General features: G+C 36.4%; 43 protein-coding genes, 1 tRNA gene and 1 rRNA gene (1 of these 45 running past the window's edge). 19 read left to right on the top strand and 26 right to left on the bottom strand.

What is annotated here, in order from left to right:
* Both rrf and ABN763_RS04170 read left to right on the top strand, forming a co-directional pair.
* Positions 1-102: ribosomal RNA gene (gene rrf / locus ABN763_RS04175) — 5S ribosomal RNA — on the top strand; the annotation flags it as partial.
* 131 nt (positions 103-233) lie between these two features.
* Positions 234-503: a hypothetical protein gene (locus tag ABN763_RS04170; protein WP_410484161.1), complete on the top strand. Its 270-nt coding sequence runs from the start codon at positions 234-236 to the stop codon at positions 501-503.
* Here ABN763_RS04170 and ABN763_RS04165 read toward each other — a convergent pair whose 3' ends face one another.
* From ABN763_RS04165 to ABN763_RS04145, 5 genes are all read right to left on the bottom strand, one after another.
* The gene (locus ABN763_RS04165) at positions 504-2,909 is read right to left on the bottom strand and encodes a glycoside hydrolase family 31 protein (protein ID WP_410484160.1); all 2,406 of its coding nucleotides are present in this window, start codon (positions 2,907-2,909) and stop codon (positions 504-506) included. It lies immediately after the preceding gene.
* 159 nt (positions 2,910-3,068) lie between these two features.
* Positions 3,069-4,976 carry a 1,4-alpha-glucan branching protein GlgB gene (glgB, locus tag ABN763_RS04160; protein WP_410484159.1) on the bottom strand — a complete coding sequence of 636 codons (1,908 nt, stop codon included), beginning with the start codon at positions 4,974-4,976 and terminating at the stop codon, positions 3,069-3,071.
* A gap of 16 nt (positions 4,977-4,992) precedes the next feature.
* A complete protein-coding gene (locus tag ABN763_RS04155; RefSeq protein WP_410484158.1) occupies positions 4,993-6,267 on the bottom strand; it encodes a glucose-1-phosphate adenylyltransferase in 1,275 nt (424 codons plus the stop codon).
* Positions 6,257-7,690: a glycogen synthase gene (locus ABN763_RS04150; protein WP_410484157.1), complete on the bottom strand. Its 1,434-nt coding sequence runs from the start codon at positions 7,688-7,690 to the stop codon at positions 6,257-6,259. Before ABN763_RS04150 ends, ABN763_RS04155 begins: the two co-directional genes overlap by 11 nt.
* Before the next feature lie 93 nt (positions 7,691-7,783).
* Positions 7,784-8,212, bottom strand: a complete 429-nt coding sequence (locus ABN763_RS04145; RefSeq protein ID WP_410484156.1) for a DUF4268 domain-containing protein — start codon at positions 8,210-8,212, stop codon at positions 7,784-7,786.
* A 116-nt stretch (positions 8,213-8,328) separates the two neighbouring features.
* Between ABN763_RS04145 and ABN763_RS04140 the strand changes: the two genes are divergently transcribed.
* Together ABN763_RS04140 and ABN763_RS04135 are read left to right on the top strand one after the other, a co-directional pair.
* Positions 8,329-8,790, top strand: a complete 462-nt coding sequence (locus ABN763_RS04140) for a (2Fe-2S)-binding protein (protein WP_410484155.1) — start codon at positions 8,329-8,331, stop codon at positions 8,788-8,790.
* A gap of 13 nt (positions 8,791-8,803) precedes the next feature.
* On the top strand, positions 8,804-11,017 hold the full coding sequence (locus ABN763_RS04135; protein ID WP_410484154.1) for a molybdopterin cofactor-binding domain-containing protein: 2,214 nt from the start codon (positions 8,804-8,806) through the stop codon (positions 11,015-11,017).
* Between the two features lie 84 nt (positions 11,018-11,101).
* On the opposite strand, the gene ABN763_RS04130 is transcribed toward ABN763_RS04135, so the two are convergent.
* The 5 genes from ABN763_RS04130 to ABN763_RS04110 all read right to left on the bottom strand — a co-directional run bounded on the left by ABN763_RS04130 (position 11,102) and on the right by ABN763_RS04110 (position 14,624).
* Positions 11,102-11,836, bottom strand: a complete 735-nt coding sequence (locus ABN763_RS04130; protein WP_410484153.1) for a heavy-metal-associated domain-containing protein — start codon at positions 11,834-11,836, stop codon at positions 11,102-11,104.
* Between the two features lie 4 nt (positions 11,837-11,840).
* Positions 11,841-12,674, bottom strand: coding sequence for an NHL repeat-containing protein (locus tag ABN763_RS04125; protein ID WP_410484152.1), 834 nt, complete (start codon positions 12,672-12,674; stop codon positions 11,841-11,843).
* A 68-nt stretch (positions 12,675-12,742) separates the two neighbouring features.
* Positions 12,743-13,369, bottom strand: coding sequence for a heavy-metal-associated domain-containing protein (locus ABN763_RS04120; RefSeq protein WP_410484151.1), 627 nt, complete (start codon positions 13,367-13,369; stop codon positions 12,743-12,745).
* 19 nt (positions 13,370-13,388) lie between these two features.
* Complete coding sequence (locus ABN763_RS04115) at positions 13,389-14,153, bottom strand: hypothetical protein (RefSeq protein WP_410484150.1); 765 nt, start codon at positions 14,151-14,153, stop codon at positions 13,389-13,391.
* Between the two features lie 51 nt (positions 14,154-14,204).
* Positions 14,205-14,624, bottom strand: coding sequence for an HYC_CC_PP family protein (locus ABN763_RS04110; protein WP_410484149.1), 420 nt, complete (start codon positions 14,622-14,624; stop codon positions 14,205-14,207).
* 119 nt (positions 14,625-14,743) lie between these two features.
* Between ABN763_RS04110 and ABN763_RS04105 the strand changes: the two genes are divergently transcribed.
* Positions 14,744-14,818: transfer RNA gene (locus ABN763_RS04105), tRNA-Pro, on the top strand.
* Between the two features lie 68 nt (positions 14,819-14,886).
* Here ABN763_RS04105 and ABN763_RS04100 read toward each other — a convergent pair.
* From ABN763_RS04100 to ABN763_RS04075, 6 genes are all read right to left on the bottom strand, one after another.
* Positions 14,887-15,939: an adenylate/guanylate cyclase domain-containing protein gene (locus tag ABN763_RS04100; RefSeq protein ID WP_410484148.1), complete on the bottom strand. Its 1,053-nt coding sequence runs from the start codon at positions 15,937-15,939 to the stop codon at positions 14,887-14,889.
* A 112-nt stretch (positions 15,940-16,051) separates the two neighbouring features.
* On the bottom strand, positions 16,052-18,427 hold the full coding sequence (locus ABN763_RS04095; protein WP_410484147.1) for a GH36-type glycosyl hydrolase domain-containing protein: 2,376 nt from the start codon (positions 18,425-18,427) through the stop codon (positions 16,052-16,054).
* On the bottom strand, positions 18,427-19,806 hold the full coding sequence (locus ABN763_RS04090) for an MFS transporter (protein ID WP_410484146.1): 1,380 nt from the start codon (positions 19,804-19,806) through the stop codon (positions 18,427-18,429). The genes ABN763_RS04095 and ABN763_RS04090 overlap by 1 nt, the downstream gene beginning before the upstream one ends.
* A gap of 156 nt (positions 19,807-19,962) precedes the next feature.
* Complete coding sequence (locus tag ABN763_RS04085) at positions 19,963-20,427, bottom strand: helix-hairpin-helix domain-containing protein (RefSeq protein ID WP_410484145.1); 465 nt, start codon at positions 20,425-20,427, stop codon at positions 19,963-19,965.
* Positions 20,428-20,430: 3 nt separating this feature from the next.
* The gene (locus tag ABN763_RS04080; protein ID WP_410484144.1) at positions 20,431-21,102 is read right to left on the bottom strand and encodes a ZIP family metal transporter; all 672 of its coding nucleotides are present in this window, start codon (positions 21,100-21,102) and stop codon (positions 20,431-20,433) included.
* Positions 21,103-21,104: 2 nt separating this feature from the next.
* Positions 21,105-21,836 carry a class I SAM-dependent methyltransferase gene (locus ABN763_RS04075; protein ID WP_410484143.1) on the bottom strand — a complete coding sequence of 244 codons (732 nt, stop codon included), beginning with the start codon at positions 21,834-21,836 and terminating at the stop codon, positions 21,105-21,107.
* A gap of 58 nt (positions 21,837-21,894) precedes the next feature.
* On the opposite strand from ABN763_RS04075, the gene ABN763_RS04070 reads away from it, so the two are divergent.
* Together ABN763_RS04070 and ABN763_RS04065 are read left to right on the top strand one after the other, a co-directional pair.
* Positions 21,895-23,055 carry a class I SAM-dependent RNA methyltransferase gene (locus ABN763_RS04070; protein ID WP_410484142.1) on the top strand — a complete coding sequence of 387 codons (1,161 nt, stop codon included), beginning with the start codon at positions 21,895-21,897 and terminating at the stop codon, positions 23,053-23,055.
* A gap of 1 nt (position 23,056) precedes the next feature.
* Positions 23,057-23,290 carry a hypothetical protein gene (locus ABN763_RS04065; protein WP_410484141.1) on the top strand — a complete coding sequence of 78 codons (234 nt, stop codon included), beginning with the start codon at positions 23,057-23,059 and terminating at the stop codon, positions 23,288-23,290.
* 44 nt (positions 23,291-23,334) lie between these two features.
* On the opposite strand, the gene ABN763_RS04060 is transcribed toward ABN763_RS04065, so the two are convergent.
* The 3 genes from ABN763_RS04060 to rlmD all read right to left on the bottom strand — a co-directional run bounded on the left by ABN763_RS04060 (position 23,335) and on the right by rlmD (position 26,050).
* Positions 23,335-24,066 carry a DUF6048 family protein gene (locus ABN763_RS04060; RefSeq protein WP_410484140.1) on the bottom strand — a complete coding sequence of 244 codons (732 nt, stop codon included), beginning with the start codon at positions 24,064-24,066 and terminating at the stop codon, positions 23,335-23,337.
* Positions 24,047-24,571: a DUF6452 family protein gene (locus tag ABN763_RS04055; RefSeq protein WP_410484139.1), complete on the bottom strand. Its 525-nt coding sequence runs from the start codon at positions 24,569-24,571 to the stop codon at positions 24,047-24,049. The genes ABN763_RS04060 and ABN763_RS04055 overlap by 20 nt, the downstream gene beginning before the upstream one ends.
* 69 nt (positions 24,572-24,640) lie before the next feature.
* On the bottom strand, positions 24,641-26,050 hold the full coding sequence (rlmD, locus tag ABN763_RS04050) for a 23S rRNA (uracil(1939)-C(5))-methyltransferase RlmD (protein WP_410484138.1): 1,410 nt from the start codon (positions 26,048-26,050) through the stop codon (positions 24,641-24,643).
* Between the two features lie 111 nt (positions 26,051-26,161).
* On the opposite strand from rlmD, the gene ABN763_RS04045 reads away from it, so the two are divergent.
* The 3 genes from ABN763_RS04045 to rocD all read left to right on the top strand — a co-directional run bounded on the left by ABN763_RS04045 (position 26,162) and on the right by rocD (position 28,544).
* Positions 26,162-26,719: an RNA polymerase sigma factor gene (locus ABN763_RS04045; RefSeq protein ID WP_410484137.1), complete on the top strand. Its 558-nt coding sequence runs from the start codon at positions 26,162-26,164 to the stop codon at positions 26,717-26,719.
* Complete coding sequence (locus ABN763_RS04040) at positions 26,709-27,095, top strand: DUF6768 family protein (protein WP_410484136.1); 387 nt, start codon at positions 26,709-26,711, stop codon at positions 27,093-27,095. Before ABN763_RS04045 ends, ABN763_RS04040 begins: the two co-directional genes overlap by 11 nt.
* Positions 27,096-27,263: 168 nt before the next feature.
* On the top strand, positions 27,264-28,544 hold the full coding sequence (gene rocD / locus ABN763_RS04035) for an ornithine--oxo-acid transaminase (RefSeq protein ID WP_410484135.1): 1,281 nt from the start codon (positions 27,264-27,266) through the stop codon (positions 28,542-28,544).
* 57 nt (positions 28,545-28,601) lie between these two features.
* Here the strand turns inward: rocD and ABN763_RS04030 are convergent, their stop codons facing one another.
* Both ABN763_RS04030 and ABN763_RS04025 read right to left on the bottom strand, forming a co-directional pair.
* A complete protein-coding gene (locus ABN763_RS04030; protein WP_410484134.1) occupies positions 28,602-28,934 on the bottom strand; it encodes a CCC motif membrane protein in 333 nt (110 codons plus the stop codon).
* An 11-nt stretch (positions 28,935-28,945) separates the two neighbouring features.
* Positions 28,946-29,248 carry a DUF2752 domain-containing protein gene (locus ABN763_RS04025; RefSeq protein WP_410484133.1) on the bottom strand — a complete coding sequence of 101 codons (303 nt, stop codon included), beginning with the start codon at positions 29,246-29,248 and terminating at the stop codon, positions 28,946-28,948.
* A gap of 66 nt (positions 29,249-29,314) precedes the next feature.
* Between ABN763_RS04025 and ABN763_RS04020 the strand changes: the two genes are divergently transcribed.
* Both ABN763_RS04020 and ABN763_RS04015 read left to right on the top strand, forming a co-directional pair.
* Positions 29,315-29,557 (top strand): hypothetical protein, encoded by a 243-nt coding sequence (locus ABN763_RS04020; RefSeq protein ID WP_410484132.1) that lies wholly within the window; start codon positions 29,315-29,317, stop codon positions 29,555-29,557.
* Positions 29,557-30,099: a Smr/MutS family protein gene (locus ABN763_RS04015; protein WP_410484131.1), complete on the top strand. Its 543-nt coding sequence runs from the start codon at positions 29,557-29,559 to the stop codon at positions 30,097-30,099. The genes ABN763_RS04020 and ABN763_RS04015 overlap by 1 nt, the downstream gene beginning before the upstream one ends.
* A 36-nt stretch (positions 30,100-30,135) precedes the next feature.
* Here ABN763_RS04015 and ABN763_RS04010 read toward each other — a convergent pair whose 3' ends face one another.
* On the bottom strand, positions 30,136-30,648 hold the full coding sequence (locus ABN763_RS04010) for a hypothetical protein (RefSeq protein WP_410484130.1): 513 nt from the start codon (positions 30,646-30,648) through the stop codon (positions 30,136-30,138).
* 103 nt (positions 30,649-30,751) lie between these two features.
* Between ABN763_RS04010 and ABN763_RS04005 the strand changes: the two genes are divergently transcribed.
* Both ABN763_RS04005 and ccsA read left to right on the top strand, forming a co-directional pair.
* Entirely contained in the window at positions 30,752-31,900 is a 1,149-nt protein-coding gene (locus ABN763_RS04005) for a cysteine desulfurase family protein (RefSeq protein WP_410484172.1), read from the top strand.
* 133 nt (positions 31,901-32,033) lie between these two features.
* Positions 32,034-35,273 (top strand): cytochrome c biogenesis protein CcsA, encoded by a 3,240-nt coding sequence (ccsA, locus tag ABN763_RS04000; RefSeq protein ID WP_410484129.1) that lies wholly within the window; start codon positions 32,034-32,036, stop codon positions 35,271-35,273.
* A 10-nt stretch (positions 35,274-35,283) separates the two neighbouring features.
* Here the strand turns inward: ccsA and ABN763_RS03995 are convergent, their stop codons facing one another.
* Positions 35,284-35,637, bottom strand: a complete 354-nt coding sequence (locus tag ABN763_RS03995) for a D-Ala-D-Ala carboxypeptidase family metallohydrolase (RefSeq protein ID WP_410484128.1) — start codon at positions 35,635-35,637, stop codon at positions 35,284-35,286.
* 137 nt (positions 35,638-35,774) lie between these two features.
* Here ABN763_RS03995 and ABN763_RS03990 point away from each other — a divergent pair, with 137 nt between their 5' ends.
* Positions 35,775-37,181: an MATE family efflux transporter gene (locus ABN763_RS03990; protein ID WP_410484127.1), complete on the top strand. Its 1,407-nt coding sequence runs from the start codon at positions 35,775-35,777 to the stop codon at positions 37,179-37,181.
* A 184-nt stretch (positions 37,182-37,365) separates the two neighbouring features.
* On the opposite strand, the gene ABN763_RS03985 is transcribed toward ABN763_RS03990, so the two are convergent.
* A complete protein-coding gene (locus ABN763_RS03985) occupies positions 37,366-38,424 on the bottom strand; it encodes a vWA domain-containing protein (RefSeq protein WP_410484126.1) in 1,059 nt (352 codons plus the stop codon).
* A gap of 143 nt (positions 38,425-38,567) precedes the next feature.
* Between ABN763_RS03985 and ABN763_RS03980 the strand changes: the two genes are divergently transcribed.
* From ABN763_RS03980 to ABN763_RS03970, 3 genes are all read left to right on the top strand, one after another.
* Complete coding sequence (locus ABN763_RS03980) at positions 38,568-39,263, top strand: hypothetical protein (RefSeq protein WP_410484125.1); 696 nt, start codon at positions 38,568-38,570, stop codon at positions 39,261-39,263.
* 127 nt (positions 39,264-39,390) lie between these two features.
* Positions 39,391-39,876, top strand: a complete 486-nt coding sequence (locus ABN763_RS03975; RefSeq protein WP_410484124.1) for an RNA polymerase sigma factor — start codon at positions 39,391-39,393, stop codon at positions 39,874-39,876.
* Between the two features lie 10 nt (positions 39,877-39,886).
* Positions 39,887-40,489 carry a hypothetical protein gene (locus ABN763_RS03970; RefSeq protein ID WP_410484123.1) on the top strand — a complete coding sequence of 201 codons (603 nt, stop codon included), beginning with the start codon at positions 39,887-39,889 and terminating at the stop codon, positions 40,487-40,489.
* Positions 40,490-40,498: 9 nt separating this feature from the next.
* Here the strand turns inward: ABN763_RS03970 and ABN763_RS03965 are convergent, their stop codons facing one another.
* Together ABN763_RS03965 and ABN763_RS03960 are read right to left on the bottom strand one after the other, a co-directional pair.
* Positions 40,499-41,875 carry an exonuclease domain-containing protein gene (locus tag ABN763_RS03965; protein ID WP_410484122.1) on the bottom strand — a complete coding sequence of 459 codons (1,377 nt, stop codon included), beginning with the start codon at positions 41,873-41,875 and terminating at the stop codon, positions 40,499-40,501.
* Between the two features lie 35 nt (positions 41,876-41,910).
* Positions 41,911-42,234, bottom strand: a complete 324-nt coding sequence (locus ABN763_RS03960) for a YbaB/EbfC family nucleoid-associated protein (RefSeq protein ID WP_410484121.1) — start codon at positions 42,232-42,234, stop codon at positions 41,911-41,913.
* Positions 42,235-42,390: 156 nt separating this feature from the next.
* Between ABN763_RS03960 and ABN763_RS03955 the strand changes: the two genes are divergently transcribed.
* Positions 42,391-42,630, top strand: partial view of a S9 family peptidase gene (locus ABN763_RS03955; RefSeq protein WP_410484120.1) — the 5' end (the start) only. It continues 1,809 nt past the right edge of the window; the window shows 240 of its 2,049 coding nt (coding positions 1-240); the start codon lies at positions 42,391-42,393; its stop codon lies beyond the right edge, outside the window.

The following is a 42,630-nucleotide window of genomic DNA, read 5'->3' as shown; positions in this document are numbered from 1 at the left end:
GGTTATAGCAATGGGGCTCACCTCTTACCATTCCGAACAGAGCAGTTAAGCCCATTAGCGCCGATGATACTACACTTGTGGGAAAGTAGGTCGCCGCCTTCTTTAAAAACCCTGACAACAACAAAATTGTCAGGGTTTTTTATTTTATATCAATACCAACTTCTTTGTAACTCTTCAGGGCCTATATTTTCTGCTATGTAACATTTACACTAAAAATATTACATATATATACTATGGGTTCAGCTTCACATGCCGTAACGACCTTAAAAAACAACAGAAAACTGTTGAAAAAACCTCATTTACCTTATATGGGGCAAAAACCCGTGGGCGGTGTTGCTAGAAAGAAGAAAGGATCCTATAGCAAAGTTAGCGATGCTCGTTTAAAGAGAATTAAACTACATAAAAAGCGCGAAAGACAAAAAGATAACATACGAACCCTATTGGTAAGTTTAGCGATTATTGTTGGTCTTGCAGTCTTCTTTTATTTGATTGTTCTACCTTAATTATTTACCAATAATATGCAACTCAGTAAAATCTTTGGTGACAACTAAGGTATTGTCACCATTTACTCTTACATCTTCAAATAACGCTTCCTCATTATCAATTTGAATTTTGAATATTTTAAAAGGTAAGCCATGTAATTCTATTTTGAATGTATTATATGGAGTAATATATTTTCCTGATTTATACTGTTGAATAATTAACTCATTTGGCTTTCCTGTAAGTTTGAAGTTTCGAAGGCTGTAACGACCTTTAATATAGTCATAACCATCATGGGCATCTTCAAAAACGGTAGAGTTCTCCTTGCCTTCCTTATAGAAAACATCTAAGGTAAGTTGATCTATCTCTTTTTCCCCTACATATTGTTGAACAGGGTACTTAGGTATAATTGCCCCGGCCTTAATAAAAATCGGCATTTTATCAATATCTGCGTCAACCCACTGTTCTTTTCCTCCATGAGTAATCTCATCATTCCAGAAGTTATACCATTTACCACGCGGAATATACATACGTCTTCCTTTAGCATTAGGCTCTTGTATAGGGCAAACTAAAATATGATCCCCCACAACAAATTCGTCAGTTCTGAAATGCGTATGCGGATCGTCTTGATCGTAAAGCACTAACGATTTTAACATCGGAGTACCTTCATCGGCATACTGCCAGAATGAAGTATACAGATAGGGTAATAGCTGATAGCGTATTTCGATAAATTTTCTAACAATGTCCGTTACATCTTCATCAAAAGACCAAGGCTCTTGGTCACCATGATCACCACTAGAATGGGTTCTAAAAAAAGGATGAAAAGCTCCCAATTGGATCCATCGAGTATATAGCTCTCCGGTAGGTTGTTCAGCAAAACCACCAATATCAGACCCAACAAATGAGAAACCAGACATAGCCATACGTTGCGCTTGGATATTGGCAATCCACAAATGCTCCCACGTGGCTACATTGTCACCGGTCCAAGATGAAGTATAGCGCTGTGTCCCTGAATATGCTGCTCTGGTAATGGCAAAAGGTCGTTTAGGGTATGCAAATTTCTTTAATCCTTGATAGGTGGCTCGCGCCATTTGCATACCATACACATTATGTGCTTTTCTGTGACTACATGGATTTCCGTCATAATTATGCCGTACATCATCTGGAAACGTCTTTCCAGGGACTTCCATTACCGCTGGTTCATTCATATCGTTCCAAACACCGCGCACTCCAATATCTTCAATCAATTCTTTGTAAAGATCAGACCACCATTCTCTTACCTCAGGATTTGTAAAGTCCGGAAAATAGCATTCTCCTGGCCAAACCTTACCTTTCATATAAGGACCATCAGCACGTTTGCAAAAGTAGTCTTTGTCTAATGCTTCTTTGAACACATCATAGTTCATATCAATCTTAATTCCCGGATCGATAATGACAACTGTTTTAAATCCGTCGTCCTCTAATTCCTTGACCATTTTTTTTGGATCAGGAAAGCGTTCGTTATCCCAGGTAAAGCATCGAAAGCCGTCCATATAGTCGATATCTAAATATAGTGCATCACAAGGTATTTGAAGTTCACGAAACTTGGCAGCAATATCTCTTACTTTAGATTCTGGATAATAGCTCCACTTGCATTGATGATATCCCAACGCCCAAAGCGGTGGTAACTGGTGAGGTTTTCCGGTGAGGTCAGTATAGTTTGCTACTACATCTGACATTTGGGGACCGTAAATGAAGTAGTAGTTCATTTCACCTCCCTGAGCCCAGAAACTGGTGACATGTCTTCGCTCATGTGCAAAATCAAAAAACGAACGAAATGTATTGTCAAAGAAAATACCATATGCTTTTTTATGATGGAGGCCTATATAAAATGGAATTGTCTTATATATAGGGTCAGTATCCTTACCATAAGCATAAGAGTCGGTTACCCAATTCTCAAATCGCTTTCCTTTTAGGTTAATGTGAACAGGTTTGTCTCCCAAACCATAAAAACTCTCACCATCGGGTGATATTTTGCTCATTTTTACAATATCACCACCATACTGATAACTTTCTTCCCAGTGAAAACCTAATTCATCTTCACTAATTAACGTGTTATCTGCAGCATCATATATTGTTTTCTTAAGGTTGGTCTTATCAATCTTACAAATAAGCTTAGCAGTTGTAATGATATAGTGGTCATCTGTTTCATCAATCTCCAGTTTATTGTATCCTCTACTTGCGTATTTAGTAATGGCATATGAAAAATCATTGCCAAATATACCAGTAGTGGCGTATCGAAAACGTAAAACACTATCGCGCAAAACTGTAACCTGTAAGGCAACTCCGTTTTTAGTGATAAAGTTTAATACATCAACGTTTTTTTGGTAACTCGTTATTTGTGCAGGAAATAAATTGCCTTTGTATTCTAGTTCAGTATTGGTAATCATAGCGATATTTTTGTTGGCGAACCTCCACAAATGAACGTATTTATACCAACAATTAAAAGTATTGTTATTAACATTATGGGCTTATTATTTAAACCCATTTCATAATGCATTTACAACAATTAAAAAGCCTTTTTTTTGTGTTTCTCGTAATTATTTTGATTATTTAAAAGCGAACACCATGGTGGAGAGAGGCGGAATTAAGATTTTGGCAGAATAGTCCTTACCGTACCATTCTTTGTTTTCAATTTTTACTTTTTTAGGATTTTTCATATCACTACCTCCATATTCACTTTTATCAGAATTGAAGATTTCTACTAAATTACCTTTTTGGTGTACCCCAATTTTATAATGTTCTCGGGGTACGGGAGTCATATTACAAACAACAATTAAATCATTTTCAGCATCATGTCCTTTTCTGATATAAGATAATACAGATGCTTCGTGATCATTATAGTCAATCCATTCAAAACCCTCATCACTGAATTGTTTTTCATATAAAGCAGGGAACGATTTGTAAAGGGTGTTTAAATCTTTTACACATTGTTGTACTCCTTTGTGAAAATTGTATTGTAACAAATGCCAGTCTAAACTTTGCTGAAAGTTCCATTCTTCGGTTTGCCCAAATTCACTTCCCATAAATAATAATTTAGTGCCGGGATGGGTAAACATATAGCCATAAAGCAGTCTTAAATTGGCATTTTGTTGCCATTCGTCACCTTGCATTCTGCCTCTGATGGAATTCTTCCCGTATACTACTTCATCATGAGATAAAGGAAGCATAAAATTTTCCGTAAAGGCGTATGTTGTGCTAAAAGTAATTTCGTTATGGTGGTATTTTCTGTGTATGGATTCCTTTTTGAAATATGATAGTGTATCATGCATCCAACCCATCATCCATTTCATGCCAAAACCTAAACCACCATGATAAATGGGCTTAGAAACGCCTGTATAAGCAGTAGATTCTTCAGCAATCGTCTGTACATCAGGATGATTTTTATAAACTGTTTCATTGAGTTCCTGTAAAAAAGAAATTGCTTCTAAATTCTCTCGTCCTCCATAAATATTAGGTTCCCATTCACCATCTTCTCTAGAATAATCCAAATATAGCATGGAAGCAACTGCATCGACTCGAAGTCCATCAATATGGTATTTTTCAAGCCAAAAAAGAGCATTTGATATCAAAAATGAACGTACTTCATTTCTACCATAATTAAAAATTAGGCTTTTCCAATCGGGATGGTAGCCTTTTCGTCTATCTGGATGTTCATATAAATGTGACCCATCGAAAAAACCGAGGCCATGCGCATCTTCCGGAAAGTGGGAGGGAACCCAATCGAGGATAACTCCAATATCATTTTGATGTAGTTTATCTACAAGAAGCATAAAATCCTCAGGAAAACCAAAACGACTAGTAGGGGCGAAGTAACCCGTTAATTGATACCCCCATGACGGATCATAAGGATATTCCATAATAGGCATAAACTCCACATGGGTAAACCCCATTTCTTTTACATAATCAACTAGGTCGTTGGCAAGTTTCACATAGCTCAAAGGGCGATTGTCTTTCGTATTGAACTTCCAGGAACCTAAGTGTACTTCGTATACAGAGAAAGGTTTATCCAAGGCATTTTTATTCTTCCGGTAACCCATCCAATCAGCATCATTCCAATAATATTTTAAGTCCCATACTTCTGAAGCTGTATTTGGTGGGTGCTCACAACGTTTTGCATAGGGATCAGCTTTTTCAGTTATTATTCCATTATGATGGCTATATATTTTGTACTTGTATTTTTCACCTTGACTAATCTCGGGGATAAAGCCTTCCCAAATACCCGACCCGTCCCACCGGACATAAAGTTGATGTTCAGCATCATTCCAATAGTTAAAATCTCCCACTACTGATACTGATTTTGCAGATGGCGCCCAGACCGCAAAGTATACACCTTTTACATCGTCAACCTCAATAATGTGAGAACCTAGTTTTTCATATAGTTTAAAATGTTTTCCTGCTTTAAAGAGTTGAATATCAAAATCGGTAAAAAGACTATGCGGTAAAACCTTTTGCATTCAGTTGTGTATTAAATTAAATAGTAAAACCGTGCGGAATGGTAGCACCAGCTTTTATTACAACAATACCGTCTTTTATAACATAGGCATCGTGTTCTTGGTCTTCAAGATGTTTCCCACCGTTAATGCGAACGTCGTTTCCTATTTTACAATTCTTGTCGACTATAGCATGATTTATATAACATCGGTCTCCAATACCAGCGTAGGGTTGGTTTTTTTGTATACAGCGTTCAATCTCATCCAGAGTTTGAAATTTACTATTACCCATAATATACGAATTGGCAACCGTAGTACCTTTACCAATACGAGCTCGAATACCGATAACCGAGTTTTCTATTCTACTAGCGTTAATGATTCCTCCTTCTGCAACCATTGTTTTTTCTAAAGTTGTACCTGATATTTTTGAAGGGGGTAGTATTCTAGCACGGGTAAGTACATTTCGATCTCCATCAAAAAGGTTGAATTTTGGCACATCGTCGGTTAGTCCTAGGTTAGCCTCATAAAATGAATCAATATTTCCGATATCCGTCCAATAACCTTCATATTGATAACTTAGTACCTTATGCTTTTCAATTGCTCCAGGGATGATTTCCTTTCCGAAATCAATGGTATCTTTATTTGCTTCTAATAGCTTAACCAGTAGCTTTCTGTTAAAAATATAAATACCCATTGATGCCAGATATTCGCGTCCTTGGCTTTTCATCTCATTTGTTACATCCGATTTCCAATCAGGAAGCAACTCGGCCGCCGGTTTCTCTATAAAGCGATCAATCATATTTTTTGAGTCGGTTTTTAAAATTCCGAAGCTGGTGGCATCCTTAGCATTGACTGGTAAGGTAGCAATGCTAATTTCTGCTTTAGCTTTTATATGCGCTGTTACCATCTCATTAAAATCCATCTGATATAATTGATCCCCGGAAAGAATTAGCGCATACTCAAAATCATGAGCTAAAAAGTGAGGTAAACACTGTCTAACTGCATCAGCCGTGCCTTGAAACCAGGTTTTGTTTTCTGGAGTTTGTTCAGCAGCCAAAATATCGACAAAAGCAGCGCTAAAGAGGCTAAAGTTATAGGTGTTTTTTATATGTTTATTTAAAGATGCCGAGTTAAACTGCGTTAACACGAACATGCGTTTAATTTCTGAATGAATACAGTTTGAAATGGGAATATCTACTAATCGATATTTACCGGCAATAGGCACTGCAGGTTTAGACCGACTTTCAGTTAAGGGATATAAACGGGAACCTTGTCCTCCTCCTAAGATAATACCGAGTACTTTTTTATTGACCATTTTTTGACTGAGTTAAAGATTTGTATAGATGTATGTATTGTTTGACTGAATGATCCCAAGAATGGTCGATCTTCATTATTTTTTTTCGATTTTTTTTGAACTCTTCTTTGTTCTCAAAAAGTGCTTGCGCCCTGAAGATAGCATTTCCTACAGCAACTACCGAAACTTCATGATGTTTTATTCCAAAACCATTTGTTTCTTCTATATCAATAATGGTATCCTTTAAGCCGCCTATGTTATTTACTACAGGAATAGTTCCATAACGCATGGAATATAGTTGATTTAATCCGCAAGGTTCTACTCTTGAAGGCATTAATAAGAAATCGCCGCCAGCATACATTCTGTGCGATAACGCTTCATTATAACCAGTATGATTATTGAAAATACCTTTAAACTCTTGAGCCAAAATATTAAACTGTTCCTCAATTTCGGTATTTCCTGATCCAAGGACTAAGAAATTACCATTGTTTCTTTCTGACATTAGCACCTGTTTAAAAATATCAGGTAGTAAATCTGCTCCTTTTTCCCATACCAACCGACCTATAAAAATGAACAGGGGTTTGCTAACGTCAAGTCCAAATTCATCGCAAAGCGACTTTTTAGACGCTTTTTTTCCAGATTGGACGGTCGCATGGGTGTAATCTTTTGGTAGTAAAGCGTCAGTTTCGGGATTCCAAGTATTCCAATCAATACCGTTAATAATACCGCTACATTTTGCTTTCTCATGTGCTAATAAGCCTTCCAAACCATTAGCATGTCGTGCCATTTCTTCCATATAACTTGGTGATACTGTGGTTACACGCCAAGCACATTTTACTGCAGCAGCTAATGGGTTGATGCAGCCATACCAATCTAACAATCCGGCATGTTGCTGATCGAAATCAGGTAGGAGATTAAACTTGTCATAACCAAACTGCCCCTGATATTGTGCGTTATGAATGGTTAGCACTGTCGGGATGTGGTTCAGGTCTTTAAATTGCTTACAATATCCCATCATAAAGGGGATGAGCCCAGTATGATGATCATGAATATGCACCAAATCGAGTTTGAGTTTTTCCTCAACTATCCAGTGCAAAGCTGCAATTTGATACGTTAAAAATCGGAGATAATCATCGTCATAGCCATAAACTTGTTCCCTATCAGTCAACCCTTTTATTTTCAAGAGGTATATAGAAAAGCCAAATCTTCTCTTACCTATTTTTTCAACAGAATAGTCGTAGGTGTTGATCCCAACCTTAACTGCATGCTTAAATACTGTTTTTGTTTTTAGTTTGGCAACTACTTTAGTTTGATAAAAAGGCATTATTACAGATGCATCAACCCCACTTTTATTTTGGTAGTTAGGAAGTGCCCCCACAACATCTGCCAACCCTCCAACTTTTGCAAGGGGGTAACACTCAGCGCTAAAATGCAGGATTTTCATAAGGTTTTGTTGATTATCCTTTAAAATTACAAAAAATGAATGCTACCAAGATGCTAAGAATGAGATATGATGGTAATTTTTTCGACCTTTATATTATGACTTAATAATATCCTCATATTCCCAAAAAAATGCTTCAAAAAATGACATATTAGTATTGAAGAATTCCATGGTTTTGTGCCATGTATTTTTATTATGAATACTGACGTTTTGTAAAGCGATATAAATCCGAGAAATTTCCTTTCCGTTTTCAAGAATATATGAGTCGTCGAAAATGAGATCTGCAATAAAATCTCTGGTTAGAATAGTTTTTAGAGAAATAAACTTTTCCCACAATTCGATTCTTTTTTCAAGTCTATCATCTTCGATATCCAATGAGACTATTGCTTTTTTTCGATCGAAGGTAAATTTAAAGCTACAATTCTTAATTTTTGTATTGTAAAGTATCCATTTTTTTGGGAACGATTTGCCAAATGAGGTCCAGAATTCTTGTCGTATTTTTCTCGATTCTTCTTTGCTAAACATTATTTAGAACTGCTCTTAATTGGCTTAATAAAAGGTTAAATAGATTTATCTAAATGTATCTTCTTTTTCAAAATTAGTAATTTAGAAAGCGAATCGTTAACTAAACCAAAAATATCATGGAATCATTTACCATAAAAGTGAATGGTGAATCTAAAACCGTTCAAGCTGATGCCGATACCCCTCTTCTTTGGGTTTTAAGAGATCACTTAGATCTTGTAGGAACCAAATTTGGTTGTGGAATTGCACAATGCGGTTCTTGCACCGTACATGTCGATGGTGAGGCTGCAAGAAGCTGTTTATTGCGTGTATCTCAAGTAGGAGATATGGAAGTAACAACTATTGAAGGGCTATCAGAAAACGGAGATCACGTTTTACAAGAAGCATGGAAAGAGGTCGATGTACCGCAATGCGGATATTGTCAAGCTGGACAGATAATGACAGCGGCTGCTTTTTTGAAGCAAAACCCGAGTCCTACTTCTGATGAGATAAAAGACGCTATGCAAGGTAATATTTGCAGATGCTCATCGTACCAACGAATACACAAGGCTGTTAAAATAGCCTCAGAAAAACTAAGTTAAAATCCGAAACATCATGTCAACCAATATACCCAACTCATTCAGTAGAAGAGGTTTTTTGAAAACCTCGGCACTTGCCGGTGGCGGAATGCTAATCGGTTTTAATCTTTTTACAGCTTGTAAAGAAAAGGCAGAAATGCCGGTAGATATCGCATCATTAAATTTTAATGATTTCAATGCCTTTATAAAAATTGCGGATAATGGTTATGTAACTATTTATTCGCCCAACCCCGAAATTGGCCAAGGTGTAAAAACATCAATGCCTATGATTATTGCGGAAGAACTTGATGTGCCGTGGGATCATGTTAACGTTGTCCAAGGAAAGTTGGATACTGAAAACTTCCAAAGGCAAGTTGCTGGAGGAAGTCAGTCTATTCGTTTTGGATGGGATGCTCTCAGACAAACAGGAGCGACTGCCAGACAAATGTTAGTAAATGCTGCTGCTGCTAAATGGGGAGTGGACGCCTCAACCTGTACCGCTAAGCAAGGTGTTATTACGAATGCTAAAGGAGAAACTCTTGGGTATGGAGATGTAGTGAAAGAAGCTGCTGCTCTTGAAATACCTGAAGGAGTTAAATTGAAAGAAATAAAAGATTATACATTAATCGGAACAGACGTTGTAAATGTTGATATCGATAAAATCGTTACTGGCCAACCCTTATTTGGTCTCGATTATAAAAAAGAGGGGATGTTATATGCCGCTGTATTGCGGCCACCTTCTTTCGGCCAAAAATTAGTTTCTTTTGATGATACTGAAGCTAGAAAAGTTGCAGGCGTTCAAGATGTGGTGCGTTTTGGTGAAAAAGCAATTGCACTTCGCGCTGCAAATGGTCGTACGGCGGGAATGTTAGCTGATAGCGAAAAAATAGCGGTTGTTGCTACTAGTACCTGGCAGGCTATTATAGGTCGAAACGCACTTAAAGCGGTTTGGGAAAATAGTACGTCATTAGAAAATACAGAACAGCACGATGCAGCATTATTTAAAATATTAGATGGGCAAGGTCTGAATACGTTACGCAAGGATGGTGATATACAAAAGGCCTTTAAGCAAGCCGATGCTATTTTAGAGCGTACTTATGAATCTCCATTTTTGCCACATGCATGTATGGAACCTATGAACTTTTTTGCTGATGTAACGGCGGATAAAATTCATTTAGTAGGACCGATTCAAACTCCTGCGGGTACAGCAGCAGCAATAGCTGGAATGCTCGGTCGTGATGCAAAAGATATAGAGTTAGAAATGACCCGAATGGGAGGAGGTTTTGGTAGAAGGTTGTATGGTGATTTTGCAATTGAAGCGGCCGAACTGTCCGCCAAAATAACGAAACCTGTTAAAGTAATTTATACAAGGGAAGATGATATAGGAATTGGTATTTACCGCCCTGGAATTAAATATAGAATAAAAGCAGGAGTGAAAGATGGTAAAGTAATTGGTTATCATTTAAAAGAGGCATGTATAAATAGTAATATGTATGGTTTAATACCTCACTTTTTCCCGGCTGGAGCTGTTGAAAATTATCAGGTAGACGCAGGAAACTATAAGAGTAATATTACCACAGGTGCATGGCGTGCTCCTTATACGCATTTTCTTGCCTATGCTGAACAAGCGTTCTTTGATGAACTAGCAGAAATGATGAAGGTGGATCCCGTTCAATTACGTTTGGATTTACTTCAAAATGTGAAGGGACATACAGATGAAAATATACAATACGAGCCAAATCGTATGGAAGATGTTATTCATTTAGCAGTCGAAAAATCAGGATATCGAGATAAGAAAGAAGGCGTATATCAAGGTTTTTGTGCTTACTATTGCCACAATACGCATGTTGCTGAAGTGGCCGATGTGGTTATTGAAAATGACAAGCCCGTAGTTAAGAAAGTAACCGTTGCCGTAGACTGCGGAATTGTTGTAAACCCAACGGGAGCTAAAAATCAAATTGAAGGTGGTGTAATAGATGGTATTGGTCATGCAATGTATGGTGACTTGTCGTTTACCAACGGAGCACCTACCGCTAATAACTATGATAAATACCGATTGATTCGTATGAAGGAAGCTCCAGAAGTTGAAGTCCATTTTGTTGAAAACGAGCTGTCGCCAACAGGGCTGGGTGAACCGGCATTACCTCCGGCCGTTGCTGCTATCGCTATAGCGATAAATCAAGCTACTGGTAAACGGCTTTATAAGCAACCATTTGCTAATAATTTAGAAGTAAAGGAGCTGATTGGCTAATAATTGAAAAAAGCCTTTTGCAATAATAAAATGGGTTGAGGTATGCTACTTCAACCCATTTTTACTTTAAAATTATTAATAAACTTATAGCATATTGATCAGCATAAAAACTGCCATAATTATCATAATACTATTTTCAATAAATGTGGCTTGTGTCATGGGCAGTTTTAAAGCAGTACCTAGACATGCACATTGAATAGTTTTTTTACTTAACAATGCTTGTGTGACACCAATGGTAGTTGCTCCAAGAATTATAAGAGTTGCAACTAGAGCGTAGAATAGTTCAAAACGGAGCAGAAACATGAGTCCCAGGGCAACCTCAATAAAAGGATATATCCATCCGTATGTATTTATTTTTTTAGCAATAGGGTCATACATGGCAAAACTAGCGGGAAAACCCTTTAAATCTAATAGCTTAAAAAAGCTAAAAACGATATAAAATAGCCCCATAAAATCAAGCATTGCTTCGGTGGCATTCCAATTTTTTATATGAAGTAACACGCTAGCAGTAATCAAGTAAAGGAAAATAAGAAGCAAAGGCCTTAACTGTTTTAATTTTGACTCCCTGTTTGTGGACAACACTATACTCGATTCAGTATTGAATATACTATGATTAGCCGTTGTACTGATCTTAAACTTATCTGGCAATGCCCGTTGTAAAGTATCTAAGTTTAATTGCTTGTCCGTTATTAAAACTGCCGCATTCTTTTCTAAACTTACTTCAACGTTTAATACACCATCAACTGCATTCAGTTTTTCCGCAACGCTAGCTTCGCAGCCTTTACAGGTCATTCCTTTAACTTCGAATATCTTTTTCATATTACTACGAATCAGTTTTTACCTCTTGAAGGTCAAAAATAACTAGTTGACCTGTACGATAATTGGTCACATAAAGCTTTTTCTTTCGCAGAAGTATGTCAGTTGGTTTTTTAATATCAGTTGTCAGTGTCTGTTTCAATTCACCTTCTTTGGTAAAGACCAATACGCGGTTATTTTCAAAATCTGTAATGAACACTTCTTTATCGGATACAAAAATTCCGGTAGCAGCATTCATTTTTTGATCAGCGCCAATGATCTTAACAAACTCCCCCTCTTTATTAAAAACTTGAATGCGATTGTTATATGCATCTGCTACCCAAATAAAGTCTTTGGTGATATGAACATCTGTAGGGTAGTAAAGTTCTCCTTCAGCTTTCCCTTCTTTTCCGAAACTAATGTAAGCACCGCTGTCTTTGCTATACAATATTCGATTGTTGTAAAAATCTGCAATTGCTTTTTCATTTCTGTACACAGCTATTCCGGCAGGGGCATCTAATGAATCATTTAGAATTAAGTTTTTGTGATTATTCCCTTCAATTATCGCTATCTGATCGTTACCATACTGTGGGACTAATAGTTCTCTCTCCGTGCTGGTAATATGCATTGGCCGCTCAAGCGAATCGATAGTTTTAACTATTGCTCCTTCTTTATCAATGAGCACTAATCGATTATGATCACCATCACTTAACCACAATCCATCATTGGTACTGGCAATACCAATAGGATTAATACCATCTAAATTGATTGTTTTAAGATGTTGCCAGCTTTTATTTTTTGTTGTTTGGGTGCAGCTAATCATAGAAATAAAAATAGTAACTGCTAAAACGTGTATTCTCATATTGGTATGTTTATGTTAGCGTATCAATTTTTATTTAACCGATACGCTTACTAGATCATCTAATATTCTTATTCTATTCGTTCGTATTTGCAACAACCAGGAAGCTCATTATATGTATTGCTTTTGGCTTTATGATTTTTTGTGTCATGCCCTGCTTTTGCAATTGCTTTTTCTATTTTGTTAAGATTCGTTTGTTTGCTGTTAAAACTGATTTCTAATAATTTAGTATCTCGATCCCAATCAGAAGATAATACCCCTGCGACGGAAAGCGCTGCTTTGTTAATTCGAGCGGCACACATCTCACAATTACCGGCTATAAAAACGTTCTCGGTGACATTGTTACCACTTACTGTCGCCATATTTACAGCTGTCATTTCCTGGATGGTACCATCATAACGGGTTACTTTTCCAGTAATAGGAGTGTAACCAGCCTTCTCTACTTGCATAGCAACATCATCAAGACTTAAAACCTTTTCAGCGGGATAATTAAAACTAAAATCCCCAGTTTCAATATTGATTTTCACTTTTTTGATCCCTTTAAACTCTTTGAACTTTTTTTCAAGTCCGTATGCGCAGAAGGGACATCCAAGTCCATCTACTTGTACTTCAAATTGGTCAAAGCTTTTCTGTGCATTCATGTTCATGGCAGGGACTACCATTAAGAACGCGAATGCTATTATTACTATTTTTTTCATGATATAATATTTTTAAAATTTAGAATGTATAGCGTGTACCGATAAATACACTGTTGTTCAGGGCACGCCCCACATCAATTGTTTGTGTTAATGGCAATTGTACAGCCAGGTCTACGGTTATATTTTTACCAGCAAATTGTATTCCTTGAGCATACAACAGCTGGTACCAATCCCTTTCAGGAAGTAGCGCGCTGGTATACTCAAAATAAAGGTTGATCTGCTTATTTGGATATTGGGGTTTTAAAAGCGGTAAGCCAAATCCTAGTTTCGCTCTAAATTCATCCAATGTACCGTCTGGCATCCAATTGTAGCCAATTTCCGTTGAAATTCCGTATTTCAGGGTTTCATATCCTGAGACTATACCATAATAGCCAGAATATTTACCGGTACTAATTTCCATCATGTCAATTTCTTTACCGGTTGGTAGACTTTGTAAGGTTTTGGCAACTATGCGAAAGGTTTTGCCTGTAGCATCCTTTCTGAAAAACTGATACTTGCCTAAAACTTTAATATCCGCAAGTCCTGAACCTTCAGTGTCAACTAGGTCATAGCTAGTATAAGGAAGGTGGACCGCTACTAAAGAATTTGATGTTGGTAAATAATGCAACATGAGAGGTGCATATATTACAGATCCCCGTTCGGTATTTCTAATTTCAACCAAAGTTTTGGTGGTAAAGCTATTGCCACCAAGCATAATTGGTTTATCGGCAGTAATAGGCGGCCCCTGCGCTATCATATTTAATGATAGTAGCGCAAATAAGAGCAATAAAATGGTGTGTTTCATTATTGTTTAATTCAAAATTCAACTTTAATAAATGCTAAAGTGAATTTTAAATCAAATCAGGAACGTTTCATTTAAGATATGTATATCCTTGACTAATATAGGAGGGGGGTAACCATCAAAAGGAATGATGTTTTTGGCAAAACCTTCAAAAAGATCAATATAACTAAAGGTAAAAGCTACTAAAAATTGTCGCTGGTCAACATCAAGATTTACTAAAGTTTCATTTAATTCATCTTGCGCTTCTACCGCTATAAATGTATCAGTACAACATGCTTTTTTAGAAATTTCAAAAGTTGATGATGGTTCTTTATCTGCATCCATTTTCATACCACACCCATGAGCATCTTCGAACAGCGCAAAATCAACAAGCGTTTTACCACAATGGTGCATATCTATTGTAAATGACAATGATGCCAATAGCAATATTAGCGATAAAACTACTGCTGTTATTTGATATAATAGCTTTTTCATCATTATGACAAAGGTACTGATTTTGTGAAAACTAGTTGAAAAGTGCAATTTATTTAATAATAGTTTAGCAAGAATTCTTTTAGGATTTATTACGATTATCTATTTTTGCGCATCGCAATCGGGTAGTAGCTTAGTCCGGTTAAAGTGCACGGCTGGGGGCCGTGAGATCGGAGGTTCGAATCCTCTCTACCCGACTTATGAAAGGCTTTGGTTGTTTTTAGAAACCAAAGCTTTTATTTTTAAGAAAGTAGTTAACGTTTATTTATTGTCCAGAATATGATCGGTTGACTACTGTTTTTTCAACTCCGTAGAGACTAAGTTTATCTGACTTTCCTTTCAACTCAATTTCCCCTTTTTCACATGCCCTAAAACCATTATCCAATTTGATGTATTTTAAAAGCTCTTGTGATAGTAATAGTTTTTCTTTTAATTCATTGCACTTTCCTTCGATTCTAGAAGCTGTATTTAACACATCACCGTGATAGACAATTTCTTTTTTTTGTTTTCCTACTGATGTCACGATTACTTTGCCACCGTGCATTCCTGCTTTGAAATGGGGAATTAAACCATATTTTGATTGATATATACTTCTTTTTTTATGAATGATCTCTTCCATTTTGAAAAAGCAATTTATGCAATTCATCGATTTTCTTTTAATAGGCCAGATAACAACAACTTCATCCCCAACGTATTGATAAATCTCACCGCCAAACATCATGATTGCATCTGATATATCGTGAAAATAATCTTTTATAAATTCACTATATGCTTCATTTGATAGTTTTTCAGCCATTGTTGTAGAGCCCTTTAAATCAACAAACATGAAGATCCTTGAGATTTCTCGAGGGCGATGGTATAATCCGAAAATCAAACGAAAAAAATTTGCTCTTCCAACTAATAAAATGATTTGTAAACTAAATAATATTAAGACAATGAATGTGAATGTGAATAAAAAGTCTCTTTTAAATAAAGGACCTTTCAGATATTGAAGTACTGCCCTGGTATAAGGTATTTGTTGTACTATATAGGTTTCAATAGACAAGACAAGGCTGAGGATAAGACTAGCAAGTAACGAATAGACAAAGGCGCGAATAATAGTGATAGGAAGAAAAGGTTTATTACGAAACACTTTAATTAGAATGAACTGCTCCAAAATTCCCACAAGCAGACTTAATACAATACTAATACTTGCCGCTTCAAGAAACTCGGTGATTGAATGGGGATAGAATAAATAATTATAAAGTAGACCAAAGATTGTTCCGATCCCGATAATGATCAGAATGTTTTGAATCTTTAATTTTCCTTCTGGTGACATGAACTTTCATTTTCAGACACAAACCGCTAAGGATAACTAGTATCTATACGAACCAAGGTACAAAAAGTGTTGAGGTTTGGGCAAGTAAGTAGTTACAAAGTAATACGATAAGTTATTTGGATTTGGACTGATCTATAGGCAGCAATACCTCCACTTGATATGTTTTCTTCTGAATGTTGCTTATGATCGGTTCTTGTAGTTGATTCCCATCGACTAGTATTGTCATAACTTTAATTTTCGGTTTTCGGCTTATGGTAATATTAAATGTCGCGCCTCTAAATTGTCTTACAACCTCAATTCCATGCCAATGTGAGGGGAGTTGAGGATCAATTTTTAGCCCTTTCTTAGTGCCAATTAAACCCAATAAGCCTTCTAGCAAGCAACGATACATCCATGGAGCAGTACCAGTATTAAATAATTGACTCGATCTACCAGCAGTTTTGGGAAATTGTTTATATGCTCCACGATAGTAATTTGGAATAAATACTGGTAGTTGACCCCGTTGTACCAAATCTTCTTGGTCTGGACCAGCTATCATCTTGCGGAGCAACACATAGGCTTTATCCCTATATCCTGATTTATAAAGTCCAAATATATAGAAAGCAGCTGCATGATTATAAATGGAGCCATTTTCCGCTGATCCAGGATATTTTTGTGTAACACGCCCAATGTCTTCACGCATTTTGGTGTAAGCAGGTGCTAGCATTTGCACACCAAAAGGGGTCTCTAATTCCTCTTCAATTATCTTAATTAAATGATCAGCTTTATTGGTGTCAGCGGCACCACTTAATAAGGCCCATCCTTGCGGATTTAGAAATATGCGACCTTCTTGATCATCCTTAATGCCAAAAGGTATATTATTGTCTGTGATACCTCTTGCATACCATTCTCCATCCCATAAATGCTCATTTGCCGCCTTATTAACTTCTTTTGCTTTGTTGTGAAATCGGATTGAATCATTTTTTCGATTGTTATTCTCACAAATTTCCGCCCAAACTGTTAAAGCATAGGCCGTTGCCAAAGTAAGCCATCCAGAAACTCCTTTTCCCTCAGGCCCCACCATATTCATGGGGTCACACCAATCACCTTGATCGATATAGTTTAAGCCCCGTTCATCCCTATTTTTATAAATCCAATGCATTGCCAGGTTCAAATGTTCCGCAACTGAGGCCTTTTTACTGGAATTCTCAAAAGGTATTTTCTCATTTAACAGCCCATAGTCATTGGTTTCATTTAAGTACGCTTTTAAGCAAATGGGTAACCAGACGCAATGATCGGTATGTGGTACTTGATTAATGTATTTTAGTACCGCTTCTTTATGAATCAGAATTCCATCTGGCATGGCACCACTTTCTTTCTGTTGACTTAAAGCAGTAATAAATGTCTTTCGGGTAGTCTCAGGTTTGATATATGACATACCCATGTTATCTTGAAGATAATTCCTTGTCTGTGGATCAGTACTTAAGCGGTTGGTTTCGCCATGATAATAAACCTGTCTTGGTAGCCAATGGTTGACAAAATTGTCAAAATTCTTATCAGGAGTTTTAATATGTACACACCCTTTTCCTTCACCAATATACTGGTCATATTCATTCTTTATATGGGAAAAACCATCTTTATCGAAATAACGTTTCTTTATAGCAGCAATCTCTTTCTCATCTTTTGCTGGCCCAAATAAAAATTGAAATGTTTTAGACTCATTTGGTTTTAATTGAAGTTGGTATTGCATAATGCAGGCAGGTGTTTCATATGTTGCATTGCCGTTTGACAGGAAGTTTTGTTGAATTCCATCAGGATTATGCAAACCTCCTTCTCCCTCAAAAGCAAATTGACTTATTTCCCATGCATTGGGTTTTTCGCTCGCCAAAAAAAATGTCTTGTCCTTAAGTGTTTTTATTTTATCATATTCTTTGTATTTCTGATATGGTGTAACCGAAGAACAAATAATGGCATTAAGATGGTCGTCGTATACACCTGATTGATTCATCCATGACATATAACCAACAGGAAAGTAAGGGTATATGCTTAATTTTTTTTCCTCAGTACAGCTATTTTTTATAGTGAAGCTCCATTGCTCCAGTACATCATCTTTTGGCAGACTTAATTGCATGATTATATCAACTCCTTCATGCTTTATTTTCCATTGGATATCGCTTTTACCAGCCGAGAAAACAAAGTGTTCTACTTTTTCTCGAACCGGTTCATAAGGGGCGGAGAAAAATCGACCAGTAGTTTCGTTTTTAATATAAAAAAAACGACCTGGATGATGCGCAAAATAGGGTTGCTCTGGCTGCATAAAGGTTTTGGCCTCTAGATTAGGAGCGTATGCATACTTTGACGGCTCAGGTTGCATAAACTGTGATACTGCATAACCACGACAATTCATATGAATCATCATTTTGCTGTTCCACAGAAAAGAAGAAGCATGGGGTAGTGCTGTGGGAGAATGTAACTCCATTCTGTTCCCATCGTTTACGATTTTGATCATTAGGCCGTTTCTGATGCTTTTCGTTCTTTTAATTCAATTTGCACCTTACTAAGCAGTTTGTTATCTAAGCTATAAAAACGCATTACAAATGCCGCCAACAAGGCTATTATACCAGGAACAATACTTATTGTTAACAAAATACCGGTTTGAGAAGCATCAGTCTGTGCCTGTTTAGCCACATAACCCATAGCACTTAGTATAAGTCCTATTGCCCAAGTGGCCAATGCTCCTCCTAATTTTTGGGAGAAGGTTGCTGCTGAAAATGTCATTGCTGTAGCTCTGCGCCCAGTTTTCCATTCGGTATAATCGGCAGTGTCCGCATACATTGAAAATGCCAATGGCGATTTAGGACCTAATGATAAACCAATCAATATATTTACGGTAAATATTAACCAAGTAGCATCAGCTGGGATAAAGAAAAAGGAAATAGATAGAATTCCAGTTAGGGATAACAATACAATAAGCAGTTTCTTTTTTTCAACGAATCTAGTCATTACAGGTGTTAAAGCTGCCCCTGCTGCCAAGGCTAAACCATAAGTGGTAATAAATAATTCCACCAGATCAGGTTTTTCAAGGTAATATTTAATGTAATAAATCGATGCACCTGCGCGCATGGTGATCGTAATCATGATGATCAATGCCAATGCGAAAAGAACCATCCATGGTTTATTTTTAAGTAAATCTTTGATATCACTTAGGGCGTTTGTTTTTTGAGTTGGCGGTGGTTGAATTCGCTCTTTTGTGGTAAAAGTCACAATGGCAAACAACACTGCAGCTACCAAACCATATAATACCATGGTTAGCTGCCAGCCAAGTGCTTCATCACCTTTACCAAGATATTCAACCAAATCTAGCGTAAACCAATTCACTATAGTGGTGCCAGTAAATGCTGCTATAAACCGAAAACTTATAAGGTCGGTCCTATCCTGGCTTTTTGCGGTTATTACACCTGACAAAGCAGAATATGGCATGCTTAATATGGTGTACATCAACATCATAAATGTATAGGTGCCATAAGCCCAGACCAACTTTCCATTTTCACCAAGATCGGGAGTCGTATAAGTAAGTACGGCTGCACCAGCCATTGGAATACCTCCAAACAACAAATAGGGACGGTATTTTCCCCACTTACTTCTAGTTCGATCCGCGATACCTCCCATAACCGGATCGGTAAAGGCATCTATAATCTTGGTGACTAAGAACATGGTGCCTGCGGCGGCGGCGGTAATGCCAAATACATCAGTATAGAAATACAAAAGGAATCCAGAAATATTTGCCCAGTAAAAATTGAATCCCAAATCTCCGAGGCCATAGCCTATCTTTTCACCGAGTTTAACGGGTGCAAGAATGTTGTTTTCTTTTGATGAATCTTCTGACATATAACTTGTTATTTACAGCACACCCTATTTATTATAAGATGATTAATTAGCCTTTCAATTTATCTAATTAAAAATCTAAGAAAGTAATACAGAATCATCAGTTTTATATACAATTTGTTAACTAAAAAGATATAGAGGTCAGGTTTTTAGATATGTCTAATGCTGATACCAAGCTTTTAATGGACGGTTCTCAGGGTAGCCAATTTTTTTTCTATAGTGCTTTCTTTCTTCTGTAAAATCCCACCAATTTTTTGAGTAGTCGTTTGTTTTAGCAACATATACAACTAATCTAAACTGATCTTCTACGCATGAATCTATCCAGTAGCCTTTCTTTTTTTCATATTCATTTACCAGTGTAGCGCCATCTTCTTTTGCGAGATCTTGTACTTTGTAAAATCCCATGAAAATGAGATCTTCAGCAAACTTAATCCCAATAGACGGAATTTGCTGAAAATCGGCTAATGCATAAATTTTCCTTGCTCGTATGTTTGAAACTTGAAGTATTTCCTGAAGCTCATCTACGGCATAAGCCAAAATATCTGCTTTCTTGATTTTGTTTTTTCTGAGGTTGGCTCGCTCAACATCGGTAAGCAATAGTTGTATATTCTTTTTTCTGTTCATTAATCATACAATGAAATAGGCTAAACCAACTCCCACGATAATGGTAATAATCTTTGCTAAATTAAATTTATGTCCGGCCGAACTTTCAAATAAAATAGTAGTACTTATATGAAGGAAAATTCCAACAACTACAGCACTTATTTCATTTAGATAACTTCTGAAAAATAGTACATGTTCGCCCATATAACTTCCTAGAGGTGTCATCAAGGAAAATACAAATAGAAAAAGAAAAGTGTATATCTTATTAAAACCACTTTTAATAGCAAATGAAGTTAAAATAATAGCAATGGGAATTTTATGCACCATAATTCCATATAACAAGTTATCATGATGGTTAACAGGAATACCCTCTAAAAAAGCATGTATGGATAAACTTGCAATTAAAGCTAGCGAGAAGATTCTTTTGTCCTTGTCAATATGCATATGACCATGCTCTGCTCCTTGTGATAAAAACTCTAAAATTATTTGTAGTAAAATTCCGACCATGACAAGCAAACCAATGCTTTTGGTGCTCGATGCAAAAACTTCAGGGATCATTTCTAAAACAGTAATAGAAAGAAGAAAAGAACCGCTAAAAGCAAGCAATAATTTCTGTCTTTTATCGAGTATTGGTTTAAAGGCTATTACTACCAAATAAGCAATTAAAACAGATGCAATAAGTAATAAATACTCCATACCTACTTGAAGATCATTATAAGTCGTTCCGATGTTTGCGAATGAAAACTATTTAAGTTATAATCTCCAAAAATATCTAAAAGATCAATGTTTGCCTGTTTAAAATACGTTTTAAAATCGTCTAAAGATAGCGCTCGAACCTTTTCGGTATAATTTCGTTTTTCATCTTTATCCATAAAAGAAATCTCTTTTATAATATGGTTATTTTTTAGATACCGCCTAATCTCGAAATTGATATCATTCACCAACTTATTCTCATTGGGTACTAGGTTCGGAATTACGTAATCTACATTCATAAAATCGATAACGCCTAATCCCGTAGGGTTTATATTTTGTTTTATTGCCTTTAACGCTTCTAAATTGTCAGCTTCATTTTCAAAGTAACCAAAACTGGTGAATAGATTAAAAACAGCATCAAATTTCTTGTCGAATGGGAGACACATGTCATGCACGACAAAACGCAAGTTGTCGTTTTCATATTTCCTTGCAAATTCGATACTATTTTTAGAAAGGTCCGCTCCGGTCACATCAAATCCCAAACTGTTTAAATAAATAGAATGACGTCCTTTGCCACAGGCAAGATCAAGAATCTGATCGCCAGCTCCTAAACCAAGGTAAGCGGTAAGCTTATCCATAAAAAATTGCGCTTCTTTATGATCTCTATCTTGATACAGTATATGGTAGTAATCTGTATCGAACCAGCTGTCGTACCAATTTTCGACTTCTTTTATCATTTATTCAAACTAAGGCGGCTAAATTAAGCCTATTTTTGCGATCTAAAAGTCGTTTTTAATGCAAAATAATTACGAAATGGTTGCTAAAACCGCCTATGGTCTTGAAGGTATTTTGGCAAAAGAGCTTAGAAACCTTGGTGCGCAAAACGTAAAAGAGGGTGTTCGCGCTGTTACCTTTATAGGAGATAAAGGTTTTATGTACAAGGCAAACTTGTGCCTTCGTACCTGTATCAAAATATTGAAACCTATTGAGCGGTTTTGGGTTCGTGATGAAAAATCACTTTATAATCAGGTTTATAAAATGGATTGGGATCAGTATATAAAACCGGATCAAACCATTGCTATTTATGCCACAGTGCATTCTGATCTTTTTTCGCATTCTAAATATATTGCATTAAAAACAAAAGATGCTATTGTAGACAGAATACGAAATGATCATGGTATAAGACCAAATATTGATACTAAATTTCCAGATGTACAGATTAATGTACACATTGATAAGAGCAACTGTACTATTTCATTAGACTCTTCAGGTCAATCATTACATAAAAGAGGATATCGTACTGCTACTAATATTGCTCCGCTAAATGAAGTTTTGGCAGCTGGATTGTTATTGCTTTCCGGTTGGGATGGACAATGTGATTTTCTTGACCCAATGTGCGGTAGTGGCACCATTCCAATTGAAGCGGCCATGATAGCAGCTAACATCCCTGCGAATTTGAATAGGAATGAATTTGCTTTTGAAAAATGGCCGGATTGGGATGTTGATCTTTACGAAACCATAGAAGATTCAATGTTGAATAAAATACGAAATGTCGATTGTAAGATAAGCGGTTATGACAAGGCGCCCTCTGCAGTTAAAAAAGCGAAAGACAATGTTCAGAATGCCAACTTACAAGAGTTTGTTACAATAAAACACGAAGACTTCTTTAAAACTCAAAAAGAATCAGAAGGTCTTTTACATATGGTAAGTAATCCGCCTTATGGAGAGCGCTTAATTATTGATAGTGAATCGTTCTATGCCAACATTGGTACTACTTTAAAACATGGATATCCAGGAACGCATGCTTGGATGATCACTTCCGATCTTGAAGCGCTCAAATATGTTGGTCTACGGCCATCAAAAAAAATAAAGTTGTACAACGGGAAATTAGAGGCTAGATTTGTCAAGTACGAAATGTATGAAGGAAGCAAAAAAGCCAAGAAACAAAAGCATTAATATGTCTGTAAAAACTAAAGCACTGATCTTCAATTTTATTTGTTTTGCCATATTATTTCTTGTTTTTAGGTTCGGCATATCGGCTCTAGGATTTCAATTGCCTTATATTCCTTTGGTAGTAATAAGTGTCGTATTAGCTAGTTTTATAGCTCCTAAATTTGGCGTTAGAAATAAAGAGGGTAAAGAGGTGTTGATAATGAGAACTTTTTTTAAAAAGGATATTACAGAGTTTTAATATGCAATTCGATATTTTTCCTTTTAAGAAAAGTAGGATTTCTTTTATCGATCTTTCTTAAAAATAGGAATTCGATAGCTTAAGGTGTAATTAAAGCCCACTCCAAAACTACTATCGTTGGTAACCTTGTTAAATCCGGGAATCCACAAGTTAGCGAAATTATCAGGTTCTGTATTGCTAAAAAGCCTGGCAATACGTACACTTGCTCCCATGTAGAAGTTATTGAACATTTCAACTTTTGCACCAAAAACTAGCTCGAGCCAACTGGCATTTAGACTTGAGAATTCTGTTCCTGGCTCGACTAATAGTTCCTCTTCAAAAACTTGATTACGGTTAAGCAAACTATAGCTATTAAGTGTTTGAGAGAAAGTACTAAAACTATAGCGTCCGCCGGCATAGATCATATTATCCATACCAAACCAATTGGAGTATAAATTGTAATCGACTCCTAACTTAATATAGCTGCCTTTTGCAGTAAAATTTAACTGGTTATCATCAATGGTTCTTTCTTCATTACCTAGTTCAGTTGCGATATATAGTTTTTTTGAAACTCTGAAATCACCAACGATTTCGAATCCGGTATAATTATCATCTAAAAAGGTAAAGACCGGCCGGCCTAAATCGATACCAAAACGCAATCCGTACTTGTCTTTCTCCGTAACGGAATCCCGAGCTGTTTCCAAAAGTTTACCTTCTTCAATTTTCGGGGCCTCCTCCTGTGACATCGCTGAAAATGAGGTCACGATCAATAATATACTAATGAAATATCTTAACATGAGCAGCATTTTCATTTTCTACGGTAGTGTTAACAATTTCAATAGCAGGATTTCCAGCAATCCATTTTTCAGTATCAGGACTCGATACTTCGGTCAATTCAAAAACTGCTCGAAAACCACAAGCTCTTGATATAAATTGGTCTGATTTAGTATATGTAATATCCAAGGTATCTATTTGTCCTTGCTCTATATTATCTTCATCTTCAGAATTATTAATCAGTAAATATCTAGTTGTTAGTTGTTGGGTTCTCAAGGGAAGAGCGATAGAATCTCTATCAGTGCGATCCTCATTTTCAAAAAAAACACTAGTGTCTTCTCTTACTGCAACAATGCGCAAACTCGGAACTGGTTTTAAGGTTTCTATGTCTGTTGAATCGAAAAATCTGATAATTAATTGAGGAGTATCGGGAGTTCCTGAGGCACAAATATCATCTTTTTCGCAACTATATGAAAAGAAACATATCACTGCCAGACAAAAGAGAAAAACAAAAAAACGGTTGTTCATATATATCCGAAATGGGATTGGAGGTAAAAGTAATTTAATTTTCTACAGTTGCCACAGGCATCAGCTATTTTATCTTTTTTCTAACAAGACTACATTTTCAATGTGATGAGTTTGCGGAAACATATCAACTGCCTGCGTTCTGGTTACTTTATATAAGTTATTCAAAATAGCCAGGTCTCTAGCTTGTGTGGCACTGTTACAACTAACATATACGATTTTTTTAGGTGCGATATTAATTATTTGTTGTACCACATCTTTATGCATGCCATCGCGTGGTGGATCTGTAATAATTACATCGGGTTGTCCATGTGTATTAATAAATTCATCATTAAACACTTTTTTCATATCACCTACATAAAAATCCACATTTTTAATGCCGTTGTGTTTAGCATTTTCTTTAGCCGCAGTAATGGCATCGGGTACTGCTTCTACACCTACTACTTTTTTAGCTTTTTTTGCAATAAATTGGGCAATAGTTCCTGTGCCAGTATATAAATCAAACACTAATTCTTCTCCATTGAGCCCGGCAAAATCTCTTGTAGTTTTATACAATACATAAGCCTGATCTGAATTAGTTTGGTAAAATGACTTTGCATTTATTTTAAACTGCAGTCCCTCCATTTCTTCAAAAATATGATCTCGACCAGCGTAACAAATCACTTCTTGATCATAAATGGTATCGTTTCCTTTATTGTTAATAACATATTGCAGTGAAGTAACCTGCGGGAAGGTCTTTTTCAAATGATCTAATAATGCCTCTCTTTTTTCAATGTCTTCTTTAAAAAATTGAATGAGCACCATAATCTCGCCAATAGATGACGTTCTGATCATTAATGTTCTTAAAAATCCTGTTTGGTTTCTGGTGTTAAAAAATTCCAATTCGTTTTGCGCAGCAAATTCTTTTACCGCTAATCGAATTGCATTGGAAGGATCGGCTTGTAAATGACATTTTTTAATATCCAGAATCTTGTCCCACATGCCAGGAATATGAAATCCTAGCGCATTTCGGTCGCTGAGTTCCTGGTCAGAATTAATTTCTTCCTTGGTTAACCAGCGGCTATCAGAAAAGGAAAATTCCATTTTATTTCGATAGAAAAACTGCTTCTTTGAGCCAAGAATAGGTTCTGCTTCCGGTAATGCTATTCTGCCAAGACGTACTAAATTATTGGTTACTTCTTGTTGCTTGAATGCTAATTGATGCTTATAAGTCATATGCTGCCATTTGCAGCCACCGCAAGTACCAAAATGTTCGCAAACAGGCGTTGTTCTCTTATCAGAAAGTTCATGAAAACGTACAGCGGTGCCTTCAAAATAGGCTTTTCTTTTTTTAAAAGTTTGAATATCGACCACGTCACCAGGTACTGCATTGTCAACAAAAATCACTCTACCGTCAGGAGCTTTCGCAACAGATTTTCCTCTAGCACCAGCATCAATAATTTCGACCTTTTCAAAAAGCTGTTTTCTGTTTTTTCTTGCCATGCGGCAAAAGTAGCTATTTTGTTGGTAGTTTATGATAGGTTTTTATTGCAACTGGTATAAAAATTGAATTGAATTGGGAACCTTTTATACTTTAATCTGTCTATAGATAAAATGGATGCAAATCAGGATAAGATATTAGATTCTTGGTTGGTTTTATCCTATAAAACCGGCAATAAGAAGGCACTTACTTTGCTTGTAAAACGATGGCACAAGAAACTATGCCGTCAGGCTTATTGGTATACAAAAGATATGGAGAGTGCTAAAGACATTGCACAAGATTCATGGCAGTCGATCATTAAAAATATTAGCCGGCTTCAAAATACTGATCAATTCGGCAGTTGGGCACTTACGATTACAACGAGAAAAGCAATCGATTACTGTAAAAGAAATAACAAATGGAACAATAACTATAGTTTTGAAGGGTTGCCAGATGATGAACTAAAACAGGAAGAAATAAATACAGATGATAATCTTATAAAGGTTAAAAAAGGTTTGGCACAGTTATCAACCGATAAAAGGCAAATCTTAACATTGTTTTATTTGGAAGCATATTCAATACTGGAAATCAGTTATATGTTGAAAATACCGGTGGCTACCATTAAAACTAGGTTGTTTAGAGCACGAGAAAAATTAAAATCAATACTTAAAAATATAGATTATGAAAAATGATATAGAAGAAATCGATAGACTAATCAAAGAAGCTTTGACTGATGAGGAAGCGGCTTTTTATGATGAATTAGAAGAACAGAATTTACTCCAAAAAGTAGGAGCAATACAAAAAGGTAAGACTGGGTGGATTGCCACAACTATGACCGTTGTCAACATACTGTTGTTAGTAATTTTAATTTATTGTATCGTCCAGTTTTTAAATGCAACACTTAGCAGTGATCTTGTAAAATGGGGGGCAGCAGGGTTTTTATGTATGATGTTCATGTCAATGACCAAATTATACGTGTGGATGCAAATGGACAAAAATGATATTTTAAGAGAGTTGAAACGATTAGAGTTGCAGGTTGCCTCTTTATCGGTTAAGAGTAAAGAGTGATCTCTATATTTTAATACCCTAATTATAATTAGTAATTTGCAAGCCTCTAGGGATGATTTCTTTCCCACGCTGAATTTTCGAGGTTCGCAATACTTCCGCGAACATAGTTATCGAAAGGATAAAGGTAGAACAGGAATGGTTATTTAATAATTTAAAAACAAATTAAAAATGGCTGTTTTAGACCAAATTACTTCGCAAGATGCGATTAACTTAGAAAACGAGTATGGAGCTCACAATTATCACCCATTACCAGTTGTACTAAGTCGGGGTGAAGGGGTGTATGTATGGGATTTAGAAGGTAAAAAATATTTCGATTTTCTATCAGCATACTCTGCTGTAAATCAAGGACACTGTCACCCACGAATTGTTGATGCAATGACAGAGCAGGCAAAAACATTAACCCTGACTTCACGTGCATTTTATAATGATATGTTGGGGCGTTTTGAGAAATTTGCTACGGAAACTTTTCATTTTGACAAGTTGTTACCCATGAATACTGGTGCTGAAGCAGTAGAAACTGCCTTAAAATTATGCAGAAAATGGGCTTATGAAGTCAAAGGAATTAATGAAAATGAAGCTGAAATTATAGTTTGCGAAAATAACTTTCACGGAAGAACCACAACAATTATCTCATTTTCAAATGACCCTGTTGCAAGAAAGAATTTTGGTCCCTACACAAAGGGATTCATAAAAATTGAATATGACAATTTACAGGCTTTAGAAGGAGCACTAAAGAGTAGTAAGAATATCGCAGGGTTTTTAGTAGAACCAATTCAGGGAGAAGCAGGTGTATATGTGCCAAGCAAAGGGTATTTAGCAGCGGCAAAAGCACTTTGTGAAGAACATAATGTTTTATTTATTGCAGATGAAGTGCAAACAGGTATTGCACGTACGGGGCGATTATTAGCCACTTGTGGCAATTGCAGTTGTCCGGATAAACATTGTTCAGGAACTCCTGACGTAAAAGCTGATATTCTAATATTGGGTAAAGCCTTATCAGGTGGTGCATACCCGGTTTCAGCGGTATTGGCCAACAATGATATTATGAATGTGATCAAGCCTGGAAATCACGGTAGTACTTTTGGAGGGAATCCCATAGCAGCTGCCGTGGGAATAGCTGCTTTAACTGTAATTAAAGAGGAAAAACTTGCAGAAAATGCACAAGAATTGGGTGAGCTTTTCAGGGCTGAAATGGCTAAATACATTGAAAATAGTACTATTGTAAGTGCTGTTCGAGGTAGAGGATTACTGAATGCAATACTAATTAACGATACAGAAGAAAGCAGCACTGCTTGGGATATTTGTATGGCATTGAAGGAAAATGGTCTTTTGGCAAAGCCAACACATGGTAATATTATTCGGTTCGCTCCGCCTTTAGTAATGACCAAAGATGAGTTATTAGAATGTGTTTCGATTATTACAACAACACTTCAAGATTTTGAAGAATAAGAAAAGGTCAATAAAAAAACCGCCATTTGGCGGTTTTTTTATTTAGAAAAGTAACTTCTAATTTCCTTGTTGTTCCATTGCTTGCTGGTAAGCATCTTGGTATATCTGTATCATTTCATCCCAACCAACAGTAGAAATAACATAGATTACTCTAATGATCATTAAAACATTTAAGATAAGTGCAATCAAAGCAACAATTCTGGCCGTTTTAATTTGACTATAATTATCATAGGCATCGGGGTCTTCTTTGTACATTTTTTGTGATTTGTTTGCAAGAAAGAAACCAATTCCAGCGGGAATGATTCCTGCACCCAAAATACAGCAACACAGATATCCGAAAACACCGAGAACTATACTTGCGACACCATTAGGTAATTTTTGTTTTTCCATAATTTAATTATTTAGTGTGTGGTTATTTTTATAATATAACTAATTACAATGGTTGCTACCGTCACTGCAGCTGTAATTGTAATCAATTTTGTTGAGTATTTGTATTTTACAAAAAGGTTTAAAACGATTAATATCCCAAGAAGTAAGAGACCATAAATACCAGGATACATTTTAAAAGCAGCGATAAACTCTCCCTCATATATTAGAGCAAGAGAACGTTGAATACCGCAGCCCATACAGTCAAAACCTAAATATTTTTTGGTAGCGCATGGTAACATATACTTATCAAGATCGCTAACTAAAAAAAGCCTCATACATCAACTAAGTTGCCGCTAAAAATAGTATTATTTTTGCGAATGAATCTTATTTCACGAAAAAACATGAAGTATCCAAAATACATTGATTATGTATTATTACTTATAGGGGGCATAATTTTAGTATTTGAACAGAATAAAGAAGGGAACGCAAATATTTATCTGCTTATTACCGCTTTGGTCATGTTTATGTACGGCTTGTATCGCGTTACCTCGATCTGGACCAAAGATAACGCGAGACCACCCCGCAAGGATGAGTATACACCTTTTGAAGAAAATGACTTTGAACAAGAGAAAAATGAAGATTGATGACTTTCGAAATTGGAGATATTGTCGAGGCTATAGATGATGTATTATCTGGAAAAATAGTTGAAATAGACGGCAAATCTATAACCTTTGAGACCGAAGATGGTTTTCCAATGACGCTACAAGCACATGAGCTCATAAAAACAGAAGATGGTATTCAGGTCTCTAATGCTGATGTAGCTAGTATCAAAAAGGAAAAGGAACTTTCGAAAAAACCGAAATCAGTTAAAATGCGACCAAAAGACCAATCGTCTAAAGCGATGGAAGTTGATCTTCATATACACCAACTCGTTGCCAATGAAAAGGGTATGGAATCCCATGATAAACTCAACTTACAACTTGACACTGCAAAGCGACAGTTGGAATTTGCCATACGAAAACGCATTCAAAGAGTAATTTTTATTCATGGTGTTGGCGAAGGAGTACTAAAACTTGAGTTGCAATATCTTTTTAAACGGTACGATAACATCAAATTCTATGATGCAGATTATCAAAAATATGGTTTGGGTGCAACTGAAGTCTATATTTATCAGAATTCAAAGTAGTTTGATTGTTGTAGGGTTCTGAGTTTGGAATTTACCTTAAGGAGTAGGTGCCGTAGTAGAAAAATTACCAAACAAATAATCAGCATCAATTAAACGCTCGCCGTTACCGTCATTTTCAAAAACAACGCTTTTAAATCGTATTTCATGATCAAATTGAGTCGGTGTCGTTTCGTTTTGTACCGTAGTCACTTCAATGGTGCCGCTTAAGGCATTAAGCTCACTAATGACAGTTGGTTCTGTTAAGGGTACTTGCGAACAGAAGTAGGTATTGGAGACGGTACCACTAAAAATACGAATGTTAACATCAAAAACATTTTCGGTTATCGTACCAGATCTTGGTGCATCAACTTCGGTTACTTCATTAAGTAACAAATCTGTGCTTAATGTAAGTATCATCGCTTCATCGCCATTTGTTATAAATAATACCGACGTATCATCCTCACAATTTTCGACTGAATCTGGATTGAAATCCAGTTCTTCAATTTCTAAGTCACCATCATCACAAGAAAACAGTATAAGTGCACTTAATAAAAAGAGTAATTTTTTCATTTTGATACTTGATTAAAGCAAATGTACTAGAAAAGTGAACTAACAGAAGACACATTAAGAATATTTTATTTGAATTACTTTTGTCATGCTAAAAATGAAATTAATAATGAATGTTTATTTAGATAATGCGGCAACGACACAAGTTAGGCCCGAAGTAATTGAGAAAATGCAGGAAGCATTGGCAAGTACCTTTGGTAATCCTTCTTCAACTCATAGCTATGGTCGTTCTTCTAAAACAATTATCGAGACAGCCCGTAAATCGATTGCAAGTTATCTAAATGCAAAGCCTCAAGAAATAATTTTCACTTCAGGTGGTACTGAAGCAGATAATATGGTATTGCGTTGTGCGGTTCGTGATCTGGGGATAAAAACAATCATTACATCTGAAGTTGAGCATCATGCAGTACTGCATACTGCCGAAGAGCTAGCTTCTGAATACGGTATTGCATTGCGATTTGTAGAATTAAAAGATTGCGGTACACCCGATAGCGCTCACTTAGAAACACTTTTAAAAGCTGATTCTTCAAAGAAGCTTGTAAGTTTAATGCATGTAAATAACGAGGTGGGGAATATGATTGATATTGATGCTATCGCAACTCTTTGTAAAGAACATGGCGCCTTGTTTCATTCCGATACGGTACAATCAATTGGCCATTATAAAATAGATGTTGAAAAAACTGCCGTTGATTTCATGGCGGTTGCAGCGCATAAGTTTCACGGTCCTAAGGGAATAGGATTCGCATTTATACGGCAAGATTCGGGTATAAAACCATTAATTTTTGGAGGAGAACAAGAACGTGGCTATCGTGCCGGAACTGAATCAGTTCACAATATTGTTGGCTTAGCAGAAGCTATGAAGTTTTCTTATGATCATTTAGATGAGGAAAAAAAATATGTTTCTGATCTTAAACAGTATTTTATAACGCAATTGAAAAAAGAATTGCCGGGTTGTAGTTTTAATGGTAATAGTGAAGATTTTGATAAAAGTACGTATACACTAGTTAATGTAAATCTTCCTGTGCCGGAAAATAAATCATTAATGCTGCTTTTTCATTTAGATATTAAAGGTATAGCTTGTTCAAAGGGTAGCGCATGTCAATCGGGTAGCAGTTTAGGTAGCCACGTGCTCAACAAAATTCTTTCTGCAGAAGAATTGAAACGTCCTTCTGTTCGTTTTTCATTTTCTAAATACAATACTAAGGAAGAATTGGATTATGTAATCAAAGAATTGAAAGTGTTTTGTGAGGTCTAGTGTGACAAAATAAGCGACTTATCGCTTTGAGTTTCTTTTAACATTTCTGTTTAACTTTTTATACTTAGGTAATAGCTGAAAAATTAGGTAAATGCACTAATTTTGCAGCAGTTTTACGCAAACGAAATGCTTCATGGAAAACGCCATTGCGAAAGTTTTATTTTCTACTAGATTAACCGCCATTTTATTCATAGTTTTTGCAGTTGCCATGGGACTTGGCACTTTTGTTGAAAGCTGGTATAGTACCGAAACAGCTAGAGTTTGGATCTATAATGCGTGGTGGTTTGAAGCGATTATGATCTTTTTTGTGATCAATTTTTTAGGTAATATCTTTCGATATCAACTGCATAAAAAAGAGAAATGGTCCATTTTAACCTTGCACCTTTCTTTTATTCTCATTCTGGTTGGTGCATTTGTAACACGCTACATTAGTTATGAAGGTGTAATGCCAATTCGTGAAGGAGAGGCTACCGACTATATGTTAACCGAAAAGACGTATGCTACTTTTTTTGTCGATGGCGAAATTGACGGAAAACCGATGCGTAAAACTCTTCAGGAAGATATTTTAATTACTCCCGAGACTAACAATTACTTTCAGTACAACAACGATTTCAATGGTTTACCATTTACTATAAAAATGATCGACTTTCTTGATGGGGTTGAAGAAACCCTTGTGGAGGATGAAAGTGGGGATGCTTATTTAAAGATAGTGGAGTCTAGTGGGGGAACAAGACATGATCATTTTTTAAAAGATGGCGAGATTACCAGTGTTCACAATATCTTATTCGCTTTGAACAACCCAACCGATGGAGCTATTAACATAAACACTAGAGAAGAAACTTATACCATCGATTCTCCTTTTGAAGGTGAATTTCTTAGAATGCGCGATCAGCTAAAAGGTAGCTTATACAAGGATAGTATCCAACCTTTACAATTGCGTTCGCTCTACACTGCTGCTGGTATGCAATTTGTAATTCCAAATGAATTAATAAAAGGAAAGTACGATGTTGTCGACGTGAAGGACAATGAGAATAAACCAGATGCTATCGTTGTTGAAATTGCCTCAGGAAACGAACAGCAGACGATGAAAATAATGGGAGGAAAGGGATTTAGCATCGATCCCAAACTTATTTCAGTAAATGGACTTGATTTTTATGCTACCTATGGTTCTATCAGAAAAGCATTGCCTTTTAGCATTAAACTAAACGATTTTATAGCTGAGAAATACCCAGGTACTGAGCAAAGTTATTCATCATTCATGAGTAAAGTGACGGTGCAAGATACTGAGCCCTTTGATTATGATATTTATATGAATCATGTATTAGATCATCGTGGATATCGATTTTTTCAAGCGCAATTCGATCCAGATGAAAAAGGAACAATCTTGTCAGTCAGTCATGATTTCTGGGGAACATGGATTACTTATGTAGGCTACTTCTTATTATACATTGGTCTTTTATGGATCTTGTTTGATCGTAAGGCTAGGGTAGCCGATTTAAACAAAATGCTTTCAAAAATTAAGGCCAAAAAAGCAGCCTTAAGTATAATAGCAATTTTGGGATTCACCTTTAGTAGTGTTGCACAACAACATAACGCTGACGATGGTCACGATCATTCGCAAGAACAAGAAGTACGTGTTGAAAATGGGAATGTGGTAAGGGTAGAGAAATCAGCTGTGGCGGCAGAAGGTCATCAGCATAGTGCACCTAAAATGAGCCTTAGCCGTGCGCAAATAGACTCTATAATCCTTGCTCAGGCTGTTAGTAAAGAGCATGCGCAAAATTTTGGAAAATTAGTGATCCAAGACTTAGGCGGCCGCATGAAACCAGCGAATACCTATTCTTCAGAGCTACTCAGAAAAATTAGTAAGGAAGATTCGTATAATGGCCTTGATGCAAATCAGGTGTTGATTTCGATGTTTGAAAACCCCATTATTTGGAGGTTTGTCCCGATATTAAAAATAAAATGGGAAAATGACAGCATCCGATCGTTAATAGGAGTAAAAGAATTTGAAAATGCTACTTTTTCTGATTTTTTTGAAGATGATGGTAGCTATAAACTGGCCCCTTACTTGCAAAATGCGTATCGAGCCGCGGTACCCAATGCATTTCAAAAAGGCTTTATAGAGGCAGATCGTAAGATTAGTTTATTGTATTCAGCTTTGAACGGGGAAGTGCTGAAGTTTTTCCCAACTCCCAACAGTGAAAATAACAAATGGGTATCTTATCCTGAGCTAAAAGAATACAATTTTAGGAATCAAGACTCGCTATATGTTTACAATGTACTTCCGCTGTATGTGAGTGCCTTACAAAATGCTAAAAAGACAGGAGGCTACAAACAAGCTGATGAGATTCTGCAAAGTATTAAAGGTTTTCAAAAAACAAGGGGTGCAGCTGTCATGCCATCAGATGAAAAGATAGAAGCGGAATTTTTATATAACAAGTACAACATTTTTCAAAAACTATATCGCTATTATGCATTGTTCGGAATTTTAATGTTCGTGTTCCTAATTGTATATATTTTGAAAGAATCGAAAGGAGTGAAGATTACCTATAATGTATTTAAGGTAGGAATAATATTGTTGTTTGTTACGCACACAGCGGGTCTAATAGCACGATGGTATATATCGGGTCACGCTCCTTGGAGTGACGCCTATGAATCCATTTTATACGTAGCTTGGGCTACTATGGGTATTGGATTAATGTTTATGCGAAAATCTGATCTCACCGTTGCTGCTTCTGCATTTGTTACCGCTTTATTGTTGTGGGTCGCGCATCAAAGTTGGACAGATCCTGCAATTGCCAATTTACAACCTGTATTAGATAGTTATTGGTTAATGATTCATGTAGCGGTTATTGTGGCTAGCTACGGTCCGTTTACGGTTGGAATGATTCTAGGGGTGGTTTCGTTGTTACTTATGTTGATGACTAATGAGAAGAATAAAAAGAAGATCGATCTTAATATTAAAGAGTTGACAATTATTAATGAACTGGCCCTCACGGTTGGTTTGGTTATGCTCACCATAGGGAACTTTTTGGGCGGACAATGGGCCAATGAAAGTTGGGGTCGCTATTGGGGTTGGGACCCTAAAGAAACATGGGCACTAATTAGTATTATGGTGTATGCCTTTGTTATTCATATGCGACTTGTTCCTGGATTAAGGGGACGATGGTTATTTAATTTGATGGCAATTGTTGCCTTTGGTAGTATTATGATGACCTATTTTGGAGTGAATTTTTATTTAACAGGTTTACATAGCTACGCTAGTGGGGACAAAATTGTCACCCCATCCTTCGTGTATTATGCTATTGCGGGAATCGCTATTTTAGGAACCATATCGTATTTCCCTTACAAGAAATATTTTAAGAAATAAGTGCCTCTTTCTAATATGTCCAAATAACATCTTGAACTTTTTGCATATCTGCATCAAGATGGATAAAACGATCAGAAATTCCGATTCTATTGAATCCAACTGCTATAGCTGAGGTAATAATTATTGAACGAGTTTTGCTGTCATGACATCTTAGATCTACAGCGACGCCTTTGGTGTGACTTGATCCGTTCACTCCGCCAACTCTTCTATTATGAGCTCTTGTGCGGTATCCCGAGGTGATAATAAAAGGAATGTTGGCCTTTTCTCTGGCAGCGATAAGCATATCTAAAAAGTGTTGTTTCATTTTTGCCCCGCTTCCTGGTTTGTCTGGTGAGTCGAACTCTTCTTGCTTAAAAAATTTCATGATTAAAAGTTTGATTATTTGTTAAATAGTATATATTTGTAACGTTATGGAGCTGTAAGTATTGAATTTTAGATCTTCTTTTTTGCGCACACTTTGCGAAGTGAATGCGTATATTTTTCATTCAATACTTAATTATAATGCGTTCGAGCTCATATATTTTCAAATCAATTTTCAACAATTTAAAGGAAGCCTTAAAAGGCTCTCAACAAGATTTTACTACCGGTAGTATTCGCAAAGCGGTGTTTATGTTATCAATTCCTATGATCTTAGAGATGATGATGGAATCGATATTCGCTTTGGTCGATGCATACTTTGTGTCCAGTTTGGGACCAAATGCGATAGCTACTGTTGGTTTAACGGAATCAGTTTTAACCTTAGTCTATGCTGTGGCCATTGGTCTTAGTATGGGGGTGACGGCAATCGTCGCTCGACGAATCGGTGAAAAAGACCCCGAGGGTGCCTCACAAACAGCAGTTCAAGCGATTATCCTGGGTTGTATCGTAGCAATTATAATTAGTTGTATAGGAATATTGTTTCCTAAAGAAATATTAAGACTAATGGGAGGTGAACCAGACCTTATTGAAGAAGGTTTTGGCTACACGCAAATATTGCTGGGCGGAAATATCACAATTATGTTGCTTTTCTTAATAAATGCCATCTTCAGAGGAGCTGGAGATGCATCTGTAGCGATGAAAGTGTTGATAGTTTCTAATGGTCTTAATATTATACTAGATCCGATGTTCATTTTTGGATTCGGTCCCATTCCCGAATTTGGTGTTAAAGGTGCAGCCATAGCAACCACTATTGGTCGGGGGTGTGCGGTAATACTCCAACTAATTATTCTTTTTAACGGCTGGAGTAAAATAAAAGTTGGTTTTCATAATATGGTACTGAAAATGGGATTGATGATCAATCTGGTAAAGGTGTCCTTAGGAGGAATTGGTCAATTTATAATTGGTACCAGTAGTTGGGTATTTTTAATGCGAATCATGGCCGAATTTGGCAGTGAAGTGTTAGCTGGATATACCATTGCGATACGGGTACTGTTGTTCACATTAATGCCATCATGGGGTATGAGTAATGCTGCAGCCACTTTAGTAGGTCAAAATCTGGGTGCTCAAAAACCGGATAGGGCGGAGCGTTCCGTCTGGAAAACAGGGAAGTATAATGCTTGGTTTATGGTATTTGTGTCGATATTTTATTTGATACTGGCAGAATGGATCATTGGCTTTTTTAGCCAAGAACCGGATGTTGTCAAATACGGTGCGTTAAGTTTACGGGTTATCGCTGCTGGTTACATTTTTTACGCCTACGGCATGGTGGTTATCCAGTCATTTAATGGTGCGGGTGATACTAAAACCCCCACGATTATTAACTTTTTCTGTTTTTGGGTTTTTCAACTTCCCTTTGCTTATGCCGCTGCCATCTGGTTTGAATTGGGTGTTTTGGGAGTATTATTGGCTATTACCTTTGCCGAGGTACTGATAGCGGTGGTAGGCATTGTCTGGTTTCGAAAGGGCACCTGGAAAGGAGTTTCTGTTTAGATTACAAACAGATAATTGGACAGTATTGTATTGAAATTCTCATTCTGTATTTGATAACAGGGATCAAAAATTCCCCTCTTTTAAAAGAGGGGAATAAATTCCGCTTAAGGAAGAAAGGAGAAATTGGTATTTACCTGATTTACTTTGAGAAGCTGAGCATATGACTACTACACAATCTATCCAGTTATTGATCACAACCTGCGGTAAAACCTGTAGCATCAAAATTGGTGCTAATGGCACCACGATCTTCACCACTTCTTACTTGTATTATTAACTCACTTCGTCCACTGCCATCTCGCTTTGGACTGCAGTATTCAAACAAATAAAAACTATTAGCTTGATTGGCAACTTCGATTGATATTTCATTAAAACGGGCTTCTAATTCCTGACTATTATCAGCAATTACGCTTGCCGTTTTTCCAAGTTCCCCTAGTATCTCCACATCAATCTCATCTCCAAGGCCGATGGTGAAGAAAGATGCATTTGCATTCGCGCTGTTCACACTATTTAAGGCTTCATTTTTAGAATATCGTGCGGCCTGATCGGTTCCATCTGTAAACACCACTACTGAGGAAGCAGCAAAAATGTCCAGTTTCTCTTGCTCAGCAATTGCTGTGTTTGCCAAAGTTGTAGCTTTAATAATAGCCCCATATAAATCCGTAGATGGGTCATTACTAATAGTGGCATCAATACCATTTATAGCATTTTCTAGTTCGGTTTTACTACTGGTTAGATCATTCAATAAGTGCAACTCATCTTCACCATTAAACCAATAAATTCCCATTTGAAATGAATCGGTTGCTTCCTCGGGCATCACACTATTTATAAAGCTAATACTCGCCGTTTTTAATGCATCTAAGTTTGATTGCAATACGCTATTACTTAAATCGAGCACTAAGAAAGTATTGTTTTTAAAAATTTGGGTGTTTGGCGAAATTCGACCAAAGGATTCAGAACTTGAAATTTGATTAAAGCACTGATCATTACGACCACGTTCATAAATTGTAAAGTTGCTGGCACGTAACCCACTTACTGCTTTATCATCTATAGTATTCACCTTAAAGAAAACAGAAACTTTACCCGGTAGAGTGGTAAATTTATCTTGTATGCTTATTTTAAGATTGGCTTCCCCAAGATCAAGGCAGCTTGATGCAATAGGATCGATGCTTCCATCATCATCAAATGAGCCACAAGATGAAAGGAATAAGGCAATGCTGAGCATTGCTGCTACATAATTTTTCATAATACATTCGTTTTTTGATAGGTATATTGCTAACGAACGACTGATAAAGAAATTTTGTTTGGCTTGATTTTTGGTGTTGGTTTAACAGTTTTTAAACATTTGTAGCTAAGACAATAGTTATCTTTATATTCGGTTATTACAGTATGAGAAATAGATTTTTTTTCAATAGACTGATACTCCTTTTGGCAGTGCTTTTACCGTTTTCGGTAATTGGGCAAAAGGATTCGACTGCTGCAAAAAAGAAAAGCCTTTTTGAAAATAAAATAGTAACCAATAGAGGGTTTGAACTGCCAAAATCGGTTCAACCAGAAAATAGATTTTCATCCTTATCATTCGGTAACCTAGGATTGACCCAACCGAAACCATTGATTTTACCAAAACTAACTTCATTACCTCAGCAAGAGCAAAAGAATATTATGATGCCCGAAAAGTTCGCGGATAATGGGGCACGATTCAACAAAACTCTTAATAAAACCTATGGAGAGAAAGAGCGCCAAGGTAATAAAACTGACACGTATTTAGGAGATGTTAGAACAGGGGGGAAAGTGGTGAAAATTGTATGCAGGGATCATGAGTATGTTGACGGCGATAGGGTTCGTGTGTACTGGAATGACGAAATAGTTGAATACAACATCTTACTAGGTAGTAATTTTAGAACCATTGATATCGAGTTAAGCGATGGCTTTAACAAAATTGATTTTGAGGCATTAAATCAGGGTACATCAGGTCCCAATACCGCTGAGTTTCGTGTTTTTGATGAAAATGGCGTACTTCTTGCTAGCAGTCAATGGAATTTAGCTACTGGAGTAAAAGGGACACTGATTGTGGTAAAAGAATAATTCCCTCTCTTCTGAACCTGTTTAATGGGTATTCTTTAAAAGTTTTAAAGACTTTCGATTAATTTTTTCTACTTTTTTGTGACAAAAGTACACTTCGCTATACTCACTATTCAAATAATACTATTTCATGCACAAAGAGCAGCTTTTTGTAAAGCGCATTAAAGAACATGAAGGCATCTTATATAAGATTACTTCGGTTTATGCTGATAATAAATATGACCAACAAGATTTATATCAGGAGATTGTTTTCAATCTATGGAAAGCTTTTGATAGTTTTCGTGGGGATTCGAAGTGGAGCACCTGGATGTATCGAATAGCATTAAATACCTCGATAACACATAAAAAAAAGGAAAAACGAAATGGATTTAAAGTCGATCTGGAAAATGTGGTGCTCAGAGAATCAGATGAATATGATACTACTTTTGAAGAGCAGCTAAAAGAACTATATCTTCAAATAAAACAGCTAAACGCTTTGGATAAAGGTCTGATTTTATTGCTTTTAGAAGGAAAGAAGTACGATGAAATAGCAGTAATTACAGGATTGAGTCCTTCCAATGTCGGAACTAGAATATCCAGAATTAAACAAAAATTAAAACAACAAGTAAGGCATTAAAAGCAGTATTATGAATATAGAAGAGATGCAATCAACTTGGGCTACACTTAGCCGTCAATTAGAAAAGCAACAGAAATTAACAGATACTTTAATCATGCAAATGGCACAAGAGCGATACGAAAAAAAGATAAGCGTAATTTCGTTTTATGAATCTATCGGGGCTATAATCTGTTTTTTAGCAGCTGTATTTATTTTCATTAATTTTAATAAACTTGACGACGCCATACATATGATTCTTGGAGTATTTACCTTACTGGTTTTAACTGTACTTCCTGTTGCGGTATTCTGGTCGATCAAGAAGTTGAAGCAAATAAATATTACCAATAGGTCATATACGAACACTATTCTTGAGTTTAATAAAAGAAGAAGGCAGTTTCTTTTAATTCAGAAGGTTGGTGTTGCATTTGCGTTCCCTATATTTTTTGGAAGCATGCCCGTATTTTCAAAAGTAATGGGAAATAAAAGTATTTTGGAAAATGGAGGTTCACTTAGCCTTTATCTTTTTATTGCTTTTTGGGTGCTGGTAATGATATTCTTTATTAGATGGGGTTCAAATAAGTATAAGAATATTACTTCTTCGGCAAGATCGATCATTGAGGAATTGGAAGAGTAATTTTTGATGTCAGGAAATTGATCCGACAGGATTAGCTTTTTTGGGATGTTTGCTAACATATGAACGAAGTATCCTTTGCACATCTTCATTATCCTTTTGTTTTGAAATGAAGGTTTCGAGCTGAAATTGGTCGGTGATCGTTTCAAAAATATCAACAAAGCCATACCCTAAATAGGTGCCATCACTCACCAGAACAAATGCTTTTTCTTGTTCATTGCGACCCTTTTCCCATATAACATAACTCAGGTTTTCGGCTTTTATATGCGAAATAGCGTCGGACACACGTCTATTATAGTTAGCCACATTTTCTTTTCCCTCGCAAATTCCTGAACAATTATTTAATAGAAAATGGGTGCCACAACCAGTATTTTCTTGAAGTTGACAGTATCTTGGGCATAGTTGAAATTGATAACATATTTCCTGCAACTGAGAACGACACTGTGTGATAGAGCTATAGGCTACAATTGGATTGGGGGTTTTATTTATCTTGTTGTAAGCCAGATGTTGTACCCCATTTCTATTCTCATACATAAAAAGCCCATAGCGCATTGTATTTTTTTTCTGAGAGGCGTTATACTTAGGAAAATGTTTTTTAATCGCGGCTGATTCCATCAATAGTGCAACAAGCTCACTTCCGGAAAGTTCAAAATCAATATCTGCTATTTCAGCGCACATGCGCACTTCTTTATCTGCTCTGTCATAAAAATGTTGAAGTACTCTGTTCTTTAACTTTTTCGCCTTCCCTACATATATTATTTTCCCTGAAGTGTTTCTGAAATAGTAAATACCAGGATTATTCGGAATCTTGTTCAACGTTGCTTTAGGAAGTAGCGGTGGTAAGGTAGCCTCCCTTGAATTTCCTTTTACTGACGAAGCAAAAACTTGATCGGCATCGGGTTGATTTAATAGTTTTTCAAAAAGTAATACGGTAGCGTGCGCATCGCCACGAGCGCGATGTCTGTCTGACAAAGGAATTTCTAAGGCCGTGCATAACTTTCCTAAACTGTATGATCGATATCCAGGAATGAGTTTTCGGGAAAGTCGAACAGTACATAGTTTTTTGCGTTGAAAATCGATATTCAAACCGGCTAATTCGTATTTAATGACATTAAAATCGAAATGAACACTATGAGCTACAAAAATGCAATCTCTCGAAAAGGCAACAACCTTATTAGCAATTTCAGAAAAAGTGGGTGCGTTCGCCACCATCGTGTTATCAATACCCGTTAATCCGGTAATGAACATAGGTATGTCGCATTGCGGGTTCACTAAAGTAGTATACTCGTCGACAATGGTATTACCATCATGTTTGAACATAGCAATCTCGGTAATTTTGTTCCCTTTTAGGGTGTTGCCAGTAGTTTCTATGTCGACGATGCAGTACATTAGTTGGTGAAAATTAAAATCTGAAAGACTACATGTTATTTAAAAAGATCCATTCCAGGGATATTCGGCATTCCTTCCTTAGCTACTGCAGCAATTTCAGTTTCGTTTACTTCACTGGCTCTTTTAATCGCTTTGTTGAGGGTTAACACTAAATAGTCTTCTAGCTGTTCTTTATCTTCCAAAAGCGTATCATCTATGGTAATCGATTTAATTTCTCGATTAGCCGTAATGGTTACCTCAAGTAAATTATCACTTGATTTTTCATCAATTAATACAGTATCCAGACGTTTTTTTGTTTCTTCTACTTTTTGCTGGGTTTCTTTTAGTTTGCCCATCATTCCCATTAGATCTCCGAACATATTATTGCTTTTAAATTATTTTGATGATGCAAAATTATTAATTTGAAGTGGGATGTCTTATCAATTCAACTTTAAAACAACTGTTAATTTCAAATTAAATACCACTATTTTTGCTGCCGACTAACAATGACCTTACTTTAAAAAAGTACTAATTTGATGAAAGCACCACTGGCGAAAAAAAATCCCACTCAATTAGAAAAGCATGGCGATATACGACAGGATGATTATTTCTGGTTGAATGACCGTGAGAATCCGGATGTAACCAATTACCTGAATCAGGAAAATGAGTATTACGATTGTATGACCGCCCATACTAAGGATTTTCAGAAGTCATTGTTTGAAGAAATGAAAGCACGAATTAAGGAGGATGATGAATCGGTACCTTACAAATATAAC

Origin of the sequence: Spongiivirga sp. MCCC 1A20706, from assembly GCF_046524175.1 — a bacterium.
In the GTDB taxonomy this organism is placed as follows: Bacteria; Bacteroidota; Bacteroidia; order Flavobacteriales; family Flavobacteriaceae; genus Spongiivirga.
Note: the sequence above shows the minus strand (reverse complement) of the source record. Positions and strands in the feature narration are given on the sequence as shown.

Coding starts and splice junctions, on each gene's coding strand:
- ABN763_RS04115 (WP_410484150.1), bottom strand. CDS start 14,153: ATGAAACACACCATTTTATTGCTCTTATTTGCGCTACTATCATTAAAT.
- ABN763_RS04100 (WP_410484148.1), bottom strand. CDS start 15,939: ATGTCACCAGAAGGAAAATTAAAGATTCAAAACATTCTGATCATTATC.
- ABN763_RS04055 (WP_410484139.1), bottom strand. CDS start 24,571: ATGAACAACCGTTTTTTTGTTTTTCTCTTTTGTCTGGCAGTGATATGT.
- ABN763_RS03985 (WP_410484126.1), bottom strand. CDS start 38,424: ATGAAAAATTATGTAGCAGCAATGCTCAGCATTGCCTTATTCCTTTCA.
- ABN763_RS03965 (WP_410484122.1), bottom strand. CDS start 41,875: ATGTACTGCATCGTCGACATAGAAACTACTGGCAACACCCTAAAAGGG.
- ABN763_RS04085 (WP_410484145.1), bottom strand. CDS start 20,427: ATGAACAGAAAAAAGAATATACAACTATTGCTTACCGATGTTGAGCGA.
- ABN763_RS04070 (WP_410484142.1), top strand. CDS start 21,895: ATGCAAAATAATTACGAAATGGTTGCTAAAACCGCCTATGGTCTTGAA.
- ABN763_RS03995 (WP_410484128.1), bottom strand. CDS start 35,637: ATGAAATTTTTTAAGCAAGAAGAGTTCGACTCACCAGACAAACCAGGA.
- ABN763_RS04090 (WP_410484146.1), bottom strand. CDS start 19,806: ATGTCAGAAGATTCATCAAAAGAAAACAACATTCTTGCACCCGTTAAA.
- ABN763_RS04015 (WP_410484131.1), top strand. CDS start 29,557: ATGACTTTCGAAATTGGAGATATTGTCGAGGCTATAGATGATGTATTA.
- ABN763_RS04145 (WP_410484156.1), bottom strand. CDS start 8,212: ATGTTTAGCAAAGAAGAATCGAGAAAAATACGACAAGAATTCTGGACC.
- ABN763_RS04080 (WP_410484144.1), bottom strand. CDS start 21,102: ATGGAGTATTTATTACTTATTGCATCTGTTTTAATTGCTTATTTGGTA.
- ABN763_RS04130 (WP_410484153.1), bottom strand. CDS start 11,836: ATGAAAAAGATATTCGAAGTTAAAGGAATGACCTGTAAAGGCTGCGAA.
- ABN763_RS04165 (WP_410484160.1), bottom strand. CDS start 2,909: ATGATTACCAATACTGAACTAGAATACAAAGGCAATTTATTTCCTGCA.
- ABN763_RS03960 (WP_410484121.1), bottom strand. CDS start 42,234: ATGTTCGGAGATCTAATGGGAATGATGGGCAAACTAAAAGAAACCCAG.
- rlmD (WP_410484138.1), bottom strand. CDS start 26,050: ATGGCAAGAAAAAACAGAAAACAGCTTTTTGAAAAGGTCGAAATTATT.
- ABN763_RS04150 (WP_410484157.1), bottom strand. CDS start 7,690: ATGAAAATCCTGCATTTTAGCGCTGAGTGTTACCCCCTTGCAAAAGTT.
- ABN763_RS04025 (WP_410484133.1), bottom strand. CDS start 29,248: ATGAGGCTTTTTTTAGTTAGCGATCTTGATAAGTATATGTTACCATGC.
- ABN763_RS04040 (WP_410484136.1), top strand. CDS start 26,709: ATGAAAAATGATATAGAAGAAATCGATAGACTAATCAAAGAAGCTTTG.
- ABN763_RS04110 (WP_410484149.1), bottom strand. CDS start 14,624: ATGAAAAAGCTATTATATCAAATAACAGCAGTAGTTTTATCGCTAATA.
- ABN763_RS04120 (WP_410484151.1), bottom strand. CDS start 13,369: ATGAAAAAAATAGTAATAATAGCATTCGCGTTCTTAATGGTAGTCCCT.
- ABN763_RS04135 (WP_410484154.1), top strand. CDS start 8,804: ATGTCAACCAATATACCCAACTCATTCAGTAGAAGAGGTTTTTTGAAA.
- ABN763_RS04095 (WP_410484147.1), bottom strand. CDS start 18,427: ATGATCAAAATCGTAAACGATGGGAACAGAATGGAGTTACATTCTCCC.
- ABN763_RS04045 (WP_410484137.1), top strand. CDS start 26,162: ATGGATGCAAATCAGGATAAGATATTAGATTCTTGGTTGGTTTTATCC.
- glgB (WP_410484159.1), bottom strand. CDS start 4,976: ATGCAAAAGGTTTTACCGCATAGTCTTTTTACCGATTTTGATATTCAA.
- ABN763_RS04020 (WP_410484132.1), top strand. CDS start 29,315: ATGAAGTATCCAAAATACATTGATTATGTATTATTACTTATAGGGGGC.
- ABN763_RS04140 (WP_410484155.1), top strand. CDS start 8,329: ATGGAATCATTTACCATAAAAGTGAATGGTGAATCTAAAACCGTTCAA.
- ABN763_RS04030 (WP_410484134.1), bottom strand. CDS start 28,934: ATGGAAAAACAAAAATTACCTAATGGTGTCGCAAGTATAGTTCTCGGT.
- ABN763_RS04065 (WP_410484141.1), top strand. CDS start 23,057: ATGTCTGTAAAAACTAAAGCACTGATCTTCAATTTTATTTGTTTTGCC.
- ABN763_RS03970 (WP_410484123.1), top strand. CDS start 39,887: ATGAATATAGAAGAGATGCAATCAACTTGGGCTACACTTAGCCGTCAA.
- ABN763_RS04075 (WP_410484143.1), bottom strand. CDS start 21,836: ATGATAAAAGAAGTCGAAAATTGGTACGACAGCTGGTTCGATACAGAT.
- ABN763_RS03980 (WP_410484125.1), top strand. CDS start 38,568: ATGAGAAATAGATTTTTTTTCAATAGACTGATACTCCTTTTGGCAGTG.
- rocD (WP_410484135.1), top strand. CDS start 27,264: ATGGCTGTTTTAGACCAAATTACTTCGCAAGATGCGATTAACTTAGAA.
- ABN763_RS04125 (WP_410484152.1), bottom strand. CDS start 12,674: ATGAGAATACACGTTTTAGCAGTTACTATTTTTATTTCTATGATTAGC.
- ABN763_RS04060 (WP_410484140.1), bottom strand. CDS start 24,066: ATGTTAAGATATTTCATTAGTATATTATTGATCGTGACCTCATTTTCA.
- ccsA (WP_410484129.1), top strand. CDS start 32,034: ATGGAAAACGCCATTGCGAAAGTTTTATTTTCTACTAGATTAACCGCC.
- ABN763_RS03990 (WP_410484127.1), top strand. CDS start 35,775: ATGCGTTCGAGCTCATATATTTTCAAATCAATTTTCAACAATTTAAAG.
- ABN763_RS04170 (WP_410484161.1), top strand. CDS start 234: ATGGGTTCAGCTTCACATGCCGTAACGACCTTAAAAAACAACAGAAAA.
- ABN763_RS03975 (WP_410484124.1), top strand. CDS start 39,391: ATGCACAAAGAGCAGCTTTTTGTAAAGCGCATTAAAGAACATGAAGGC.
- ABN763_RS04010 (WP_410484130.1), bottom strand. CDS start 30,648: ATGAAAAAATTACTCTTTTTATTAAGTGCACTTATACTGTTTTCTTGT.
- ABN763_RS04155 (WP_410484158.1), bottom strand. CDS start 6,267: ATGGTCAATAAAAAAGTACTCGGTATTATCTTAGGAGGAGGACAAGGT.